Source organism: Thiogranum sp. (genome assembly GCF_058323355.1).
In genome coordinates, this window is sequence record NZ_JBTTIO010000003.1 from 1 (window position 1) to 44,225 (window position 44,225).

Annotated in this window: 50 protein-coding genes; 39 read left to right on the plus strand and 11 right to left on the minus strand. The window is 55.9% G+C overall.

All coding sequences use genetic code 11. The annotated features are described in order from the left end of the window. A partial coding sequence (locus tag ACW81B_RS00545) for a class I tRNA ligase family protein (protein WP_491578240.1) occupies window positions 1-551 on the minus strand: 551 nt, incomplete at its 3' end. A 184-nt stretch (window positions 552-735) separates the two neighbouring features. Between ACW81B_RS00545 and apbC the strand changes: the two genes are divergently transcribed. From apbC to ACW81B_RS00565, 4 genes are all read left to right on the plus strand, one after another. Then, window positions 736-1,827 (plus strand): iron-sulfur cluster carrier protein ApbC, encoded by a 1,092-nt coding sequence (gene apbC / locus ACW81B_RS00550; RefSeq protein WP_491578241.1) that lies wholly within the window; start codon window positions 736-738, stop codon window positions 1,825-1,827. Between the two features lie 81 nt (window positions 1,828-1,908). Continuing rightward, on the plus strand, window positions 1,909-2,661 hold the full coding sequence (locus ACW81B_RS00555; RefSeq protein WP_491578242.1) for a spermine/spermidine synthase domain-containing protein: 753 nt from the start codon (window positions 1,909-1,911) through the stop codon (window positions 2,659-2,661). A gap of 6 nt (window positions 2,662-2,667) precedes the next feature. Then, window positions 2,668-2,988 (plus strand): DUF2288 domain-containing protein, encoded by a 321-nt coding sequence (locus tag ACW81B_RS00560; RefSeq protein WP_491578243.1) that lies wholly within the window; start codon window positions 2,668-2,670, stop codon window positions 2,986-2,988. A 410-nt stretch (window positions 2,989-3,398) separates the two neighbouring features. Beyond that, window positions 3,399-3,647 (plus strand): hypothetical protein, encoded by a 249-nt coding sequence (locus ACW81B_RS00565; protein ID WP_491578244.1) that lies wholly within the window; start codon window positions 3,399-3,401, stop codon window positions 3,645-3,647. Here ACW81B_RS00565 and ACW81B_RS00570 read toward each other — a convergent pair. After that, entirely contained in the window at window positions 3,644-4,936 is a 1,293-nt protein-coding gene (locus ACW81B_RS00570) for a hypothetical protein (RefSeq protein ID WP_491578245.1), read from the minus strand. The two genes, ACW81B_RS00565 and ACW81B_RS00570, sit on opposite strands and share 4 nt — an antisense overlap. A 157-nt stretch (window positions 4,937-5,093) precedes the next feature. Here ACW81B_RS00570 and ACW81B_RS00575 point away from each other — a divergent pair, with 157 nt between their 5' ends. Beyond that, entirely contained in the window at window positions 5,094-6,287 is a 1,194-nt protein-coding gene (locus ACW81B_RS00575; RefSeq protein WP_491578246.1) for an NnrS family protein, read from the plus strand. A gap of 9 nt (window positions 6,288-6,296) precedes the next feature. Beyond that, window positions 6,297-6,689, plus strand: coding sequence for a hypothetical protein (locus ACW81B_RS00580; protein ID WP_491578247.1), 393 nt, complete (start codon window positions 6,297-6,299; stop codon window positions 6,687-6,689). A gap of 6 nt (window positions 6,690-6,695) precedes the next feature. Here ACW81B_RS00580 and ACW81B_RS00585 read toward each other — a convergent pair whose 3' ends face one another. Beyond that, window positions 6,696-7,364 carry a HEAT repeat domain-containing protein gene (locus ACW81B_RS00585; RefSeq protein ID WP_491578248.1) on the minus strand — a complete coding sequence of 223 codons (669 nt, stop codon included), beginning with the start codon at window positions 7,362-7,364 and terminating at the stop codon, window positions 6,696-6,698. Window positions 7,365-7,476: 112 nt separating this feature from the next. Between ACW81B_RS00585 and ACW81B_RS00590 the strand changes: the two genes are divergently transcribed. Continuing rightward, on the plus strand, window positions 7,477-7,884 hold the full coding sequence (locus ACW81B_RS00590) for a CDGSH iron-sulfur domain-containing protein (protein ID WP_491578249.1): 408 nt from the start codon (window positions 7,477-7,479) through the stop codon (window positions 7,882-7,884). Here the strand turns inward: ACW81B_RS00590 and ACW81B_RS00595 are convergent. The 5 genes from ACW81B_RS00595 to ACW81B_RS00615 all read right to left on the minus strand — a co-directional run bounded on the left by ACW81B_RS00595 (window position 7,874) and on the right by ACW81B_RS00615 (window position 13,350). Continuing rightward, complete coding sequence (locus ACW81B_RS00595; protein WP_491578250.1) at window positions 7,874-8,794, minus strand: lysophospholipid acyltransferase family protein; 921 nt, start codon at window positions 8,792-8,794, stop codon at window positions 7,874-7,876. The genes ACW81B_RS00590 and ACW81B_RS00595 overlap by 11 nt on opposite strands. Window positions 8,795-8,803: 9 nt before the next feature. Beyond that, window positions 8,804-10,513: a potassium channel family protein gene (locus tag ACW81B_RS00600; RefSeq protein WP_491578251.1), complete on the minus strand. Its 1,710-nt coding sequence runs from the start codon at window positions 10,511-10,513 to the stop codon at window positions 8,804-8,806. A gap of 8 nt (window positions 10,514-10,521) precedes the next feature. Next, window positions 10,522-10,905 (minus strand): DUF6394 family protein, encoded by a 384-nt coding sequence (locus tag ACW81B_RS00605; RefSeq protein WP_491578252.1) that lies wholly within the window; start codon window positions 10,903-10,905, stop codon window positions 10,522-10,524. 88 nt (window positions 10,906-10,993) lie between these two features. Continuing rightward, window positions 10,994-11,686, minus strand: a complete 693-nt coding sequence (locus ACW81B_RS00610; RefSeq protein WP_491578253.1) for a sensor histidine kinase — start codon at window positions 11,684-11,686, stop codon at window positions 10,994-10,996. Between the two features lie 14 nt (window positions 11,687-11,700). Then, window positions 11,701-13,350 (minus strand): response regulator, encoded by a 1,650-nt coding sequence (locus ACW81B_RS00615; RefSeq protein WP_491578254.1) that lies wholly within the window; start codon window positions 13,348-13,350, stop codon window positions 11,701-11,703. 79 nt (window positions 13,351-13,429) lie between these two features. Between ACW81B_RS00615 and ACW81B_RS00620 the strand changes: the two genes are divergently transcribed. From ACW81B_RS00620 to fusA, 11 genes are all read left to right on the plus strand, one after another. Next, on the plus strand, window positions 13,430-15,340 hold the full coding sequence (locus ACW81B_RS00620) for an ATP-binding cassette domain-containing protein (RefSeq protein WP_491578255.1): 1,911 nt from the start codon (window positions 13,430-13,432) through the stop codon (window positions 15,338-15,340). Between the two features lie 202 nt (window positions 15,341-15,542). Beyond that, window positions 15,543-16,199: a NapC/NirT family cytochrome c gene (locus ACW81B_RS00625; RefSeq protein ID WP_491578256.1), complete on the plus strand. Its 657-nt coding sequence runs from the start codon at window positions 15,543-15,545 to the stop codon at window positions 16,197-16,199. 56 nt (window positions 16,200-16,255) lie between these two features. Further along, on the plus strand, window positions 16,256-16,912 hold the full coding sequence (locus ACW81B_RS00630; protein WP_491578257.1) for a c-type cytochrome: 657 nt from the start codon (window positions 16,256-16,258) through the stop codon (window positions 16,910-16,912). A gap of 15 nt (window positions 16,913-16,927) precedes the next feature. Further along, window positions 16,928-19,627, plus strand: a complete 2,700-nt coding sequence (locus tag ACW81B_RS00635) for a molybdopterin oxidoreductase family protein (RefSeq protein ID WP_491578258.1) — start codon at window positions 16,928-16,930, stop codon at window positions 19,625-19,627. Window positions 19,628-19,756: 129 nt separating this feature from the next. Further along, entirely contained in the window at window positions 19,757-20,329 is a 573-nt protein-coding gene (locus ACW81B_RS00640; protein WP_491578259.1) for a 4Fe-4S dicluster domain-containing protein, read from the plus strand. 3 nt (window positions 20,330-20,332) lie between these two features. Beyond that, window positions 20,333-21,343, plus strand: a complete 1,011-nt coding sequence (locus tag ACW81B_RS00645) for a 4Fe-4S binding protein (RefSeq protein ID WP_491578260.1) — start codon at window positions 20,333-20,335, stop codon at window positions 21,341-21,343. Beyond that, window positions 21,340-21,951 (plus strand): 4Fe-4S dicluster domain-containing protein, encoded by a 612-nt coding sequence (locus ACW81B_RS00650; RefSeq protein WP_491578261.1) that lies wholly within the window; start codon window positions 21,340-21,342, stop codon window positions 21,949-21,951. The genes ACW81B_RS00645 and ACW81B_RS00650 overlap by 4 nt, the downstream gene beginning before the upstream one ends. Beyond that, a complete protein-coding gene (locus ACW81B_RS00655; RefSeq protein WP_491578262.1) occupies window positions 21,948-22,559 on the plus strand; it encodes a hypothetical protein in 612 nt (203 codons plus the stop codon). The genes ACW81B_RS00650 and ACW81B_RS00655 overlap by 4 nt, the downstream gene beginning before the upstream one ends. Window positions 22,560-22,561: 2 nt before the next feature. Further along, window positions 22,562-24,085 carry a 4Fe-4S binding protein gene (locus ACW81B_RS00660; protein WP_491578289.1) on the plus strand — a complete coding sequence of 508 codons (1,524 nt, stop codon included), beginning with the start codon at window positions 22,562-22,564 and terminating at the stop codon, window positions 24,083-24,085. Then, complete coding sequence (locus ACW81B_RS00665) at window positions 24,085-24,699, plus strand: 4Fe-4S dicluster domain-containing protein (protein ID WP_491578263.1); 615 nt, start codon at window positions 24,085-24,087, stop codon at window positions 24,697-24,699. The genes ACW81B_RS00660 and ACW81B_RS00665 overlap by 1 nt, the downstream gene beginning before the upstream one ends. A 238-nt stretch (window positions 24,700-24,937) precedes the next feature. Further along, on the plus strand, window positions 24,938-27,022 hold the full coding sequence (gene fusA / locus ACW81B_RS00670) for an elongation factor G (protein ID WP_491578264.1): 2,085 nt from the start codon (window positions 24,938-24,940) through the stop codon (window positions 27,020-27,022). A 138-nt stretch (window positions 27,023-27,160) separates the two neighbouring features. On the opposite strand, the gene ACW81B_RS00675 is transcribed toward fusA, so the two are convergent. After that, window positions 27,161-27,910: a DUF6776 family protein gene (locus ACW81B_RS00675; RefSeq protein WP_491578265.1), complete on the minus strand. Its 750-nt coding sequence runs from the start codon at window positions 27,908-27,910 to the stop codon at window positions 27,161-27,163. Window positions 27,911-28,041: 131 nt separating this feature from the next. Here ACW81B_RS00675 and ACW81B_RS00680 point away from each other — a divergent pair, with 131 nt between their 5' ends. The 4 genes from ACW81B_RS00680 (at window position 28,042) to ACW81B_RS00695 (ending at window position 31,412) form a co-directional block, all read left to right on the plus strand. After that, the gene (locus ACW81B_RS00680) at window positions 28,042-28,959 is read left to right on the plus strand and encodes an AEC family transporter (RefSeq protein ID WP_491578266.1); all 918 of its coding nucleotides are present in this window, start codon (window positions 28,042-28,044) and stop codon (window positions 28,957-28,959) included. 31 nt (window positions 28,960-28,990) lie between these two features. Next, a complete protein-coding gene (locus ACW81B_RS00685; RefSeq protein WP_491578267.1) occupies window positions 28,991-29,851 on the plus strand; it encodes a DUF3014 domain-containing protein in 861 nt (286 codons plus the stop codon). Window positions 29,852-29,909: 58 nt separating this feature from the next. Beyond that, a complete protein-coding gene (locus ACW81B_RS00690; protein WP_491578268.1) occupies window positions 29,910-30,797 on the plus strand; it encodes a 3'-5' exonuclease in 888 nt (295 codons plus the stop codon). Window positions 30,798-30,872: 75 nt separating this feature from the next. Next, window positions 30,873-31,412, plus strand: coding sequence for a DUF2058 domain-containing protein (locus tag ACW81B_RS00695; protein WP_491578269.1), 540 nt, complete (start codon window positions 30,873-30,875; stop codon window positions 31,410-31,412). A 76-nt stretch (window positions 31,413-31,488) separates the two neighbouring features. Here ACW81B_RS00695 and ACW81B_RS00700 read toward each other — a convergent pair whose 3' ends face one another. Further along, window positions 31,489-32,382 (minus strand): dirigent protein, encoded by an 894-nt coding sequence (locus ACW81B_RS00700; RefSeq protein WP_491578270.1) that lies wholly within the window; start codon window positions 32,380-32,382, stop codon window positions 31,489-31,491. A gap of 886 nt (window positions 32,383-33,268) precedes the next feature. Between ACW81B_RS00700 and ACW81B_RS00705 the strand changes: the two genes are divergently transcribed. From ACW81B_RS00705 to ACW81B_RS00785, 17 genes are all read left to right on the plus strand, one after another. After that, window positions 33,269-34,813, plus strand: a complete 1,545-nt coding sequence (locus ACW81B_RS00705) for a hypothetical protein (RefSeq protein WP_491578271.1) — start codon at window positions 33,269-33,271, stop codon at window positions 34,811-34,813. A gap of 17 nt (window positions 34,814-34,830) precedes the next feature. Continuing rightward, the gene (locus ACW81B_RS00710) at window positions 34,831-35,667 is read left to right on the plus strand and encodes a c-type cytochrome (protein WP_491578272.1); all 837 of its coding nucleotides are present in this window, start codon (window positions 34,831-34,833) and stop codon (window positions 35,665-35,667) included. Window positions 35,668-35,709: 42 nt separating this feature from the next. Continuing rightward, window positions 35,710-36,408, plus strand: coding sequence for a carboxypeptidase regulatory-like domain-containing protein (locus tag ACW81B_RS00715; protein WP_491578273.1), 699 nt, complete (start codon window positions 35,710-35,712; stop codon window positions 36,406-36,408). 78 nt (window positions 36,409-36,486) lie between these two features. After that, a complete protein-coding gene (locus tag ACW81B_RS00720) occupies window positions 36,487-37,452 on the plus strand; it encodes a c-type cytochrome (protein WP_491578274.1) in 966 nt (321 codons plus the stop codon). Window positions 37,453-37,497: 45 nt separating this feature from the next. Continuing rightward, the gene (locus ACW81B_RS00725) at window positions 37,498-37,920 is read left to right on the plus strand and encodes a c-type cytochrome (protein ID WP_491578275.1); all 423 of its coding nucleotides are present in this window, start codon (window positions 37,498-37,500) and stop codon (window positions 37,918-37,920) included. Further along, window positions 37,917-38,516, plus strand: coding sequence for a cbb3-type cytochrome c oxidase subunit I (locus ACW81B_RS00730; protein ID WP_491578276.1), 600 nt, complete (start codon window positions 37,917-37,919; stop codon window positions 38,514-38,516). Before ACW81B_RS00725 ends, ACW81B_RS00730 begins: the two co-directional genes overlap by 4 nt. Then, on the plus strand, window positions 38,500-38,718 hold the full coding sequence (locus ACW81B_RS00735; RefSeq protein ID WP_491578277.1) for a hypothetical protein: 219 nt from the start codon (window positions 38,500-38,502) through the stop codon (window positions 38,716-38,718). Before ACW81B_RS00730 ends, ACW81B_RS00735 begins: the two co-directional genes overlap by 17 nt. Before the next feature lie 31 nt (window positions 38,719-38,749). Next, window positions 38,750-40,153: a cbb3-type cytochrome c oxidase subunit I gene (locus ACW81B_RS00740; RefSeq protein ID WP_491578278.1), complete on the plus strand. Its 1,404-nt coding sequence runs from the start codon at window positions 38,750-38,752 to the stop codon at window positions 40,151-40,153. Window positions 40,154-40,172: 19 nt separating this feature from the next. Continuing rightward, window positions 40,173-40,694, plus strand: a complete 522-nt coding sequence (locus ACW81B_RS00745; protein ID WP_491578279.1) for a cbb3-type cytochrome c oxidase subunit II — start codon at window positions 40,173-40,175, stop codon at window positions 40,692-40,694. Between the two features lie 23 nt (window positions 40,695-40,717). Further along, complete coding sequence (locus ACW81B_RS00750; protein WP_491578280.1) at window positions 40,718-41,056, plus strand: cbb3-type cytochrome c oxidase N-terminal domain-containing protein; 339 nt, start codon at window positions 40,718-40,720, stop codon at window positions 41,054-41,056. A gap of 52 nt (window positions 41,057-41,108) precedes the next feature. After that, the gene (locus ACW81B_RS00755) at window positions 41,109-41,315 is read left to right on the plus strand and encodes a hypothetical protein (protein ID WP_491578281.1); all 207 of its coding nucleotides are present in this window, start codon (window positions 41,109-41,111) and stop codon (window positions 41,313-41,315) included. Between the two features lie 18 nt (window positions 41,316-41,333). After that, window positions 41,334-41,786, plus strand: coding sequence for a c-type cytochrome (locus tag ACW81B_RS00760; RefSeq protein WP_491578282.1), 453 nt, complete (start codon window positions 41,334-41,336; stop codon window positions 41,784-41,786). Window positions 41,787-41,825: 39 nt separating this feature from the next. Beyond that, window positions 41,826-41,987 (plus strand): hypothetical protein, encoded by a 162-nt coding sequence (locus ACW81B_RS00765; RefSeq protein WP_491578283.1) that lies wholly within the window; start codon window positions 41,826-41,828, stop codon window positions 41,985-41,987. 9 nt (window positions 41,988-41,996) lie between these two features. Beyond that, complete coding sequence (locus ACW81B_RS00770) at window positions 41,997-42,425, plus strand: c-type cytochrome (RefSeq protein ID WP_491578284.1); 429 nt, start codon at window positions 41,997-41,999, stop codon at window positions 42,423-42,425. 54 nt (window positions 42,426-42,479) lie between these two features. Next, window positions 42,480-42,602, plus strand: coding sequence for a hypothetical protein (locus tag ACW81B_RS00775; RefSeq protein ID WP_491578285.1), 123 nt, complete (start codon window positions 42,480-42,482; stop codon window positions 42,600-42,602). A gap of 36 nt (window positions 42,603-42,638) precedes the next feature. After that, window positions 42,639-43,148: a TlpA family protein disulfide reductase gene (locus tag ACW81B_RS00780; RefSeq protein WP_491578286.1), complete on the plus strand. Its 510-nt coding sequence runs from the start codon at window positions 42,639-42,641 to the stop codon at window positions 43,146-43,148. A gap of 373 nt (window positions 43,149-43,521) precedes the next feature. Beyond that, a complete protein-coding gene (locus ACW81B_RS00785; RefSeq protein WP_491578287.1) occupies window positions 43,522-43,674 on the plus strand; it encodes a hypothetical protein in 153 nt (50 codons plus the stop codon). A gap of 4 nt (window positions 43,675-43,678) precedes the next feature. Here ACW81B_RS00785 and ACW81B_RS00790 read toward each other — a convergent pair. After that, a partial coding sequence (locus ACW81B_RS00790; protein WP_491578288.1) for a cupredoxin domain-containing protein occupies window positions 43,679-44,225 on the minus strand: 547 nt, incomplete at its 5' end.

Here is a 44,225-nt window from a genome sequence, read left to right on the forward strand (position 1 = left end):
ACCGGCGTGGCACCACTGAGCACCGAGCGCGGATTTTTCAGTTCACTGGCGTCATAGGTCGCGCCACAGACTTCACAGTTGTCGCCGTACTGCTCCTCTGCACCACACTTCGGGCAGGTGCCCTTGATAAAGCGATCCGGCAGGAACATTTCCTTTTCCGGGTCGTAGTACTGCGTGATGGTACGTTTGTCGATGTGGCCGGCGTCGCGCAGGCGCAGGTAAATCTGCTCGGCGAATTCCCGGTTTTCCGGTGAGTGGGTGCTGTAATAGTTATCGAAGGCGATGTGAAACGCCGCAAAATCCGCCTGGTGCTCGATGTTCATCCTCTCGATCAGGGCTTCCGGCGTAATGCCTTCCTGTTGCGCGCGCAGCATGATCGGTGTGCCGTGGGCATCGTCCGCACACACGTAATAGCACACGTGGCCACACGTTTTCTGAAAGCGCACCCAGATATCGGTCTGGATATACTCCACCAGGTGGCCGAGGTGGATGGAGCCATTGGCGTAGGGCAGGGCGCTGGTGACCAGGATCTTGCGTGGCGCGGTAGACATATTATTCCTGTGTGAATCGATAGATAGCGGGGCATTATGCCAGATGTTCGAGGTTGAGGCAGGGCTAAACCGTACAAACCGGGATGAAGACCGGCGGCCCTGAACTGTGTACAATCGCCGCTTCAAATTTTCAGGATTTTCAAGGCCGGACGGCCGGTTATTCGAGATCTAGAGGAACAGCACCATGGCTGAGGTTACCCAACAGCAAGTTGAAAGCAAACTGAAGGAATATATCGATCCCTATCTGGAAACAGATCTGGTGTCCGCCAAAACCGTTCGCAACATCATGATCGAAGGCGATCAGGTGGTCGTCGATGTGGTTCTGGGTTTCCCTGCTGGCGGCTACAAGGACGAACTGGCTGCGAAACTGAAGGAAATGATCGAATCACTGGACGACGTGGCGCAGGCCCGTGTCAATATCAATTCCGCCATTCAGGCCCATTCGGTACAGAAAGGTGTGAAGACCATCGGCAGCATCAAGAACATCATCGCTGTGGCTTCCGGCAAGGGCGGCGTGGGCAAGTCCACCACCGCGACCAACCTGGCGCTGGCGTTGTCAGCCGATGGCGCCTCGGTCGGTGTGCTGGACGCGGATATTTACGGACCCAGCCAGCCACGCATGCTCGGTATCAGTGGTCAGCCGGATTCCAAAGACGGCCAGACACTGGAACCGATGATGAGTTACCACCTTCAGGTCATGTCCATCGGTTTCCTGGTCGATGAAGAAACGCCGATGATCTGGCGCGGCCCGATGGTCACCCAGGCGCTGCAGCAGCTGCTCAATGACACCAACTGGAGCAACCTCGATTACCTGGTGATCGACCTGCCGCCGGGCACCGGTGATGTTCAGCTGACGCTGGCCCAGCAGGTGCCGGTCAGTGGTGCAGTTATCGTGACCACGCCGCAGGACATCGCCCTGCTGGATGCCCGCAAGGGTCTCAAGATGTTCGAGAAGGTCGAGGTGCCGGTGCTGGGTATTATCGAGAACATGAGTATCCACATCTGCAGCGAGTGCGGTCACGAAGAACACATCTTCGGCGAAGGCGGCGGTGAGCGTATGTCCGAGCAGTACGATGTCGATTTCCTCGGCGCCCTGCCGCTCGACAGGAAGATCCGCGAGGAAGTCGACAGTGGTCGTCCGTCGGTGGTTGCCGATCCTGAAGGTCGTATTGCGCAGATCTACCGTGACATCGCACGTCGCACGGCGGCCAAGCTGTCGCAGAAGACGAAGGATCACGCGGCCAAGTTCCCGCAGATCGTGATCCAGAACAACTGATCCCGGGTTTCCCGAAGGGTTGAACCCCGACGCCTCTTTGCGAGCGCCGGGGTTTTTTATTGCAGGGTAGACTGTCTATCTATGAGTCTCGTATGGCAGAAGCAGGTCGACGGTGTGGACTACCAGGTACGCAGCGCCGGTCGTACCCTGCGGCTGTATACCAACGGTGTGTTTCACAGCCAGTATAACCCGGCGCGTCCAGTGACCGGCAGTGTGTGGGATTTGTTGCTGCTGCCGGCATTCTTTTACCCGCCCCGTGAACTGCGGCGCATTCTGGTGCTGGGTGTCGGCGGCGGTGCGGTGATACAAAACCTGCGCCGCTTTGTGCAGCCGCAACAGATTGTGGGTGTCGAACTCAACCCGGTACACCTGTCGGTCGCCGAGCGCTTCTTTGGTGTGCAAGGTGACGATGTGCGGTTGATCGAAGCCGATGCCATTGAATGGGTGTGCCAGTACCACGGGCCGGCTTTCGATCTGATTATTGACGATCTGTTTGGTGAAACAGACGGTGAGCCGCAACGTGCCATCTTTGCCGATAGCCACTGGGTGCGTTCGCTGGTCGCCATGCTGAGTGGCGAAGGTATGATTGTCAGTAACTTCGCCTCACGGCTGGAACTGGATGTTTCCGCCTATGTTGCCCAGTCCTCCTGCCGTAACCGCTTTGTGTCGGGCTTCAGCCTGACCACCCGCCAGAATTACAATAACGTTGGCGCCTTTCTGCGCCGGCCTGCGACAACGCGCCAGTTGCGTGAGCAGCTGGCAGAAATACCCGAACTGAATCCGCGCCGCCGCTGCAACGGGCTGGCCTACCGGATTCGAACACTGTTTGAGTGAGAAATCATGACGCAAGATACCCCGCGTTACAGCAAGGCAGACCTGCTACAGGAAACGGCACGCGTCAGCTGGAAGGAGCTGGAGCGACATTTTGCCCGTGGCGCGGTGCTTCAGGCTGGCCAGGCGCTGGACCTTGTGGAGGTGGCAACCTGTTTCGCCAACGATGACCGGGAAACGGTGGAAGAGTGGCTGACATCGGGGCAGGTACGCTACCTGCCGGATGCAGTGGCGCGTGACTGGAGTGAGCGGGACCCGGAACTCTGGGCGGCGGTTGTGGCGCCCTGGGTGGTTGTGCAGGAACGCGTCAAGTCCCGGTCAGAGGGCTGACGCCTCCCGGTCTGAGGCGCCATATTCCCGGCGGAAAATCCACGCTGAGTTATCCACAAATTCTGTGGATAAGTCTGTGGAGTAGTCATGGGATATTACGTTTTCCTGCCTATATTGTAGTTTGTGTGTTAAATCGATCAAAAAGTAACCAGTTTGTAATAATTTATTATAAACAATGGGTTGTGTCATCTAATTTAGGTGAAACGGAAGGTCAGGAGCATTTGATGCTGAAATTTTCAGTGCGCATATTTTGCTGTGTATAACACAACGCTTATATATGGGGGGTTGAGATCCCGGTATCCTCCCGGTGGAGGGCTTTGTCATAAAACCGGCGACCTGGAAAGCGCGTTGTAGGGTGTGCCCTGGCGGGGTACCTTATAGACAGAATTCATCGGGGCAAGCAGGTATTCATGGGTGTTTCAATATATGGTTTGATGGGCGATCGCGGTCGCGGGGTGGTGAAGGAAATTTTCGCCGTCGTCTATGCACCGAAAAAGAAAAAACGCGTGCCGGCCTCCTGTGTCCAGCAGGTGGACTCGGAGGAAGCCGCTCTCCAGGCTTCGGACCCGGCGCGCAAGCGCCATGCCGCGGTCGTAGCCGGGCCATCGACTTCATCCGAGAGTCAGCAGATCTATTACCTGGTGCGCTGGTTGAACTAGAACGCCGCATCAAATCCAAACAGAATATAGTCTTCCTTCGTCAGGTGCCCGGTGAAATAGGTGCCGTTGCGGGAGTCCTCGCCAAGAAAGTCGATGTTGACCTCGGCGATACCTTTTACATTGCGCATGAAATAATAAGAAGCCGTCAGCGACAGGCTGTTGATGTCGATGCCTTCGTAAATCGTATCGGTGTCAGCGAGATCATCGGCATCGGCAAAGTTGTACAGGGCCGAGAAGGTCCAGTTGTCATTCATTACGTGATCGACGCCAATGAACCCGCCCCACCAGTTGTAATCCTTGTTCTGATCCAGGAAACCGTCCCAGTTGCTCCACAGGAACTGGGCAAACCAGTAGCTCTTTGCCGCAATGTCACCGGAAAGGTCGATTCCCACGATCCGTTTGTCGGTGTCCCGGTTCCCGGCGTCGAGGCCGGCGGGACCGGTAGCATTGGCCTGCTCACCCGACAGTCCGAACAGGCCAACCGAGGCCGGCCCGATGTCGGTGCTGATACGTGCAAAGACGCTCTTGTCGCTGTTGTTGTCGAACATCTTGTCGGGACGCCGGTAGCCGGGGCTATTGATATTGAAATTCTGCTCGATACCGTTTCCGTTCACCACGCCCAGCCCGATATCGAAGTTACCAAAGCCACGATCGAACAGTACGCCACGGTCATAGGTGATGCCCGCCATGCGATAAACCATGAAGTCCTGGAACGACAGACGAGTCTCACGCGCAAACATCAGGTCGGATATCTGGAACTGCCCCAGCATCATGGCAACACCGGTATCGAACAGGTTGTCGTGCCTGAACCAGGCATCTTCGATAATGGTTTCACCGTTACCGCCTTTCTCGGCAAAGATGCCGTAAAAATAATAGCTGAGGTGTTCGCTCAGGGGCGCGCTGGATAACAGCTTGATCAGGTAGGGTGACTGGAAGTCACTGCTCGCCTGGTCGGTATCTCCACTGACCGGGTCGATGGACTTGCCTTCACGGGCCTGTACGTAAGCCTGGGCGCGGATGGCAAAGGGCGCTGAAGACGGCAGGGCAAGACGTTCATCGCCGGTCTTTACGGTATCTTCACGCCAGTTTGGCAGTTTCATATTGCTGTCGCGAAAGTGTTCGCCAAAGGCATTGAGTCGTGGGTAGGCCGCATGGCAGGCCACACAACTCATGTTGTACTTGCGGGTGAACACTGGCATGGCATCGGCAGGGTCTGGCAGGACCATTTGCAGGAACAGCAAAAAGACCGGTAGTCGATAAAGCCCTGTTGATGCTGTGAGAAATTTCATGCTGTTCTCCCTGTTCGCTGATGCTATCAGTCTAGAGCAAGCGACGGACTTGTTCAAAATAATCCACGGACTTATTCCTGCGGGTTCAGTGTTACAATCCCGGCTTGTTGTATGAACATTCGTAAACGTTGGTCCATGCAGTTCCCGGGAAGATCCGATGCTTCAGATTAATGACAATACGCCGCAAGGTGCGGCCTGGTTACGGCTGGGGTTCCGGCCGTTCTTTCTGTCGGCGCTGGCCTTTGGCGCAATCGCCATGCTGGTGTGGCTGGCGGTGTTCGGGGAATATATCCGCTTGCCGCTGGTGGGGCTGTCCGGCATGGCCTGGCACGGCCACGAAATGATATTCGGCTACAGCATGGCGGTCATTGCCGGGTTTTTGCTTACCGCAGTGCGTAACTGGACCGGGGTGGACACAATACGGGGCACGCCACTCTTCCTGTTGCTGTTGTGCTGGTTGCTGGCGCGCTTGTTGCTGGCGCTGGGTGGTGCATCGCTACTCTATTACGCCGCGCTATTCGATCTGTTGTTCAATACCGGTTTTCTGATCGCCATCGCAATTCCGGTGATACGCAGCAGGGGGCGGGCGCAGACTCCCATCCTGTTGAAGGTGGCAGTGATGGCGGGCAGTAACCTGCTTTTCTATCTTGGTGCGGGCGGTATCGTGGAGTCCGGTATCGTGATGGGTTTGTATTCCGGCCTGTACCTGGTGCTGGCATTGATTCTGATGCTGAGCCGCCGCGTGTTGCCGTTCTTTATCGAACGTGGCGTGGGTTATGCCGTACAGCTGACCAACCGCAAGTGGCTGGATATCAGCAGCGTGGTGTTGTTTGTCGCGTTCTGGCTGGTAGATATCTTTCGCCCGGACAGCCTTCCGGTCAGCCTGCTGGCTATTACACTGCTGGTGCTGCACGGGGTGCGGCTGGTTGGCTGGTACACGCCCGGCATCTGGAAAAAACCGCTGCTGTGGTCACTGTATCTTGCCTATGCCGCCATCATTGCCGGTTTTGCGTTGAAGGCTGCGGTGTACGCTTTCAATCTTTCTCCATACCTTGCATTACACGCGTTCGCTGTCGGTGGTATCGGTCTGATGACGGTGGGGATGATGTCGCGAGTTGCACTGGGGCATACCGGGCGCGACATTAGTGAGCCGCCGTCCGCTGTTATGCCGGTCTTGCTGCTGCTGGTGGCGGCAGCGCTGGTGCGTGTTGCATTGCCAATGATCGAAGTCACGCAATACCGTCTGTGGGTGACCCTGTCGCAGAGCCTGTGGATTGCGGCTTTTACCTGGCTTACGCTGCGTTACTTGCCGATACTCACGCAACCACGGGTCGATGGTCAGGACGGCTGAGAGAACATTGTGGCAAAGCCGCTGATCCTTTCCGTTGTTGAATCGCCCGCGCATCCGAATTTCTCGGCGCTGTACCGGCGACTGGGTTTTGACGAGATAAAACTCAATTCGCAGCGCAAGGCCATTGGCCAGCTGAAAAAGTCAAAGCCGGCCTTTCTGGTCGCCGAGTTCAATTACGGTTACGCCAACAACTATGCCGGTGTTAATGTCAGCAACCTTGACACCCTGCTGGCGAGTCTGCGCCGCTATTCACCTGGCACACGCGTCATCGTACTGGTGGAAAAGGCCGAGCGGCAATACGTGGAGAAGCTTGCCGCGCTGTTTCCGTTACATTGCACACTGGTCCTGCCGGTTACACCGCAACAGATGACAGAGGTGCTGGAAGGGGAAGGCGGGGAGTAGCGCCGGTTACGGGCCTTCAGCGCCAGGGGATTCATGCAGTTCCTCCAGTTCATCCACTGCAACTTCCCGCACAGAAGCTTCACTGTCCTGCGTCATGGCCTGTAGACGTTCGGCGGCTTGCGGCAGGCCGCTAAGCATCAGGAAATGTGCAGCATCGGCACGTATGCCCGGGTCGTTGTGCTGACTGAGTTCAAGCAGTGCTGGCAATGCTTTCTGGAGTAACGCACTGCCTTGCAGATCTTCCAGTACGGCACTGATGCCGATACGTACTGTCAGGTCCGTGCCCTGCTCACCCGCCAGCTGCAACAGGGCATCGAGGTATTGCGGTTTTTTCTGAATGGCGTCGATGACCTTGCCCAGTTGTCCAGCTTTTAACAGCGCGGCGAAACCTTCGGCAAGTCCGCCCGTGGAACTGGCGCGTTGCGCCCATGCTTCAAGCTCTGCCGGCGTGTGCAAACCTTCCAGTTCAAAGTCACCGATGCGTATCCACGGCACACTGCGCACGCCGTACTGTTCAGCGGTCTCCGGGTGGGCTTCGATATTCACGGCCTCCAGGCGGCCGATTTTGCCGGACTTGAGCAGTTGCGACAGTCCCTGCAGGACAGCCGGACAATGCGGGCAGCGGCTGGTGAGCAGCAGCAGGGCATCGGGCGGGTTGGGGGTCATCGCAGCCATGCGCTATGATCGCTAACGTACCCGTCCGAAAGCAAGCCCTAATGAATTGTCATTTTGCCGGGTGTAGGATACGCGTGATTGTATCAGGACAGTTTGCAGGGAGAACAACACGATGGGGAATGTAATCAAGGTACGGGGCAACGGCCCGCTGTTGTGCACCGGCGATATCGAAGTGCGGGATACGGACGGAAAGCTGCTGGAAAAAACCGACGATGTGGCATTGTGCCGTTGCGGGCATTCACGCAACAAGCCGTTCTGCGATGGTGCGCACCGCGATGCAGGTTTCAGTAATGACGGTTGTTTTACCGATGACAGGCCCGAGCCATTGGAAGGTGACGGGCCGCTGGTCATTTCGGTGCGTGAAAATGCCATGCTGATTGCGAAAGGGCCTGTGACCATTGTGAGTGCGGATGGCAGTTGCAGTACCACACGCAACAAGGCGGCGTTGTGTCGCTGTGGCGAGTCGGCGAAGAAGCCGTTTTGCGATGCCAGCCACAAGCGTTGCGGTTTTAGCGGTTGAGTTGCTCCTGCGCACCGGTTTCCGGTGCGCGCTTCCGGTATTTCCAGCGCTTGTACATCCACAGCCAGTCTTCGGGATGCTCAATCACCTGCTGTTCGACAGCGCGGATGTAGCGCTCCATCAGTTCACCTTCCGCTGCAGACCAGGGGGGTTCCCCCAGTAATTCGAAACGCACCCGGTAATGGCCGCGCCTTGTCCGGGTAACATGGGTAAAAACCAGCGGCATATCCAGCATCCGCGCCAGTTTTTCAACGCCAGGGTAGAAGGCTGTATCCTGGTTGAGAAAGGTCGCCCAGTGTTTTTCCTCGTGTGGTTGCGGACCCTGGTCGGCGAGTACGGCGACGATGCTGCGTTCGCGCGTGAAACGCACCAGGCGGGGCAGTGCGCGTTGTGCTGAAATCATTTGCCCGCCGAAACGTTCACGTGTTTCATTGAGCATCTTCTCGATGCCGGGGTGGTTGAGCGGTTTGTACAGGGTTGCCAGTGGCGCGGACATGCTGATTGAGCTGGCCATTTCCAGCCATTCCCAGTTGCCTTGGTGGGCGGCAACGGCGAGTACCCTGCCGTGTCGGTCGAGCAGCCTGTCGAGCAACGCCGGGTTGTCGAACTGTACGCGTTGGCGCAGTGATTTTTCCGGCATGCGTTGTGCGTGGAGGGTCTCGAACAGGACGTGCAGGGCGTTGCGGCAGGATTTTGCGGCGATGCGCTCGCGTTGCTGCGCAGGCATGTCGGGGAAGGCGCGTTGCAGGTTGTCAGTCATCAGTTTGCGTTCCAGCCGGAAGACATAATAGAGCAACAGGAACAGTGTATCGGCAATGATGTACAGCAGGGGCAGTGGCAGTCGCGCCAGGGTCCGGATTAACAGGACAAGCGTGCGTTCACCGGGTTTTGCAGGCTGTCGTCCTGGCATGTTGCAGTATCAGTGGCTGGCTTTCTGTTCGACGTGGCTTGTCAGGTAGCGCCACAGGGCGCCGCTGGGCCGGTCATCACCGGTGCGTGAGTAGTACAGCGCCTGGTGGTCACGCATGTTGTGTTGCAGGTGATAGCGGGCTTCTTCTCTTCCACAAAACAGTATCCGGTCGTTGGCATTTACGGGTTCACTCATCTCTGGTAGCAGTACTGACGCGTTGTCCCGCTTTATCAGCAAGGGTACGCAAGGCAGTGGAAGCTCGCGGTCGCGCGGGTCACTGCAGAGGTGGGACAGGCGCACTTCTTCACCACGAATCAGGCAGTCGAATACCGCCGGAGTCTCCAGTGGAGAGATTTCGCTTGCCCAGGTTTCCGGGGCAACATCTTCCACCACGCCGACTACACGGCTGACCAGTATGTTGGCCCAGCTGTCGTCACGGTCATGCGCCAGGCGCAGGAAATCATCCAGCAGCGGAGCCAGTATCAGGTTGAGAATGTACTGGGCGGTGATGGTGCCGGGCTGCATCACCAGGTCAGGCCTTGCCGCCTGAAAAATTGCATCGTTACTGCGGTGGTTCTGGCGTATGACGGTGAACAGGTCGGGGTTCAGGTTACTGGCGGTAATCAGGATGGACAGGTTGTTGGTGTCGTTATCGGTGCCGGCGATAATACCGTCAACACGTTCGACGCCGGCCAGCCGCAGCGTGCCGGCTTCCGTGCCGCGTCCTTCGATGGTGCCTTCGGGTGACCCGGTCAGGTGAATATCGGCCTCGATAATCTGTGTGTCCACGCCCTCGATTGCGAGATGTTTGCGCACCGCCTTGCCGAAGCGACCGTAACCGCACATGATCCATTTGCCGTGCGGTGGGTTGCGGAAATCGGACAGGGGCGCGTTGTGTACGCCGGTCATCCATTCATATACCAGGTACATGCTGGGTGAGTGGAACATCATGGCAAAGCGTATGCCGAAGATTTCAAACGGGTCGACGATATGGTCTGTGCCGAATGATGCCATGTTGGCTGCCATGTCAGCCGAGTCTGACTGGCAGATTACCGGCAGTTCCGGCGCCAGCAGCTTGCAGGTGATGGCAATGGTGAGGTTGCAGTTGTCACTGCCGGTCAGGCCGACCACGCCGATACAGTTGGGCAGTTTCAGGCCGGCGGTCAGCAGTGAATCCGCATCGGTGGCGTCGGCGTGCAGGCCGGGCACGGAATAGGCAAGGTCTTCCACATCCAGGTCGTGGATCTTGTCCTGTTCGATGTCGACTACCACACATTGCATGCCCCGGTCGTTCAATTCCCGCACCAGCCAGCTGCCGGCATCTCCATAACCGCAGATAATATGAAAGGGTTCCTGTAGCCGCCTTACCTTGCGTGCCAGTGCAGACTGTGCCAGTACCCGGCGAAAGCTCTGGTCCTGGATCAGGGTAAGAATGGAGCCGATGGCATACAGCCACGACACCACCGCGGCATAGATAATGATGGTGGTCCATAGCCGCTGTGCATCCGTGAAGGGGTAGGGGATTTCGCCGAAGCCTATGGTGGAGCCGAGAAAGCTGACAAAGTAGATGGCGTGGAAGAAGTCCATACGCCACGGATTGCCCTGGTCATCCATGCCGGGGATCAGTGTCAGGACGACAATGGAAATGGCGTAGGTGGAGATCAGTACAATCAGCGGCAGACGCATGCGCCGCAACAACAGGTAGATGACCTTCTGCATCGGCGTGGCTAACGGCGGAAGGTGATCGACTCGATAACCAGCAGGGTTACCGATACCAGGTTGGCAAGCAGTGCACCACCCGACATGGAAACGATACTGGCAACGGCCATGGGTGTGAGCCCGGCGTCGCTGATGTTGACCGCGTAACCCCACACCAGCGCCGCAGTGATCAGTTGCAGGTCGGCCACCAGGCTGGTTGCAAGCAGCAGTGCGCCGATGTGTGCGCGGTCGCCGAATTTCATAATGGTGGCAATCAGGCTGACGATCAGCGCTGCAAACAACTCGTAGGCATTGTGGTGCATCGGGTCATCGAGTTCGCCGATGAAGAAACCGAAGTTCAGTGTCAGCGCCAGGATGGAAAAGAATGCGAAAATGACTTTTTCAAGATTCATAGGCAGTGGCGCTCCTCCGGAGGGGTTTCTGGATTATTTGCTTCAGTATACCGCTTCGGCCTGTGATTACCGAGAACTGCCGCCGGGCTCAGGGCAGGTGAAGGGTAAAGCGCCCGCCGCCGTCGATGCCATCGTTGCTGGTGGTGATAAAGCCCTGCCGGTCATTGTGCCGGTGCAGGGCCGCGATGGTGGCGGCAAAATACAGGCCCAGACCTGTGCTGCCCGACCTGAAGTTGACAGCGGTTGTGTCTTCGCCCTGCTCATGCAGCATCGAGGGCGGGAAACCGTTGCCGTCGTCCTCGACATACAGGGTGAGGTAGCCGTTTTCATGCGCGGCACCGATCCGTATGTGTTTGTGGGCATATTTGTAGGCATTATTGATCACGCTGCTGATTAATCCACTGACCAGGTCATGGTCGAAAAACCCCCGCAGGTCTTCCTCGCATTGCATATCGATGTCGATCCCCTTGAGCGCCAGCAGTCCTTCATTATCGAGCAGGCATTCTTCCAGTACATCGCTGGCGTCATTTTCGGCGATGTTCGGTGAGTAGCGGGACTCGTTGATGCGGTACAGTGTCAGTACCTGGACAAGGTTGGAGCTAAGGCGTTTGCCTTCATAACGCAACTGGGAAAACTGCTCGCGTGAGGCGCACTGTTCAGGCTGGCAGCGTGAGTCGATTTCATCGAGTGCTGCCAGCAGCATGCCAACGGAGTTTTTCATGTCGTGTACCGAATTGGCGAGGATGATGTTGAAATCCGGTTTTTCTGTGTCGTCAGGCATGTTGTGTTCCCGTATCAGGCAGGTTCCGCGTCGGTGCCGGTTTCCACGGGAAGACCGGCAGCCAGTTCCCGGCAGGTGGTCAACAGGCGGTTCTGGCGTTCACGGTGCATTTCGCTGTCACCGGCTGCCTGGATATAACCCAGCGCCTGCGCGAGAGTTTCACGGTCGGGTCCGTCGTTCCGCATCAGCCGGATCAGCGACTGGGCCGCGTTGAGGTTGATCACCGGGTTGCGCGGCATGCCGCGCGCAGCACGTGTGAACAGTTCGATCGAGGCCGCGATGTCACCGTCTTTCAGCAGTTTTACGCCCTCGTTGTTGATGGCAACGACCTCCTTGCGGGTGGTTTCGATCAGTTGGCTGATCGCGTCGCCCGCTCCGGCTTCGTCATACAGTTGCGTGATTTGCGCCAGTATCGATTCATCGTCATCGTGGTTACAGATCACCTGGCGAATTACCCGGTCGGCATCCTCGTGGCGGTCATGTTCAAGGCAGGAGCGGGCCAGTGACATGCCCACATCGGCCGATACCAGCTCTGGTTGCTGTTGCGCAATTGACAGGGCTTCGTCCAGTGCGCCGATGCTTTCGCTGGCCTTGCCCTGCGCGGCATAGACCTTGCTGGTAACGGCAGCAGCCTCCAGTTTTGCCAGTGGACTGTGCTCAAATTCACGGTTGATGGACTGGGCGATGCGTAGTGCCTCGGCAGTGGATTCCCTGCGCACCAGGACCTGCGCAAGCGCGGCATAGTCCGCCGGTTCACGGAGGATGGAGCCCTTGCCAATGCGTATGGCGTTACGTCGGGCCGCCTCGTTTATCTCAAGGTCGTTGTTGCGTTCGGCCAGTCTGGCAAGCGCGCGTTGCCGGAGCAGTGAGCGTGGCGACCGTGCCACGCCTTCCATCAGGACCTGCTGCGCCTGGTCGGTGGCGCCGAGCCGGTCGCGGGTTTTTGCCAGCCAGTCGTAGGCGGTAATAAAGCCGGGACTGGATTCGAGTATCTGCTCAAACAGTGTTGCAGCGCGCGTGTAGTCCTGGCGGAAGAAGCAGATGCGCCCGCGGTCGAATCGCGCCCACGGCAGCTCACGACCCGCCAGCACGGCTTCACACAGGTTTTCCGCGCGATCGTAGTCACCGGCACGGATCAGCAGGTCGCTTTTCAGTTTGTAGAGTTCAAAACGGTACTTGTTGTTGTCTTCCAGGTAGCGGTCGATGAGTTCGATGGCGGCAGGGTATTGTTTGTGGTCCATCGCCTGCGTGATGGTGCGCAGTTCCGTCTGTTTCTGTACAAATTTTTTCAACCGGACCTGCAGGGTGACCCTGGTGACCGGCTTGGAAATGTAACCGTCGGGCTGGGTTTCCATAGCGCCCATGACCATCTGCGCACTGGTTTCGGCCGAGACCATGATAAAAGCGGAGCTGAACGGCAGCAGATTACGGTAGCGGGCCTCTTCCAGTACCTGCTGGCCGTCCTTGCCTTCACCGAGGTTAAAGTCGCAGAGAATGATGTCGTAACGGTTGTGCTGGAGTTTCGCGATGGCGTCGTCACCGTTGCGCGCGGTATCGATACGTTCCGGCTGCCACGGCAGGAGCATGCTGCGCAGGGTCGAGCGCATCTCCGGGAAATCGTCGACGATCAGGATCGTCCTGTGTGTAAGGCTCCATAATGCCATGGTTGCTGATTGCGTCCTGGTCGTCCCTGTCCGTGCGGCTGGCCCGCGTGAGAATGATTATATCGGTTACAATCGGCCCATGTTGCGATTCACTGAACTTTCCCTGCGGCGCGGGCCGCGGCTTTTGTTTGAACAGGTCTCCCTGCAGATCCATCCCGGCTACCGGGTTGGCCTGACCGGCGCCAACGGAACCGGAAAATCCAGCCTGTTTTCACTGATACTGGGCGATTTACACGCTGATACCGGGGAGCTTTCTGTGCCGCGTCACTGGGTTATCGCCCACGTAGCGCAGGAAGCACCAGCCGGGGACCGGCCGGCGATTGACTATGTGCTGGACGGTGACCGCGAGCTGCGGGAGCTGGAACGGTTGCTGGCGGATGCCGAGGCAAACGATGAAGGTGAGCAGATTGCCGAGCTGCACGGTCGCTTCGAGTCGATTGGCGGTTACCAGGCTCGCAGTCGGGCAGCACGCCTGATGCACGGGCTGGGGTTTTCCGTCACGGATGATAACCGGGCGGCCAGCGAGTTCTCCGGCGGCTGGCGCATGCGCCTGAATCTGGCGCAGGCGCTGATGTGCCGTTCCGACCTGCTGTTGCTCGATGAACCCACTAACCACCTCGATCTGGACGCGGTGATCTGGCTGGAGAACTGGTTGTGCGCCTATTCGGGCACCCTGTTGCTGATTTCCCACGACCGTGACTTCCTCGACAGCGTGACCGATCACATTGCGCATATCGAACAGCAGCATATTGTGCTGTATGCCGGCAACTACTCGGCATTCGAGGTGTACCGCGCCGAGCAACTGGCCAGCCAGCAGGCGCAGTACACCAAACAGCAGCGTGAAATTGCCCATATGCACGCGTATGTGGAGCGCTTCCGCGCCAAGGCAACCAGGGCGCGCCAGGCGCAGAGCCGTTTGAAAGCGCTGGAGCGCATGGAGAAGATTGCGCCGGCACATGTGGATTCACCGTTTCACTTCACCCTGCCGGCGGCGGATAAAATGCCCGACCCCTTGTTGCGGCTGGAGCGGGTGGCGGCCGGCTATGATGACACCCCTGTTATCCGTGATGTCAACCTGGGGCTGTCACCCGGTGACCGCATTGGTCTGCTTGGGCCAAATGGTGCGGGCAAGTCGACGCTGATCAAATTGCTGGCGGGTGAACTCGCCGCACAGACAGGTGAATACCTGCCGGCACAGGATCTCAACATCGGCTACTTTGCCCAGCACCAGATCGAACAGCTGGATGCACGGCACAGCCCGCTGGACCACCTGCAACAACTCGATCCGCTGGCACGCGAACAGATACTGCGCGACTACCTGGGCGGCTTCGGGTTTGTCGGTGACCAGGCACTGGCGCCGACCGGCCCGTTTTCCGGTGGTGAGAAATCCAGGCTGGCGCTGGCGTTACTGGTTTATCGGCGACCCAACCTTTTATTACTGGATGAACCCACCAACCACCTCGACCTGGAAATGCGCCAGGCGCTGGCCACGGCACTGCAGGATTTTGAGGGCGCCATGGTGCTGGTGTCGCACGACCGGCACCTGTTACGGGTCTGTTGCGATCAGCTGCTGCGTGTACACGACGGTGCGGTGGACGAGTTTCCGCTGGGTCTCGACGATTATCCGGGCTGGCTGGCCGAACAGGCGCGCCAGCCCCGGCCTGCCAGCGAGCGTGAAAACAATCCGTCCAGCAACCGTGGTACGCGTAAGGAACAGAAACGCCGCGAAGCCGAGCAGCGCAAGCAACTGCAACCCTTGCGCAGAAAACTGGACAAGGCCGAGGCGCGGCTGGATGCCCTGCATGTGCGTCAGTCCGCACTGGAGCAGCAGTTGGCCTCACCGGAGCTTTATATCGATGAAAACCGCGACCGGTTGAAAACCCTGTTGCGGGAAAAGGCAGATATTGACCGTGATTGCGAAGTTGCCGAAGCCGACTGGCTGGAAGCGGCTGAAGTGCTTGAATCGGCCATGGCCGATGTTGATGGATGATTTACCGTGCTGACTGCGCGTCGACTTCACTTTTCCAGTTTCGCTACTACACTTCAATGCTGACATGCGTCAATATGTCGCAGGGTTGATCCATGTCAAAAAGGTGAAAACTGTACCACTCCATAATGGCCGTGCCGTGTCAGGAAAGGCACCGTCAGGTTGACTGACAGAGAAATCAGCGGAGCAAGGTGTTCGACCACTTATGGGTAAACGGATATGGAAGAACCGGCTGTCACAAATCGTCGCAGCTTCACCCGTCGCCATCATCCTGGTAAGCGTCCTGTTCGGCATCCTGTTATGGGGTGGTTTCAATACTGCCCTCGAAGTGACCAATACCGAGGATTTCTGCATTTCCTGTCACGAAATGCGGGAGAACGTCTACAGGGAATACCGCAAGACCATTCACTACCGGAATCGCACCGGGGTACGGGCAACCTGCCCGGACTGCCATGTACCGCGCGACTGGATTCACAAGGTGGTGCGCAAGATAGCAGCCACCAACGAGTTGTATCACTGGGTGCACGGCTCCATCGATACCCGCGAGAAGTTTGTTGCCAAACGCTACGAGCTGGCACAGCACGTATGGAAGGGTATGAAGCGTACCGATTCACGCGAGTGTCGCAATTGTCACGATTTCGAAGCCATGCAGGTACCGCGCGGTGTGCCGGTGGAAGAAGACCGTCACTGGCGGGCCAACATGGAAGGCAAGACCTGTATCGACTGCCACAAGGGGATCGCGCACCAGCTCCCCGAAGAATTCCTGGACATCGAACACGCACGCTTCGAAGAGGAAAAGGTCCCCTGTTACCAGTGTCACGCCGACATGCAACGGCCGCCGGATGATGACTGGAATGACTAACGCGGCTGTAACGGCCATTATATTGTAATCGGGAGGTATACCATGGGAGGTCAACGATGCTGAGTCACAACAAGGTCACTGTGCCGTTGCTGGGCGGCATACTGGCGGTTCTTTTCAGTACCGGGCAGGCTGTCGCAGCGAGTGATGCTGCACTGATTAAAAAGGGCGAGATGCTCTACAACCAGAACTGTTCGGTCTGTCACCAGCCGGATGCCATTGGCAAGCCTGGTTTCGCACCGTCGCTGGCCAACCCGGAATTTCTGAGTATTGCGTCAGACAAGTTTTTGATGAGTACCATCCGTGATGGCCGGGTGGGGACAGGTATGCCGCCGTTCTCGCATCTCGGTCGTGAATCGATCAAGGCCATCTTGGCCTACCTGCGATCCCACGAGAAACAGCCCAACATCTCTGCCGAAGTAGACGCACAGCCGGATGCCCACGGTGATCCTCGACTGGGCAAACAGTGGTATGACAATATCTGCTCGACCTGTCATGGCATGGCGGGTGATGGGTACATGGCAGGTGGCACCGGGACCGCCATCGGCAAGCCCGGCTTCCTGCACAAGGTATCTGACGGTTTTATTCGCACTACCATCAAGAAGGGCCGTTCCAATACCCGCATGCTCGGGTTCCAGGGTGCCAGCGGTCTGGCAAATCTTTCTGATCAGGAAATCGACGATATTATCGTCTACCTGCGCAGCCTGTCGAAATAGTAAGGAGGTACTGGCATGAAACGTTTCAAGATAACGCGAAGAAACTTCCTCAAGGGAAGCACCTTCATTACTGGATCGGCAGCGGGATCAAGTCTGTTTGTCGGTGTAAACCCGGAGCTTGAGGCAGCACCCGCAGCAGCTGGCGATACCGCCACGCGCACCACGGCGCTGGCGCAATGCCCCTACTGTGGCGTGGGCTGTGGCACAGTCATCCAGGTGGAGAACGGCAAGATTGTTTCCATGCGCCCGGACAAGGAGCACCCCACCAACTATGGCCTGCAGTGCATCAAGGGCCTGACCGCCGCCGAACCGATCTATGTGGATCGCATGGAGGGCGACCCCTATGTGCGCAAGGATGTCTGGGCCGAGTGGAAAAAACCCGGGCATGGCGACCTGGAGTACGTGACCAAAACCAAGGGTTCGTTCGAGGAAGAGCACTTTATCCGCGTGCCCTACAAGGAAGCATCGGAGATGGTGGCGCACAAGATCGCGCACCTGGCTAAAAAGTACAGCGGTAACTCGATTGCCCTGTACGGTTCCGGCCAGCTCACCATGGAAGGCCAGTACCTGGAAAACCTGTTCATGAAGGGCGTGCTGGGTTCCAACACCATTGAGGCCAATGCACGCATGTGCATGACCTCGGCGGTTACCGGTTATTTTGCCACCCTCGGTTCCGATACGCCGCCACTGGCCTACGAGGACATCGAACTGTGCGACATGATCATGCACTTCGGTCACAACGCCCGTGAATCACACCCGATCATCTTCTGGCGTGCTGCGGATTACAAAAAGAAGGCGGATATCCCGACGGTTGTGGTCGACCCGCGGCGTACCGGTACGGTGATGGGTTATGAAGACATCAATCCGAATAATTCCGTACACGTGCCGATTCTCAACGGCGATATCAGTTTCCTGAACTCCATTGCGCATGTCCTGCTCAAGGACCACAAGGACGTTATCGACTGGGATTTCCTCAAGGAACACACCACCGGCTGGAAGGAATATGTCGATGGCGTGACCAAAAACTACAGTCCGGAACAGGTTCAGGACCGTATGGGTGGCAAGAACCACGATGTCTCCCCGGAACTGATTCGCCGGGTTGCCGGCATGTTTGCCGACGCGACCCGCAAGCGGCTGGAGCGCAGCAAGGGTAAACACAGTGGCAAGGGCTACGGTGGTGTCATTATCATGTGGGGCATTGGTTACAACCAGCATATCCACGGTCAGAACAATGTCATCTCTATCATTAATCTGCTGACACTGACCGGTAACCTGGCCAAGCCGGGCTGTGGTCCGTTCTCCATGACCGGCCAGCCCAATGCCATGGGCGAACGTTTCACCGGTGGTCTGACCGGACGTCTGCCGTTCAATGAGCCGCTCAGCAATGAGAAGCACCGTTTGTGGATGGCAAAGCAGTGGAATGTGCCGGAAACGAACCTGAAAAATGCGCTTAATTCCAGGAACCCCGGTATGGCCGTGGGTATGATGGAGCGCGCCATGAAAGGTGATGTGAAGGCCATGTTCCTGGTTTATGCCACGCACATCGATTTGCCGGACCAGGAGAACCTGGTGCGGCCGGCCTTGAGCAAGACCTTTAATGTGGTGCAGGAGAGTTACCGCCACGCCCCCAACAACCTGTATGCCGACGTGATCTTCCCGGCGGCAACCTGGGGTGAAGTCAATGGTGTATACATCAGTTCCGAGCGTCGCATCAATATCTGTGAGCAGGCGGCCATGCCGCCCAGGGGCTGTCTGCCCGACCTCGACCTGGTGGTGCATAAGGGAAAGGAAATCGCCAACCTGCTGGGTATGGATGGCGACAAGATTTTCCCCTGGAAAACCGACAAGAACGGCTTTGTCGATACCGAGGAGATCTTCCGTGATGTGTGCCGCGCTTCGGCCGGTACCGATACCGACCTGACCGGCATTCTGGAAGTCGAAAAGATCGACGGTGTTTCGCCCTATGAACAGCTCAAGAAGCTGCGTGGTATCCAGTGGCCGGCACCGACCTACGAGATCGCCAAAAACGGCGGCACCAAGCGCCGTTACATGCTGCAGGAAGGCCAGTGGAAGAACAAACCCTATGGTTACTTCCGTACCAAAGACGGCAAGGTGCATATGAGGCTGTGCAACCAGGACTACAGTGATCGTGAGGCGGTGACCAAAAGGCTGATGGAGTTTGGCGAGAAGGAAGGCCTCTACACTATCGACCACATGGATCTGATCAAGGAAGCCCGTGACAAGGGGCTTACCCCGGATCTGCCGGACGAGAAGTATCGTGGCCGCAAATGGGACAAGGTGCCGAAGGACAAGTATCCCTACTGGTTCGGTCTCGGTGTCGTGTACGAGCACTTCCACACCGCCAAGTCCAACCGCAGCCCGACCACGCGGCGACTGGTGCCGGAAATGTATATCGAGATGCATCCCGAGGATGCTAAGGAACTCGGCATCAAGGATGGCGACAAGGTACGGGTGGTTACGCGACGCGGTCAGCTTGAGGCACGTGCACAGGTGGGTACCAACAGCCTGGTGAAGCCGGCGCGTAACAACGTCCCGCGTGGCTACATGTTTGGCCCCTGGAACCTGTCGGTAGCGGACAGCGCGGTGCCGGAGAAGAACAAGTGGCTGGCCAACCGTGTCACCAGCCGCGTGTGGGACCCGGTGTCCGGGCAGGTGGACTTCAAGAAGTCCGCGGCGCGTATCGAGAAGATGTAGGGAGGCGTGATAAGGGCGAAGCTGATAAATATGTCATTCCGGCGAATGCCGGAATCCATATATCAGTACACTGGATGCCGGCCTGCGCCGGCATGACGTATCAATCAAGGTTCTTTGAGCGGGTTTGGCATGCAACGCAGAACGTTTATCAAGTCTATCGGTGTCGCTGCTGCAACAGCTGCTGCACCGGTAGCGTCTGCGGCACTGCCCAGGCGTTCGTCGATACGCTATCTGCGCCCGCCGGGTGCGGTGGCCGAGGACGAGTTTCTCAGCCGGTGTATCCGCTGCGGCCAGTGCGGGGAGGCCTGTCCCAACCGCTGTATCAGTTACTTTGCTATGGACAATGGTCTGGCTTCGCTGGATACGCCCTACATCATTCCCCGCGAAAAGGCCTGTATCCTGTGCATGAAATGTGGCGATGTGTGCCCCAGCGGCGCCATTCAGCCGATTGTCCGTGAACTGGAACCGATTCTTGAAGGCGTGCGTATGGGCCATGCAGTAGTCGACAAGCGCCTGTGCCTGTCTTACCAGGGCAAGACTTGCGGTGTCTGTTACCGGGCCTGTCCACTGCAGGATGTTGCCATTACCGTGGGGCTGCTGGAACAGCCGCACGTCACCGACAAATGCGTTGGCTGTGGTTTGTGTGAACGTTCCTGTATCCAGATGCCACAGGCGATTCGTATTGTCCCCAACTACGGGTAAAGCATGAACACCGGAAGCACACCGTTTTTTCTCTGGCGGCACCTGAACAAGTTGCGCTGGCTGACGCTGGCGACTGTTTTTTCGATGCTGGTGCTGTTGCCGTTCGTGCATGTCTACCAGACCTATGTGGCGGCACACGCCTATGACCTGCTGGCGCCACAGGAGAAGGAGCTGTACGACACTATGGAAATGCTGACGGCACCCTTTGTCAGCGATCCCGCCGAGGATCTTGACGCCATCAAGGGCAATACCTGGTCCGGCACTTTTTTCGGCCTGCAACTCAGCGATCCGCTGGCAGCGCTGGGGCAGATGGCGGCGGGGATGAATCTGTATACCCCTTTCCTGCTTACTGCCCTGATTCCTGTATTGTTCACTGTACTGTTCGGCCGCTTCTATTGCGGGTGGATCTGTCCGGCCAGTTTTCTGTATGAACTGAACAGCAATTTTGCCATTCTGTTGCGGCGTGTGGGTCTGCACACCGGGCGCCGCCAGCTCGACAAGCGTTTCAAGTACGTGGTGCTGGCCGCCGGTCTGCTGATATCCATGGTGACCGGTTCGGTGGTGGTGGCAGCCGTCTATCCGCCGGCCGTGGCCGGGCGGGAAATCTACTACGCCGTTGCGCTTGGCGGCTTTGGCGCCGGTGCCGTGTTCTTCGCTGCGACGCTGTTGTTCGACCTGATGGTGGCGCAGCGTGGTTTTTGCCGCTACCTGTGCCCGGGTGGCGCCCTGTATTCGCTATTGGGGCGGTACCGCCTGCTGCGCATCCAGCGCATCGTGGAGAACTGTAACGATTGCGCCAAGTGCAACGCGGTTTGCGAGTTCGGCCTCGATCCCCTGCGCGATGGTTTTGGTCAGGAGTGCAACAACTGTACAGCCTGTATTGCGGTTTGCCCGACAGATGCGCTGACCTTCGAAATCAAACTGAAGGACGTGAGTTACCAGGGGCATGGACATCTGGGCAAGCGTTACCAGCGTGAACAACAGGCTGCGGAACAGGCGGAGAAGGTAGCATGATCCAGCGTCGCACCGTTCTGCAGCGACTTGTCTATGCCGCGGGCATAGCCGCTGCCAGTACCCTGCCCTATGGTTTTGTACGTTTCATGATGCCGGAGGCGCGGGCGGATTTCAGTACCCACCTGCGACCGCCCGGTGCGTTGAAGGATGATGACGCTTTCAACAGAGCCTGTATTGGCTGTGGACTTTGTGGGGAGGTGTGCCCGCCACGTTGTATTAATTTTTACCAGCGTGAGGGAGGTGACAAGGCCAACACACCCTACATCGATCCGGAACAGAAAGCCTGTATCCTGTGCAACAAGTGTATGGAGGTGTGCCCCACCGAGGCGCTGACCGAGACCCCACGTAATGATGTCGACATGGGGATCGCGCAGATCGACCGTAGCGCCTGTTACCCGTGGGTAGATCGGGGCATCTGTGGCGCCTGTGTCAGTATTTGCCCGCTGGGGGAACGTGCCATCGGTTTCAAGTACTGGAACCAGTACAAGCCTGTTGTAAAATCGGAATGTGTCGGTTGCGGGTTGTGTGTGGAAGTCTGTCCACACCCGAGCCTGCCGATCCGTATTGTGAAACGCTCGGAAGGAACGGTAGCCCGTCATCGCGTATGAAAAATCTACGACAGTTTGTCCTTGCCTGTTGCCTGTTTGCCTTTATGGTACCGGCGTTTGCCCACCATGTGCTGGGGCGCCCTGCGTATAGTCTGAATGAAGATTCCAACACACCGCCGAGCATGCAGGTGGAAACCCAGATCGGTAATTATTTTGTGACCTATATGGTGTACCCGGCGTTTCCACGCGCCGGTGAACCGGGGCGCATCAACCTGTATGCCAGTCACATGGATAGCGGTGAGCCGTTTACCGGTGAAGTCACCTTTACCGTGCGTGACGATGTCTGGTTCGGTGGTTCCGAGCCGGAGCTGCTGGGTGTGCAGCCGGTGGATGACAATGTATTCCGGCAGGGTTTCGTGTTCAGTGACGATGGCAGCTATATTATCCGTGCCGAGTTCCAGGCGGAAGGTGAACCCTATACGGTCGATTTTCCGTTGCGTATCGGACAGCCGTCGCCGGTGGGTCCTGTCACGCTGGCGGTACTGGTTTTACTGGTCGTGCTGATTGTCGCCAATCTGTTCCAGCGCAAGCGCCTGCAGCGTGACCGTATTCGTGCGGCACACCGCGATGAGCAGGCTGTTGCCGGCCGGGGAGAAGATACCCCGTGATCATGACCCACCCCGGCCTGCCTGCGGTATGGGGTATGGTGGTGATTGGCGGTATGATTATACTGACCCTGTGGGCGGTGATTGCACCCTTGCCGGGATCTGCCGGTGCTGCTGTTTACAGTCTTGCGCGCGCACCGCTGTTGCGGGGGGTGGTGCGTTACCTGGTCTCTAGCCCGAAAATCCTGCTGATCCTGAAATTTGTCTTTGTTGCACTGTTCCTGCTGGTGATTTACGCCGGCCTGTTCGGCAACCCGATCCCGGAACGTAATATCGCAACCGTGCTCACCTGGAATATCTGGTGGGCCGGGCTGATATTTTCCGTGTTCTTTCTCGGCACGGCCTGGTGTGCCGTTTGTCCATGGGACACACTGGCGCAATGGCTGGTGCGTCGCCGGTTATGGAAGCGTGCCGAGCCTGACAACAGCCTTAACCTGCGTGTGCCGCGCATGCTGCGTACCATCTGGCCGGCGTTGTTCATGTTTGTCGCACTTACCTGGCTGGAGCTGGGTCTCGGCATCACAACAGACCCGTATGCTACAGCGGCAGTGTCACTGTTGATGGTGGTGATGGCCACCAGCTCGCTGGCCATCTTCGAGCGCAAGGCCTTTTGCCGTTACTTCTGTCCGGTGGGTCGCACGGTGGGGTTCTATTCACAACTGGCACCTGTCGAACTGCGACCGATCGATACGCAGACCTGTGCGGACTGCACGACACTGGATTGTTACCACGGCAATAAAGATACTGAACCCTGCCCGACCTGGCTGGTGATGGGGCGGTTGAAACAGAACAGCTACTGTACCTCCTGCGGAAATTGTGTGCGCAGTTGTCCGCACGACAACGTGGCCTGGCGTTTACGTTCGCCCAGTGTTGAGGCAGTACAGGACGCGCGGCCGCGTCATGATGAAGCCTGGTTCATGATCGGGCTGCTGGCGTTGACCGGGTTTCATGGCCTGTCGATGATGGATTTCTGGGAAACATGGATGAGTGACGTTGCGCGCATGATCAATGACTCGGGACAGTTGCTGGCCAGTTTTACGCTGGGCATGTTTGGCAGCATGGCGGCCGTGGTGCTGGTGTACGCCCTGTTTATACTGTTTACCCGGCCGCTGGTGGCTGGCACATCGTTCCGGCGCCTGTTCACCACGCTGGCCTTTGTGGCGCTGCCGCTGGCGTTTGCCTACCACCTGGCGCACAACCTGAACCACCTGGTTCGCGAAGGGGTGGGCGTGGGGGCGGTGTTCGAGAATCCGCTGGGTATCGGCATGGCGCCGTTGAGTATGGCGGAAAAGCACGCGCGTCACTTTGATATGCTGATTTCACAGGAGACATTGTTTGCCCTGCAGGCCGGGTTGATGGTGTTCGGGTTCTGGATTGCCGTGCAGATTGTGCGTCACCGTGGACGTACATTACTGGCTGCGGGAGGGCAGACCGGCAGCTGGCGGCTGGTGCCGATGCTCGGGTTTGTTGTGTTGATCACCGGGTTTCACCTGTGGTTGTTGTCGCAACCCATGATTATGAGAATGTAATGGACCTCACTCGACGCGCTTTTTTCCGCCAGGTGGCGAGCAAGACCGGCGAGACGCTGGTGCAGGAGGTGGACAAACAGGTGGCGCGCCACGCGGCACACTGGATACGTCCGCCTTATGCGCTGGATGAGCTGGAGTTTCTGCTCGCCTGTACGCGCTGTAATGCCTGTATCGAGGCCTGCCCACACCAGACAATCTTTCCCTTGCAGGCACGACTGGGTGTGCAGTTTGCCGGTACACCGGCCCTGGATCTCGCCAACACGAGCTGTCACCTGTGTGAAGACTGGCCTTGCGTGAGTGCCTGTGAGCCGAATGCCTTGCGCTTGCCTGAGCGGGAGCAAGATGACGATCCCCTGCCGCCGCCAAAACTGGCCGTTGCGGAAATCGATACCGAACGCTGTCTGCCCTGGCAGGGGCCGGAATGCGGTGCCTGCGCGGCTTCCTGCCCACTGCCCGGTGCGCTTGCCTGGGAAAACTGGAAACCGGTGATTGATGTTACTCTGTGTATCGGCTGTGGCCAGTGCCGCGAGGCCTGCATTATTGAACCGCGTGCCATCCGCATCAGTTCTCTATACCGGGCAGCCCCGGATGAAGATATGGCCCTGCCGCGCTGATTTTTCTCGGAAATATTAAATTCTCCATACAGAACCGCCATTTTCCGGTATGATACGCGGCCATTCAGGACGGAATGACCGTTCGCCACAGGCGGACGGGCAGACCTTCGCGGCACGGCAGCTCTTCGCCAGTTTGACCGAGATGCAAGCCATGTTATTGATTTAACATGGTTTGTTTTATTTTCGGCAGACGGAAAGTGCAGTCCATGACGATTTTACAAGTTAGTGAGTTGATACCATGACAGACCTAAGCCATTACCGGAATATCGGTATTTTCGCCCACGTGGACGCCGGCAAGACCACGACCACCGAGCGTATCCTGAAACTGACCGGCAAGATCCACAAGATTGGTGAGGTGCACGACGGCGCCGCCACTACCGACTTCATGGAACAGGAACAGGAACGCGGCATTACCATCCAGTCCGCTGCGACCACCTGTGAGTGGAACGGTCATCGGCTGAACATTATTGACACCCCCGGACACGTGGATTTCACCATCGAAGTGTATCGTTCACTGAAAGTGCTCGATGGCGGTGTTGGGGTGTTCTGTGCCTCCGGCGGTGTGGAACCGCAGTCCGAGACCAACTGGCGTTATGCCAACGAATCCGAAGTGGCGCGTATTATCTACGTCAACAAGCTGGACCGTGTTGGCGCCGACTTCTACCGTGTGGTCAAGCAGGTGGAAGACGTACTGGCGGCCAACCCGCTGGTGATGGTGCTGCCGATTGGTGTGGAAGATGAGCTGAAAGGCATGGTCGATCTGCTGACCCGCAAGGCATGGATCTGGGATGACTCCGGTGATCCGATGAACTACACCATCGAAGACGTACCGGCCGATATGACCGACCTGGTCGAAGAGTGGCGTGAAAAGATGGTCGAAACTGCGCTTGAGCAGGATGACGACCTGATGGAAGCCTACCTGGAAGGCGAAGAGCCATCCGTGGAAGACCTCAAGCGTTGTATCCGCAAGGGTACGATCGCGCTGGACTTCTTCCCGACCTACTGTGGCTCCTCGTTCAAGAACAAGGGTGTGCAACTGGTGCTGGATGCGGTTGTCGATTACCTGCCGTGCCCGACCGAGGTCAAGCCTCAGCCTGAAGTCGACAAGGAAGGTAACGAAACGGGCGAATTCGCCATTGTCGATCCCGACCGTCCGCTGCGCGCGCTGGCATTCAAGATTATGGACGACCGCTTTGGTGCGCTGACCTTTGTGCGTATCTACTCGGGCCGCATCAATAAGGGCGATACCATCCTCAACACCTTCACCGGCAAGACCGAACGTATCGGCCGCATGGTGGTGATGCACGCTGACGATCGCGAGGAAATCAGCTCAGCGCAGGCGGGCGACATTATCGCTATCGTCGGCATGAAGAACGTGCAGACCGGCCACACCCTGTGTGATCCCAAGCACCCGGCCACGCTGGAACCGATGGTGTTCCCGGATCCGGTTATCTCTATCGCGATTTCGCCGAAAGACAAGGCAGGTTCCGAGAAGATGGGTATCGCCATCAGCAAGATGGTACAGGAAGATCCGTCTTTCCGTGTTGAGACTGACGAGGAATCCGGTGAAACTATCATCAAAGGTATGGGTGAGCTGCACCTGGATATCAAGGTCGATATCCTCAAGCGTACTCACGGAATTGATGTTGAAGTCGGCAAGCCGCAGGTGGCCTACCGCGAAACCATCACCAAACGTGTTGAAGACAGCTACACACACAAGAAGCAGACCGGTGGTTCCGGCCAGTTCGCCAGGATCGACTACATCATCGAGCCGGGCGAAGTGAACAGTGGCTTCGAATTTGAATCCAAAGTGACCGGTGGTAACGTGCCGCGCGAATTCTGGCCGGCTGTTGAAAAGGGCTTCCGCACCAGCATGGAAACGGGCGTGCTCGCCGGCTTCCCGCTGCTGGACGTGAAGGTTACCCTGATGGACGGTGCCTACCACGCCGTCGACTCCTCGGCTGTGGCCTACGAGATTGCCGCCAAGGGCGCTTACCGTCAGTCTGTGCCCAAGGCTGCCCCGCAGTTGCTGGAACCGATCATGAAGGTGGATGTATTCACGCCGGACGACAACGTCGGTGATGTGATCGGCGACCTTAACCGACGCCGTGGCATGATCAAGGCACAGGAAGCCGGTCCGACCGGTGTTCGTGTCAAGGCCGATGCACCGCTGAGTGAAATGTTCGGCTACATCGGTGACCTGCGCACCATGACCTCCGGTCGTGGTCAGTTCTCCATGGAGTTCTCGCACTATGCACCGTGCCCGAACAACGTGGCGGAAGAAGTCATCAAGGAAGTGAAGGAACGCGAAGCGAACAAGTAACGCAACGTGAACCTTTTATAATGCCGGCCGGGTGTGAATCCGGCCGGCATTTTTTATGATTCGTTTCCCGTCATTCTGGCGTATGCCGGAATCCGTAGGTTCAATGAGCCGGATCCCGGCCTGCGCCGGGATGACGAATTAATCAGACCTTCCCTGGTTTGTTGCCCAGCTGATTTTCCCGGAAGTGCCGGTATATTTTTCGCCGTAGGGTTTTGCTTCGATCAGGATGTTTTTAGGGCGAAAGCCGTCGGGCAGTGCAATATCTTCGCTGATGTCCTGCTTCCGGTTAAAGCCCATCTTCACATACGAGCGCCTGTCTGGTGACAGCCTTTTGAAAGAAAGTCGTTTGGGTACTTTGCCGTCAAACCCGTTGACGGCGATCCATATAGTGCCCGTTACCCGGTCGTCATTGCCAGCCTCGTTTATGACGGAAAAACTGACCCGGTATACATTCTCTGCTTGCGCCTGTTCAATACGAATATCTTCCAGTCCGAGCAGGAAACCTGCGGATTCTTTTAGGGTGGCAGCAGGCCGCGATACCGGGGCTTTACGTTGAGCCGGAATGACAGGTTCGGGTGCCTGCTGAAGGCGTCGATCAGTGGCAAGCGCCTCGCTGATCTGTTTCACGCTCTGTTCCAGCTCCACGACCTGCTGCTTCAGTGAATCGCGCTCCTGTTCAAGTTCGGCAATGCGCTGTTGTGATACCTGTGATTGTGCAGTCAGCACATTCCCGTCAACCGGTGCCTTGTCGTGACCGGCTTCATAACTGAACCAGGCTGTAACAACGAAGGCGAGAAGCAACAGCCCGTATTGAATAAATCGCTGGCGGGGAGTTGTTTGTATAATCTTTGGTGTAACCGGTGGGACAACTTTTTTACGCGCTATCATCCTTGTTCCTGCCAGGTGAGCCCGATCGCGAGTGTAGTATAACCCTGTAACCCGGTATTCGCGACAGGGCTGTTACAATGTGTGGTGTTATCACGTTCAGTTCATAACAGGGCAATTGGCAGGGCAGAAAAATGCTTGAAGTGCTGGTACAAATGGCCGGTTTGATTGTTTGTGGAATCGGCTGGAGTATATTCAAACCGGCAGGCCTGGGGCCGGTTGAAACCCGCAAGGTTCTGACCTCGCTGGTGTACTACCTGCTATTGCCGGCGCTGGTGCTGTCGGTGCTCTGGAAAGCCGAGCTGGGAAGTACCGCCCTGCTCATCGCACTGTCCGCTGCGGTTGCTGTTATTCTCGGTATGGGGTTAAGTATTTTGTCCTGCCGTGTCTGCAAGGCGAAGCCGGCGGTTACCGGGGCGGTGGTTCTTGCTACAGCATTTCCCAATACAACCTATCTTGGTCTGCCCGTGCTGGAGGCGGCTTTCGGGCCGTGGGCGCGGAGTGTCGCCATACAGTATGACCTGTTTGCCTGTACACCATTGTTGTTCACACTGGGCGTCCTGGTGGCTTCGCATTATGGTGATGCACAAGTAAAGGCCACCGGTATGATGGGGGAGCTGCTGCGTATACCGGCGTTGTGGGCAGCAGGCGTGGCAGTGACATTGAATCTTCTGGAGATTCCCGGCCACACGATTATTGACGGTTTGCTGGGTTTGCTGGAACGTGGTGTGGTGCCGTTGATGCTGTTCAGCCTGGGGCTTAGCCTGGAGTGGAACCGGGCACAATGGAAGACGCTTCCATCCGTTATCCCGGTAGTACTGCTCCGCCTTTTGGTCGTCCCTGCGGTTATTGTGCTGTTTGCCTCGGCCATCGGCCTGAGCGGGGAATTGAAAGCCGCCGTGATTCTGGAAACGGCCATGCCCAGTATGGTGCTGGGTATTGTCTTTTGCGACCGTTACAATCTCGATGTCAGTCTGTATGCGGCCGCGGTGACGATCACGACGGTACTGAGTATGCTGACACTGCCCATGTGGTACGGGCTGATGGTTTAAATACAGGCGTAAATGGACGTTGTCGGGGTTGATGATGAAAAAATCAGATTATGTTGTTGCGGTAGTGCTGATACTGGCAATCGTGACGGCTGTGAAATATTTTCTGCCACAGAAGCCGGATCGGCAGATGCTGAAGCTGCCGCTCGAAACCGGCATGCAACAGCCTGAAGCGGAACCGCAGGAGCCGGTAATTCGTTACCCGATACCGGAGCATCCCGAGCAGGTCAAGCCTGTCGTGGAACCTGCCCCGTTGCCGGAAACTCCCTCCGAAGAAGAAACTCCGGCCACTGTACCGGAGCCCCCTTTGCCAACGCTGGATGACAGTGACGATGCGTTAAGACAGGATCTCTACACACTTGCCGCCCGACAGGCACTGGATTCCCTGCTTAATCTGAATCACATCATACGGCGTTTTGTTGTGACAGTAGATAATCTTCCACGCAAACATCTGCTGAACAGAAAACACCGATCCAACCAGTCAGTGCGTGGACAGCTGATTGTTGACCAGGACGATAACGGTTTTTATCTGAGCAATGAGAACTACGCGCGTTACGGTGCCTATATTGATCTGCTGGAATCCCTGGACAGTGAACAGTTGATCGCCCTTTACCTGCACTACTATCCCTTGATACAGGCAGCCTATGAAGATGCAGGCTATCCTTCGGCGTATTTCAATGACCGCCTGATCGATGTCATCGACCACCTGCTGGAAACGCCCGATGTTGGCGGGCGCGTATCGCTGGTACGTCCGCACGTGCTGTATCTGTATGCCGATCCCGAGCTGGAGGCGTTGTCCGCCGGACAGAAAGTATTGATCCGTACAGGGCCTCGCAATGCTGCAAGGATCAAGGAGAAGTTGCGTGAATTACGCGCCAGGCTGGTCAGGAAATAAGGATCTGTTGACACGTATGGTAGATTACGCGCTTGCGTAACAATCAGCAGGGCAGATCATGACTAGCACCCGGACTCTCATCGACCAGTTAACCGCCAGCGGTGACTACAAGGTCATCCGACGACTCAAACCAGTAGCGCAGTACCACGAAGACACCGGTGCGGAAAAGAAAGTCGGCATCTATCTCGATACCGAGGCCACGGGTCTGAACCCGGAGACAGAAAAGATTATCGAGTTGGCCATGGTGCCTTTTGAGTACGATGCCGACGGACGCATCTATCGCATCCTTCCTGCATACAATTCACTCCAGGATCCCGGTGTCCCTATCTCGGCCTTTATCACGCGTATCACGGGCATAACGGATGAGATGGTCGCAGGGCAGGCCATTGATCTGGACGAGGTTGCACGTTTTCTTTCCGGGGTCTCACTGGTGATTGCGCACAATGCCCGTTTCGATCGGCCTTTTGTCGAGGGGCTTTATTCAGGATTTGAGACAATTGACTGGGCCTGTTCCATTGCGGACGTCAACTGGAACGAGGAAGGTTTCGAAGGCGTAAAGCTGGAGTACCTCGGTTACAAGTACGGTTTCTTCTATGAGGGACACCGGGCCACAATCGATTGTCAGGCCGGTATCGAGCTTTTGAGTCAGAAGTTGCCCAGTGGAGAGCGGGTGCTGAAGCGCCTGCTGGATAGTGCTGCACGGACAGATATACGAATCTGGGCGGAGCGTGCGCCTTTCCAGAAAAAGGACCAGCTCAAGCAGCGTGGTTATCGCTGGTCTGCGGGCGGGGAAGGGATACGCAAGGCCTGGTACAAGGATCTGCCCGAGGACCAGGTCGATGCAGAAATGTTGTATCTCAACCAGGAGATATACCCGAGAGTGGCAGGGGTGCTGCCAATGGATCGCTATAATGCGAAGATGCGTTATTCCCGTCGAGCGCCATAATGAAATTCAATGAGCACTACGGGATGACGAATTGATCAGACATTCCTTAAGATTTAAGGTGAAAAGGTAAGTCCGATGGCAAACACATTTGGTGATCAACTGCTTAAAGCCGGCCTGGTGAGCAAGGACAAGCTCAACAAGTCTAAAAAATCAAAGTACAGGCAGCAGAAGGCCGGGAAAAACAGGAAGGACAGAGAAGCGAGCGAGGCCGCCGAGGCAGCACGTCGGGTTGCAGCAGAGCAGGCGGCCCGTGACCGCGAACTTAATCGGCAACGCAAGGAGGCAGCAGAACACAAGGCGCTTCAGGCACAGATTCGTCAACTGATCGAAATGAATCGCCTGCCACGTGACGGTGGTGAACTGGGATACAACTTCCAGGATGGTACAGCGATCAGGAAACTCTTTGTGACAGAGGAAATCCACGACAAGCTGGGGCGGGGGCTTCTGGCGGTTGTCCGGTTTGATGAGGGTTACGAGGTAATCCCCTCCGTGGTGGCCGGGAAAATAAAGCTTCGTGACACGTCCTGTGTTGTCAGTAAGGAAGTAACAAGGACAGATGATGATGAGGATGACCTCTATGCGGATTATAAAGTGCCGGATGACCTGATGTGGTGATTCAGGGCTGAATTACTGCACATGGCTTTCGGGGGGGAGTGCGGTTTCCGGGTTACGAATTTGCTTCTTCGTAAGCTTACTTGAGGCGGTAGCGGAGGGTCTGGGTAAAGGTGCCGTCGTTGTTGTTTAAAGACCGCATAGTGCCCTGGATGTTGGTATATCGCCCCGTGCCGCCAACAATGCTGATGTCCGACATCCCCTGCTCAAGCTCGCGTCCGGCCACTTGTATGCTTCCATCTTCGAAGGTCAGGGTCCATTGGCATTGAAAGCTGTGTCCCGGTTGCGTACGTATACAGAAGCCGCTGTTTGTACCGATGCGTTGATATTGTTTGTCCAGAAGAGGTTGGTCGAAAACCAGGATATCGCCTGCCGAGTCGCCTGGCTCGCCGGTATCGATGAGCTGTGCCTTGTTGGTGCGGGCATCGGCAAGGGTAACCAGTGTCTGTGTGTTTTCTGCGCCCGGTGGCGCTTCTTCCTGGAGTTTCCGGTGTGGGCCGGGTTGATCCGGTTTCTGTTCAGGCAGGACGAGCGCTGGTATTACGGTGACGGGCTGTGGTTTCGGCACCGGTGTTGCGACAGGCTGAGCATCAGGTGAAGGTTCCTGTGAAAGTGAGTTAACGAGACTATCACCACAGTCGAGTTTGACGCTGAGTCCGCGAAGCACTTCGGATCGGGTCAGGCGCGTGGTGAAGGTTTTGCAACCTTCCTTGCGGAGAATAATTTTCCCGTAATAGGGTTCAACTTCAGGTTTGTACGATACGGGGTAGATGTCTCGATCACTTATCTGCATGGGCGTAACGCCGGCTTTTGTTCCCATTACATAGACTTCTGCTCCAGCAGGCTCAGAAGTAATCTGGATGAAGGTATTGCCAGCAGTATCTGTTACAGCAGGGCTGATGCTGTTGCATGCGGATAACAGCAACATCTGCAGAACAGGCAATAAGGCCAGGAGTGATCTTGTTGGTTGCATGGCATGTCCTCGCAGGTGGGATCCGGTAAAAATACGCGATGCCCGGGGTTTGTCAAAACGAGCTTAAGCTGCTGAGTCTTGTCAAAATAATGGCACGAAATTAGTGTTGACACTCTTCGTTCCCGATGCTACAAATTATAAGCACAGTAAATGCGTGCCTAAACAATAATTGCATAAGAGAGGTCGGATGGAGGCGAGCATACAAGTTCTTACGTTATTGCTGACCATTGCCATGACGGTAGCGCCTCTGCAGGGAGCAATGGCAGGACACGGCAAGACGTCGGACGCCCACGCCGAACATGCGGGACAATCAGTCCAGCATAAGCTCGACAGCGAGCAACTCAAGGAACCCGCCACGAACGACGCTCACGCACACTGCGATATTCAGTCTGGTCGGCATGCTGATGCCGGTGCCCGTAAAGCAGCCGTCAGAAGGCTCGGTTCCGATGAATCTCCCGGGGACGAAAGTGTTATGACTTCGCCTTGCCAGTGCAGTGATAATTGCAAGTGCTGCAATGAGGTGCGGGCATTTGCGATACCATCCACTTATTCCCCGCTTCATGTATCCCCGCAAGTTGAACGTGTTCAAACCTTCTCTCACTACACGGGTACATTCGTACTGGTAAAAACCCGTCCGCCAACACCTGGAAACCCCGCCTGAAACGATTGAAACACTGGTTTCAACCGACGTTTTATTATTGTTGACCTGATTCGATCTTCTGCGCAGTAGGGCAGTAGCCACTTGTGTGTACGGTGACGCCTGCACTGCTTGCGTATGAGATGGATTACTGGAGCAGTCTGGAGCATTCAGGTCAGTATGGTAAGCAGAAGGGGAGTACCTATGGAAAATAATTATGCTCGAGGTCCCCGTAGCGGGAGCCGGTTAGTGTTGGGTCTGGGCGGTTTTGTCGTGGCGCTTGCACTCTGGGCAATAGACACCGGGGTTGTGGAAGCAGTTCCCGCGTTCGCCCGCAAGTACGATATGACCTGTAATGTATGTCATACGCGTCAGCCACGCCTGAATACGTTTGGCCAGCGCTTTGCTGAAAACGGGTACCAGTTGCCCGGGACAGAGGATGGTGGGAAGACACTTAAACAGTTACTCGGCGGCGAGCTGAACGGCGCGACGATCGATGCGGTAAGTAACTTCATGGCTGTGCGTCTTCGTGCAGACATTGAAAAATCTTCCCTCAGTTCTGACACGACACCGGTCGATGAACTCGATGTCCGTGACGATCCTGATATCGTTTTCCCAAGAACAATCAATATATTCTTTGCCGGAACAGCAACAAGGAATGTCAGTTTTTTCTTTGAGGCGGAGTTCGATACCCAGGACCCGGCCGAGTCGGCACTTGGATTTGAGAGGGCCTTCCTGATCTTCGATAACATCGGTGGACACCAGGTCGCAAATCTCAAGATCGGTCAATTTGATCCATCCTCATTTTTCTCTTTTCCCACACATCGGCAGCAGATAAATCCGATCAAGCCCAAGGCGGAAACCAATGAATTCCCGCCGGCCATTGGTCGAATTCCGTTATTGCCGCTGGCTTTTTCCAGCAAGATGTTCGGATTGACGACAGGGCCAGGCCAGGCGGGTGCGTCTGGCGGGACGATTCCAATGGGGCCGCTGACCGGTCTGGAGCGATTTGGCAGCAGCGGTAACGACGGGTTCTCGATTTTGCCTTATGAACCGTTCCTGTTTAATGCACCGGTTCAGAAAGGTGTTTCTGTGCACGGGCGGCCATTCGGACCGAGCTTCCTTTACCAGATTGGTGTTGCCCAGAATGACACCGCCGAGGATAAACGGGATACCCGCTGGGATACCTACGCCATGCTGCGTTATGACAAGGTGCTTGGTGATTACTCTGCGTTCCAGGTGTCAGGTTTCTATTACCAGGCGCCTGATGCGGCCAGAGCCACACTTGCTCCACCGCCTTTAGGTGGGGACGTAATATTCTCCAGGGATGCGCTCGACTGGAAGCGTTACGGTATCGGTGCGCGTTGGCAATACAAGTACTTCGATCTCTACGGCACGGTTATCTGGGATGAAATTGATGAGCCTGATTTCGGAAATGCGGTCGCAAATACGTCCAAATGGGAAACCGATGCCATGGGTATCAGTATCGAAGCCGACTGGCTGGTGACCAGCAAGTGGATGCTGGGTGCGCGCTATGACTTTATGGAAACAGGTGGTCTGTCTGCATTACCAACACCATTTGTTGCGCCAGGCGATGCCAGGCTTAACCTGGACTCTTCATTCCTGAGCCTGATCGCCAAGTACTACTACACGCCAAGTATCGGTTTGTATGCCCGCGGGCAGTTCAATCTGGAAAGTTCAGAGAACCTGCCGGCGAATGTCGGCGGTGGTGAAGAGAGTCCGGTGACCAATCTGGAATCGATGTACACCATCGGCGTTGACATGGCCTTTTAACGAGAGAGGAATCAGACATGAAGATGATGAAAAGATTCGTAGTGCTGGGCTCCTCGCTGGCCGTTCTGACAGGCCTGTTGACAGGTCCGTTGCAGGCGGCAGAAGGAGATGATGCCAAAGCGGCGAGGGTTATGCCGATCAAGGTGTCGCCCTATAAAGGACGTCCACCGGTCAATGCGGATACGGTGGCTGAAGGCAAGGCGATTTATGATCGTTCCTGTGTCTTTTGCCATGGACTCAAGGGCGAGGGTAAAGGGCCGGTTGCCTATTTTCTGAGCCGGGATACAGCGCCACACCCACGTGATTTCACGGCAGGTATCTATAAATTCCGTTCCACAGTCAGTGGTGAGTTACCTTTGGATGAGGACCTGTTCCGTACGGTGACATTCGGTGTTCCGGGGTTCATGCCGTCTTTTGCCGGGCTTGATACAGACGACCGCTGGAAGGTTATCTACTACATCAAGAGTCTCTACCCTGATTTTGAAGGCTCGGAACCGGAGGTGCTTGAGGTGGTCGGTACCCCGATTCCATCCACGGGTGGCAGCATAAATAACGGCTACAAGGTATACCAGGAGTTCAAGTGCTGGGAATGCCATGGTGGCGGTGGTCAGGGTGACGGCAAAAAGGCCATTGATTTGAAGGATGACTGGGACTTCCTGCTTCCACCGCGCAATCTGACCATGCGGACTTCTTTCAAGAACGGGGCCCGTAAGGAAGATTTGTATCGCACCATTATGGGCGGCCTCGATGGCGGTGCGATGCCATCTTATTCCGACTTTTTTGAAGGCGAAGAAAGTAAAGTCTGGGATCTGGTCAATTACATTCTGTCGCTCTCCAGTGAGACGACCAAGTAACAGGAAGAGGTATTGATGATGAGAAAACCGGGAATTAAAAGTTTGGCTGCAGGTGCGGTGCTGATGGCTCTGGGCACATCGAGTTATGCCTACAAGGTAATAGATGTCTCAAATGGAGGGACGATTTCCGGCAAGATTACCTTCAAGGGTACTGCGCCGGCTAATCCCGAGCTGAAAATTACCAAGGATAAAGACTACTGTGGTAACACGATCAAGGCCGATTATTACGTGATCGATGCCAGCGGTGGCCTTAAAAATGCTGTTGTTGTTATTGAAAATATCGACAAGGGCAAGGCCTACGATAAAAAGGGTATCGTCGACTTTGAGAATAAGGAATGCATGTTTGACCCGCACGTAAGTGTTGGCGTGGCGGGGCAAAAGCTCGGAATTGTCAGCCGTGACCCGATTCTGCATAACACCCATCTCTATCACGGGCCCAAACAGAAAACCATGTACAACGTGGCGATCCCCTTGCAGGACAGGGTCATCAAGAAACCGCTTCGCAAGCCTGGCGAGGTTATCGTGAAATGCGATGCCCATGAATGGATGCTCGGTTATGTCTATGTCGCAAAACACCCTTACATTACTGTGACCGCAGCGGACGGCAGTTTCACGCTGTCAGATGTGCCTCCCGGAACCTACAAGGTGAAGATCTGGCACGAAAAGCTGGGTGAAGCGACACAGGATGTCACGGTCAGTGCCGGTGGAACAGCAACAGTGAATTACAGCTTCAGCAAGTAGTTAGCGCTGGCACGATGTGAAGTTAATGCCCGCCCCTGTGGTGGGGGCGGGCGACAACAGCAATATCAGGAGGCTGCCTTGAATAATCTTAAGTGGATATTTGGCCTGGCGGGTGGAGTCGGGTTAGCCGCGAGTATCAGCATCGCCGTGCCGACCCAGTCGACAGATCAGTCATCGGGCAGATCGTTCTACAAGACTTTTTTCGAGTACTCTTCAAAGACCGGCAATATTGAGCCGGTTGGCGAAAGCCCGCCAGTAACGCCGGGGCTGCTCAAGTACGGGGAGTGGACGTATCGAGGGCTGTGTATCGGTTGCCATGGCACTAAAGGCGATGGTGCCGGTGCGGTCTGGGAACTGGCGGACAAATACAGTCCCAACCACAAGTTGCCGCGTCGACCGCGGGACTTCCAGGGTGCTGTCTTCAAGGTACGCTCTACGCCGAGTGGTTCCCTGCCAACGGACTGGGATCTGTTTACCGCCATCTCGCGTGGTCTGGTGGCAGACCAGGATATGCCTTCCTTCAAGTTCCTGCCTGAACGTGACCGCTGGGCGGTTGTGGCGTATATCAAGTCACTTTCAGAACGCTGGGAAGAAGAAAAGGAATACCAGGAAGAGCCTGTTGAAATCAGCGAGGCACCTCCGCCAACCCCTGAAATGGTTGTCGCCGGGAAGGCGGTCTACAAGGAAATGAAGTGCGCGAAATGTCATGGCCCGTTAGGTAAAGGCGATGGTCCGTCCGCCCCGCAGTTGAAAGATGACAATGACCTTCCGATCGAGCCCCGGGACTTTACCGATCCCACGCAGTTTGTGGCATCCAGTACGCCGAGGGGTATCTACCGGACGTTCACGACCGGGTTTGACGGAACGCCCATGCCTTCTTTCGCGGATTTCCTGGAGGAAGAGCAACGCTGGCAGCTGGTCTGGTATGTCATGTCTTTACGACCGGGTTGGGATATTAACCAGGCGCGCAGGGAAATGGGTGCCGGGCCAGTCACTGAATCTGTCAGCGAAAAGGCTGCTGAGACAGAGGAAGTTTCCGGATGAGGCAGGTGGCGAAATAAGGTGATTTCGCAGGCCACGATATACGTAGTGTCGGGTTTTGCTGCCGCTGTGTTACTGGCGACGGCAGCAACCTGGGCTGTACCGGATGATAACCATGTCATCCCGGCGCCGGGTGTGGGCAATCCCGCGTCGCCCGTAACCTACGTTGAAGGAACAGACCCGCGTGCTGTCGAGCGTGGCAGGGTGTATTACGCGCAGATCTGTTTGTCGTGTCATGGCGTTCGTGGCGACGGGCAGGGTGAGTGGGCTTACCGCGTCATACCACGCCCGGCGGATTTACGCGCTGAGCGTACACAATCGAGAACCGATGACGAACTGTTTGCCATTATCAGTGATGGGCTGGTCGGTACGCCCATGATTGGATGGAGGGAGCAGTTATCGGATTCGCAACGTCGGCAGGTGGTGAGTTATCTGCGGACACTGGTGATCGAAAGAGGCAGTGATGGATGAGTAGTAATCTTGTTGAACTGGCGAACCGTGCTACCCAGGCGCCGTCGAGGAGAGAGAGTACGCATACCGGTACAACCGGTGCCGAGAAACACATTCTGCGTTTCTTTCTCCTTTCAGTCACCAACCTTTTTATCGGAACCATACTGGGTGTGATGCAGACGTTTCCCGGTATTGCACAATGGATCAGGGAATCCGGGCCGGCAGGGCATCTTATCGATCCGCTTGCGCACGCACATATCAATCTGGTTGGTGGTGTTACGACAGGCATGATGGGGTTGTTCTATTACGTTCTGCCGAGACTGGTCGGGCGGCCGATCTACAGTATGGTTCTGGCAACCATGTCATTCTGGTTTTCGTTGCTGGGCGTATCGATCTTTTTTACGTCGCTGGTGGTGCTCGGGATTATTGAAGGCAACATGATCCATAACGGAATGACTTACGGGCAGGCACTGGAAGCAGTAGGTCCTATCCACCACATCATGATTATAACTGGCGCAATGTTGATGGGTTTCGGTTACTGGACATACATCAGTAATATTTTTCTGACGATTTTCAAGAAACAACGTGGAGGTAACAGCGATGCACCGCTTAATTAATTTTCTCTACAGTGGACTGATGGTTGGGCTAGGTCTTGGCACCGTTTTCCAGCTTGCCTTCCTGCCATTGATTGGTATGCGCATTCACGATGACTGGACAGGTTTATTGGACTGGGGGTTCGGGATATCCATTGTTACCGGCCTGCTATCCGGGTTGAGCTTCTGGCTTCTGAATACTGTTATGACACGTCAGGGTAAATAATAGGTTTGCGTTTTTCGCAGAGGAGAGAGGTATGAGCTTTCTAACAAGCAATGATTATGCGGAGGGGACTGCTGCGAAGCATTTCTTTTTCTCGGCGATTGTCATGCTGGTCATTGGTACAATGCTGGCGATTATCACGTCATTCCGCCTGGCATGGCCCGATGTGTTTCCGAATGACATGCCCTGGCTGCACTTTGGCCGTGTGCGACCGGTACACGTTCACTTTGTCATATTCGGCTGGATCTTTATGGCCTTTGCGGGTGCCATGTGCTACATGACGCCGGCACTGTGCAAGACAAAGTTGTGGAGCGAGAGACTGGGCACCTGGAACTGCTGGGCCTGGAATCTGGGCATGGTGGTGGTGTTTATTACGCTGATCAATGGTCTTACGACCGGTCGTGAGTACCAGGACCTGATCTGGCCGGTTGATATCTATGTCTTGCTGTTTATGTTGCTGCCACTGGCGATCAATGTGTGGCTGACGATGCTGAATCGCAAAACGGAAGGCTTGTACGTAACCCTGTGGTTCTTCGGGGCCGCCTGCCTGTTCATTATCCTGACCTACTTTATCGGCGCTATCCCGGACTTCTTCCCGGTGACCGGTCTCAGTGAGGCCTATATGACCTGGTGGCATGCGCATAATGTTCTCGGTTTGTGGATCACCCCGGTCTCGGCGGCTATTGCCTACTATATTATTCCCAAGATATCCGGTAATACGCTGTACAGCCACAAAATCGGACACTTGCACTTCTGGTCCATCATCGCGTTCTACTCTACACCGGGTGCACACCACCTGATGGGTGCGCCGATTCCGGAATGGTTGAAGTCCTTTGCTTCAGTGAGTGGTGTGCTTATCATGATCCCTGCACTGGCCTTCGTGGTGAACATGCTGATGACCATGAAGGACAAGTGGTGGATGTTTACCAAAAACATCTCTCTGCAGTGGGCGCTCACCGGTGTCCTGTTCGCCATCCCGCTGAATATCCAGGGGGCATTCCAGCAGACACGCACACTCAACTGGTACATCCACGGTACGCACTGGATTGTTGCGCACGCCCACCTTGCACTATTGGGTTTCTCGACATTCATCGAGATAGGCGCAATCTACTATGGTCTGCCACGGTTGCTTAAGAAGAAGCTCTACAGTATCAAGCTGGCGCGTGTGCATTTCTGGCTGACTGCTATCGGCTTCATGGGCTTCTGGATTTCGCTGACCGGCGCTGGCCTGGTCCAGGGTGCCGCAAAAGTTTATGAAATCCCGTATATCGAGTCCGTAATTGCGACACACCCATATATGGTTGGTCGCGTGGTGTTCGGACTGATGATCATACTTTCGCAGCCTATCTTCCTGTACAACATGATTATGACAGCCAGGTACGGGGAGCAAGACGAAACGGTAGGATCCGGTGCCGTTACAGCACCGGCCACTGCCTGAGCCCGAGGGAGGAAATAACATGCCTAAATATGTTGTAGGTACCGTTCTGGTGGTGCTGGTGATCTTTACCTCGATCGGGTTGACCATCGTCGCCGGATCCACCTATGTGAGCACGATCCCGCCCAGCGATCTGGCCAGGGAAAAAGAGAAAATCTGGGGTCATACCGGCTGGAACATTCATGACCCGTTCATGCAGGGTGCGGATGCGCCAACGCTGGCGGGTAAGGGGAAAACCATCTTTATCCGTGAAGGCTGCTGGTGGTGCCACACCCTGTTGCCCGAGCAGACCCAGGACTGGACCTATTTCGGTGAACCGCCGACGGCTGAAGACGTGCAGCTTGAGTCCCCCAGTCTGTTTGGCTCCGATCGCAAGGCGCCGGACCTGTTACACATAGGAAGTCGTAACCGGGTCAAGGCCTGGCACTATGTGCATCACCGCAATCCGCGTGCAGTCACGCCGGGGTCGATCATGCCTGCCTTCACCTATCTGAGTGACGAAGATATGGACGCACTGGTCGCTTTTCTCGAGAGCCTGAAGTAACCAAATCAATATGAGGTGACGCTATGTCGGATCCAGATAAATCGATGGAAGATAAAGGTACCGTATTCGGACGTTTTTCAGACGAAGAGTACGATGGAATCAAGGAAGGTAACGGGAAAATCCCGTGGTGGCTGATTATGATTGTGGTGATCACGGTGTTTGAGGCGTTCCTCTGGACCTTCCCGTGGCCAGGGTATGGGCAGCGTTGGGAAACCGTAACAACGACTTTTGTGAATGATACCCATACGCAGCCGTGGTGGGACTGGGGCTATATGATGATCATGTTCCAGATCATTATTATTCTGGGTGGAATTGCGGCAGTCGTGTGGACGATCAATGCCAAAAAGAAGCCTCGACGATAGCTGTGCAGATATCCCTGACACGGTTACATGATGAGGGTATGCTTTAGCCAGTATGGTTTTTACAGATCAGATTTCGGTACTCATATTTGCGCTCATCCTGCTTGCGGTGACCATATTTCTGGTGATGTCCAAATACGTCATAGGACCACTCAAGCAGCTCAGGAAAGCGGAACGCATTATACTGAGTTTGAGTGCGGTGGGTGTGGTGCTGGTGATTGGTATGGCAGCGAGTGAGTTGTTGTTTCATGTGCTTTTCTGATCTGCGGGTTATCGGTATATGAAGCGCGGTGAAAAGATCATGTTCTCTCTGTCTGCCGTGCTGGCAGTGCTTGCTGTTTTGATGGTGGCCGGACGTTCTTCGAGTGGTGACAAACCGCGCCAGCCCAGGGATTATGTTGAGTGGACCGAACAGGCGTTACAAGGTCACGCACTTTACAAGCGCAAAGGGTGTAACAGCTGTCATCGGGTGCTGCGCCTGGGAGAAAATGGTGTGGCACCGGTGCTGGATGGTGAGGGTACACGGCGGAGCAGGGAATGGCTGCTTGCCTATTTCGATAATCCGCCCTCCCTGGTACCGGGTACGGCGCACGATGGCAGTCTCGGGCCTGATTTTCGCCTGTTGAGTGGGAGTGAGCGGGAAGTGCTGACCGCATTTATGGTCAGTCTGAAATCGAATCCCGGTTCACGTAATTACCCGCTGCCACCTTCCGCTGCAAGGCCGGTGCAGTAACGGGCATGATGGTTGTATTTATGGTGAGAGGTTAAAAGTATGTCAGGTGAAGTGCTGATTCCCTATATCTGGGCGGCTACAGGTCTGGTTACACTGGTATTCATTGTACTGGGAATTTACTGGGCCCATAAGCACCATCAGTTTGACGAGGATATCTCGAAGCAGATATTCAGCGAGGGTGACGACGACCGGTTTGAATAGGTCAGGCAGATGGGCGTGAAACTTCGCGCTGGAGAGTGGTTTGTATTAATCGGTGCGGTGTCGATCTTCGCAGTGGCGATTGTGGTTGGCCGGCTGGTTCTGGATCAGCCCCCACGGGTACATTACGTATACCATGACAGCGAGCAGACGCGGCTGGGCGAAAGTATTTACCACCGGGAGGGCTGCAATGTCTGTCACAAGGTTTTTGGTAATGGTTACGCCTACGGCCCGAGTCTGGATGGAGTTGGCAGCAGGCGTACCGGAGACTGGTTGCAGCGTTATATGAAAGCGCCCTGGCCGGGCGTGTCAAAACGGCGCTACCGGGCGGAAATGCCGGCCTACGACGGGTTGCCGGACACAGACCTCAAGGCATTGATTGGTTATTTGCTGGCCTTGAAGGAAACCGATGAAGATGGCGAGGTTTTGCAACCCCGCTAGCGGATTGGTGTATAGTTAAGACAATTCACAAGTGTGTGAGTAAGGAGGGTAACAATGGGTATTGCTGCTCAAATTGCGATTGGATTTTTTGGCCTGGGTGGTGTGGTTGCGCTGGCGATTGTGCCCTGGATCTGTATTGGTACCGGGTTGAAGGATCCGAACAAGGAATACGTATAGACAGTGCGATTCCTGTATAAAACACGAAAGTCAGGGGTGTCGGAAAAGACCCGGCCCGCTTCAGTGCTGGCCGTTGTCTTTTCAACGCTTGTGCTGGCGGCATGCGACGGCGATGCTTTCAAACCGAATGTGTCGGCAGGAGACCCGGTCCCGAAGAGTAACAACCGCATGATTGCCGAAGGTGGAACCTGGCATGACGTCTGTTCCATGAATACGGCGGACAAACTGCATCGCTGGAATATTGCAGATCTGCTGGCGGAACATAAGCCTTTCCTGGTTGTTTTTGGTACCCCGCAACATTGCACCATGTGCGTGGACCAGCTGGTACGTGTCGCGACCCTGCAGGAAGAGTACGGGGAGCGCCTGGCGGTACTACATGTCGATGGTTACAAGGATGATCCCACCTGGGTGGAGTGGGGCATTAAAGGTGAACCCTGGACGTTCATTGTCGATAAACAAGGTATTGTGCGGAAAGTATTCCCCGGGCCAACAGATATTTCCCTTATGGAGCAGGTAATTGAACAAGTACTGGAAGACGGGATCTAGATCGATTTTATTTGTACTGCTGTTGTTTTCAGGCGTTGTGTCGGCTGAGCAACAATATACCTATGTAAAGGCGTCACTCGGCTATCCCTGGTTTATGTTCTTCGTGTTTCTTGCTCTGATCTCCATTCCTTTTCTTTTAATTATCGCGCTGTCCTGGCGGCACCATAAAAGCTCTGACGGTTCACAGACAACAGCGGGTGAGCCTTGATCTGTTATCTCGATCGTTCAGGTATGTCTATCCATAGGGAAGCTCTGATTAATTCGAAATCGTCATTCCGGCGCAGGCCGGAATCCAGAAAATTCAACGCCCTGGATCCCGGCCTGCGCCGGGATGACGAATTAATCAGACTCTCCATAGAAGTTGGTCAGGATCATGGATTGGTTTAATCGTATAGGTCTGCCCATTATTCTGCTTATCGTCCTGCTGGTCACGGTACTGCTGGTTATGAATGCCTTTGAGGCGATGGACCTGATGCAGTCTGAAGGTGTTGCTGCACCAACCATGCTGAATCCACGCCCCGAGTGATTTTTCAGGGAGGAAGCCGGATCTTCCGCTGTTCTGCGGGTGCCATGTCCAGCACAAGAATCTGCTCCTGTCTGTCGGGGCGCTGGATGTGTAACTCGTAACGCCCGGGGGCTATGTTCTCAATTGTAAAAATGCCCGGTTTATCGATAACGGCGTAATAAGGGTTGCTGACGATGGCGATCCATGCATTCATCGACGGGTGAAGGTCGCAACGGACACCGAACAGGCCGGGGCGGGTGAGTTTGCGTTGTACCGCGATGTCGGTGGTCGGCGTGGCGACGTTGAACAGGGTACGCTTACGGTCAAATACATGCGTATTGTGGAGGACAGGATCCTTGTTCACGACTTCTATTACGGTACCCACCGGCAGAACCTGTATAGGCGGGTCGAACTCTGACATGATACTGGAGATCCGGGCCTGTGCAGTAGCCTTTTGCAATGTGTTTTCTGCCGCCCTGTTTTCTGACACCAGGAAAAGCAGCACTGGCCGGTGAATCAATTGTTTCACGGCAATTTCAAGTGTTGCAGCGGAAACGAATTCAGTAATGAGG

Excerpts from the sequence above, each read along its gene's own strand:
- ACW81B_RS00700 (WP_491578270.1), bottom strand. The coding sequence starts at position 32,382 with ATGCAACCAACAAGATCACTCCTGGCCTTATTGCCTGTTCTGCAGATG.
- ACW81B_RS00665 (WP_491578263.1), top strand. The coding sequence starts at position 24,085 with ATGGACCTCACTCGACGCGCTTTTTTCCGCCAGGTGGCGAGCAAGACC.
- ACW81B_RS00575 (WP_491578246.1), top strand. The coding sequence starts at position 5,094 with ATGCTTCAGATTAATGACAATACGCCGCAAGGTGCGGCCTGGTTACGG.
- ACW81B_RS00785 (WP_491578287.1), top strand. The coding sequence starts at position 43,522 with ATGGATTGGTTTAATCGTATAGGTCTGCCCATTATTCTGCTTATCGTC.
- apbC (WP_491578241.1), top strand. The coding sequence starts at position 736 with ATGGCTGAGGTTACCCAACAGCAAGTTGAAAGCAAACTGAAGGAATAT.
- ACW81B_RS00695 (WP_491578269.1), top strand. The coding sequence starts at position 30,873 with ATGGCAAACACATTTGGTGATCAACTGCTTAAAGCCGGCCTGGTGAGC.
- ACW81B_RS00690 (WP_491578268.1), top strand. The coding sequence starts at position 29,910 with ATGACTAGCACCCGGACTCTCATCGACCAGTTAACCGCCAGCGGTGAC.
- ACW81B_RS00760 (WP_491578282.1), top strand. The coding sequence starts at position 41,334 with ATGAAGCGCGGTGAAAAGATCATGTTCTCTCTGTCTGCCGTGCTGGCA.
- ACW81B_RS00600 (WP_491578251.1), bottom strand. The coding sequence starts at position 10,513 with ATGCAGAAGGTCATCTACCTGTTGTTGCGGCGCATGCGTCTGCCGCTG.
- fusA (WP_491578264.1), top strand. The coding sequence starts at position 24,938 with ATGACAGACCTAAGCCATTACCGGAATATCGGTATTTTCGCCCACGTG.
- ACW81B_RS00615 (WP_491578254.1), bottom strand. The coding sequence starts at position 13,350 with ATGGCATTATGGAGCCTTACACACAGGACGATCCTGATCGTCGACGAT.
- ACW81B_RS00570 (WP_491578245.1), bottom strand. The coding sequence starts at position 4,936 with ATGAAATTTCTCACAGCATCAACAGGGCTTTATCGACTACCGGTCTTT.
- ACW81B_RS00640 (WP_491578259.1), top strand. The coding sequence starts at position 19,757 with ATGCAACGCAGAACGTTTATCAAGTCTATCGGTGTCGCTGCTGCAACA.
- ACW81B_RS00645 (WP_491578260.1), top strand. The coding sequence starts at position 20,333 with ATGAACACCGGAAGCACACCGTTTTTTCTCTGGCGGCACCTGAACAAG.
- ACW81B_RS00655 (WP_491578262.1), top strand. The coding sequence starts at position 21,948 with ATGAAAAATCTACGACAGTTTGTCCTTGCCTGTTGCCTGTTTGCCTTT.
- ACW81B_RS00605 (WP_491578252.1), bottom strand. The coding sequence starts at position 10,905 with ATGAATCTTGAAAAAGTCATTTTCGCATTCTTTTCCATCCTGGCGCTG.
- ACW81B_RS00730 (WP_491578276.1), top strand. The coding sequence starts at position 37,917 with ATGAGTAGTAATCTTGTTGAACTGGCGAACCGTGCTACCCAGGCGCCG.
- ACW81B_RS00625 (WP_491578256.1), top strand. The coding sequence starts at position 15,543 with ATGGGTAAACGGATATGGAAGAACCGGCTGTCACAAATCGTCGCAGCT.
- ACW81B_RS00610 (WP_491578253.1), bottom strand. The coding sequence starts at position 11,686 with ATGCCTGACGACACAGAAAAACCGGATTTCAACATCATCCTCGCCAAT.
- ACW81B_RS00620 (WP_491578255.1), top strand. The coding sequence starts at position 13,430 with ATGTTGCGATTCACTGAACTTTCCCTGCGGCGCGGGCCGCGGCTTTTG.
- ACW81B_RS00585 (WP_491578248.1), bottom strand. The coding sequence starts at position 7,364 with ATGGCTGCGATGACCCCCAACCCGCCCGATGCCCTGCTGCTGCTCACC.
- ACW81B_RS00555 (WP_491578242.1), top strand. The coding sequence starts at position 1,909 with ATGAGTCTCGTATGGCAGAAGCAGGTCGACGGTGTGGACTACCAGGTA.
- ACW81B_RS00635 (WP_491578258.1), top strand. The coding sequence starts at position 16,928 with ATGAAACGTTTCAAGATAACGCGAAGAAACTTCCTCAAGGGAAGCACC.
- ACW81B_RS00745 (WP_491578279.1), top strand. The coding sequence starts at position 40,173 with ATGCCTAAATATGTTGTAGGTACCGTTCTGGTGGTGCTGGTGATCTTT.
- ACW81B_RS00595 (WP_491578250.1), bottom strand. The coding sequence starts at position 8,794 with ATGCCAGGACGACAGCCTGCAAAACCCGGTGAACGCACGCTTGTCCTG.
- ACW81B_RS00650 (WP_491578261.1), top strand. The coding sequence starts at position 21,340 with ATGATCCAGCGTCGCACCGTTCTGCAGCGACTTGTCTATGCCGCGGGC.
- ACW81B_RS00565 (WP_491578244.1), top strand. The coding sequence starts at position 3,399 with ATGGGTGTTTCAATATATGGTTTGATGGGCGATCGCGGTCGCGGGGTG.
- ACW81B_RS00675 (WP_491578265.1), bottom strand. The coding sequence starts at position 27,910 with ATGATAGCGCGTAAAAAAGTTGTCCCACCGGTTACACCAAAGATTATA.
- ACW81B_RS00770 (WP_491578284.1), top strand. The coding sequence starts at position 41,997 with ATGGGCGTGAAACTTCGCGCTGGAGAGTGGTTTGTATTAATCGGTGCG.
- ACW81B_RS00630 (WP_491578257.1), top strand. The coding sequence starts at position 16,256 with ATGCTGAGTCACAACAAGGTCACTGTGCCGTTGCTGGGCGGCATACTG.
- ACW81B_RS00750 (WP_491578280.1), top strand. The coding sequence starts at position 40,718 with ATGTCGGATCCAGATAAATCGATGGAAGATAAAGGTACCGTATTCGGA.
- ACW81B_RS00590 (WP_491578249.1), top strand. The coding sequence starts at position 7,477 with ATGGGGAATGTAATCAAGGTACGGGGCAACGGCCCGCTGTTGTGCACC.
- ACW81B_RS00560 (WP_491578243.1), top strand. The coding sequence starts at position 2,668 with ATGACGCAAGATACCCCGCGTTACAGCAAGGCAGACCTGCTACAGGAA.
- ACW81B_RS00735 (WP_491578277.1), top strand. The coding sequence starts at position 38,500 with ATGCACCGCTTAATTAATTTTCTCTACAGTGGACTGATGGTTGGGCTA.
- ACW81B_RS00765 (WP_491578283.1), top strand. The coding sequence starts at position 41,826 with ATGTCAGGTGAAGTGCTGATTCCCTATATCTGGGCGGCTACAGGTCTG.
- ACW81B_RS00740 (WP_491578278.1), top strand. The coding sequence starts at position 38,750 with ATGAGCTTTCTAACAAGCAATGATTATGCGGAGGGGACTGCTGCGAAG.
- ACW81B_RS00775 (WP_491578285.1), top strand. The coding sequence starts at position 42,480 with ATGGGTATTGCTGCTCAAATTGCGATTGGATTTTTTGGCCTGGGTGGT.
- ACW81B_RS00680 (WP_491578266.1), top strand. The coding sequence starts at position 28,042 with ATGCTTGAAGTGCTGGTACAAATGGCCGGTTTGATTGTTTGTGGAATC.
- ACW81B_RS00755 (WP_491578281.1), top strand. The coding sequence starts at position 41,109 with ATGGTTTTTACAGATCAGATTTCGGTACTCATATTTGCGCTCATCCTG.
- ACW81B_RS00660 (WP_491578289.1), top strand. The coding sequence starts at position 22,562 with ATGACCCACCCCGGCCTGCCTGCGGTATGGGGTATGGTGGTGATTGGC.
- ACW81B_RS00685 (WP_491578267.1), top strand. The coding sequence starts at position 28,991 with ATGATGAAAAAATCAGATTATGTTGTTGCGGTAGTGCTGATACTGGCA.
- ACW81B_RS00710 (WP_491578272.1), top strand. The coding sequence starts at position 34,831 with ATGAAGATGATGAAAAGATTCGTAGTGCTGGGCTCCTCGCTGGCCGTT.